Source organism: Streptomyces sp. ID05-26A (assembly GCF_033794685.1).
Taxonomy (GTDB): Bacteria; Actinomycetota; Actinomycetes; order Mycobacteriales; family Pseudonocardiaceae; genus Lentzea.
The window spans coordinates 2,259,378-2,315,319 of sequence record NZ_JARAYZ010000001.1; the positions used below are offsets into that span (position 1 = coordinate 2,259,378).

General features: G+C 69.7%; 61 protein-coding genes (2 of these 61 only partly in view). 36 read left to right on the forward strand and 25 right to left on the reverse strand.

What is annotated here, in order from left to right; genetic code table 11:
* Positions 1-107: the final stretch of a DUF4328 domain-containing protein gene (locus PV646_RS11210; protein WP_500341348.1), read on the forward strand. 799 nt of this gene lie to the left of the window's left edge; the window shows 107 of its 906 coding nt (coding positions 800-906); its start codon lies beyond the left edge, outside the window; its stop codon occupies positions 105-107.
* A gap of 66 nt (positions 108-173) precedes the next feature.
* Positions 174-1,181: a glycerophosphodiester phosphodiesterase gene (locus PV646_RS11215; protein ID WP_500341349.1), complete on the forward strand. Its 1,008-nt coding sequence runs from the start codon at positions 174-176 to the stop codon at positions 1,179-1,181.
* On the opposite strand, the gene PV646_RS11220 is transcribed toward PV646_RS11215, so the two are convergent.
* Positions 1,178-2,362 (reverse strand): cytochrome P450, encoded by a 1,185-nt coding sequence (locus PV646_RS11220; RefSeq protein ID WP_500341350.1) that lies wholly within the window; start codon positions 2,360-2,362, stop codon positions 1,178-1,180. The genes PV646_RS11215 and PV646_RS11220 overlap by 4 nt on opposite strands.
* 255 nt (positions 2,363-2,617) lie before the next feature.
* Here PV646_RS11220 and PV646_RS11225 point away from each other — a divergent pair, with 255 nt between their 5' ends.
* From PV646_RS11225 to PV646_RS11260, 8 genes are all read left to right on the forward strand, one after another.
* On the forward strand, positions 2,618-3,358 hold the full coding sequence (locus PV646_RS11225) for a glycerophosphodiester phosphodiesterase (protein WP_500341351.1): 741 nt from the start codon (positions 2,618-2,620) through the stop codon (positions 3,356-3,358).
* 28 nt (positions 3,359-3,386) lie between these two features.
* Positions 3,387-4,322 carry a DUF5926 family protein gene (locus tag PV646_RS11230; RefSeq protein ID WP_500341352.1) on the forward strand — a complete coding sequence of 312 codons (936 nt, stop codon included), beginning with the start codon at positions 3,387-3,389 and terminating at the stop codon, positions 4,320-4,322.
* 45 nt (positions 4,323-4,367) lie between these two features.
* Entirely contained in the window at positions 4,368-4,706 is a 339-nt protein-coding gene (locus tag PV646_RS11235; protein ID WP_500341353.1) for a DUF952 domain-containing protein, read from the forward strand.
* A gap of 125 nt (positions 4,707-4,831) precedes the next feature.
* The gene (locus PV646_RS11240) at positions 4,832-5,365 is read left to right on the forward strand and encodes a SigE family RNA polymerase sigma factor (RefSeq protein WP_500341354.1); all 534 of its coding nucleotides are present in this window, start codon (positions 4,832-4,834) and stop codon (positions 5,363-5,365) included.
* A 3-nt stretch (positions 5,366-5,368) separates the two neighbouring features.
* A complete protein-coding gene (locus PV646_RS11245; protein WP_500341355.1) occupies positions 5,369-6,175 on the forward strand; it encodes a hypothetical protein in 807 nt (268 codons plus the stop codon).
* A 168-nt stretch (positions 6,176-6,343) separates the two neighbouring features.
* Complete coding sequence (locus PV646_RS11250) at positions 6,344-6,943, forward strand: hypothetical protein (RefSeq protein ID WP_500341356.1); 600 nt, start codon at positions 6,344-6,346, stop codon at positions 6,941-6,943.
* Between the two features lie 154 nt (positions 6,944-7,097).
* Positions 7,098-7,505, forward strand: a complete 408-nt coding sequence (locus PV646_RS11255; protein WP_500341357.1) for a YciI family protein — start codon at positions 7,098-7,100, stop codon at positions 7,503-7,505.
* 2 nt (positions 7,506-7,507) lie between these two features.
* Entirely contained in the window at positions 7,508-8,638 is a 1,131-nt protein-coding gene (locus tag PV646_RS11260) for an RNA polymerase sigma factor (RefSeq protein ID WP_500341358.1), read from the forward strand.
* An 84-nt stretch (positions 8,639-8,722) separates the two neighbouring features.
* Here PV646_RS11260 and PV646_RS11265 read toward each other — a convergent pair whose 3' ends face one another.
* From PV646_RS11265 to PV646_RS11280, 4 genes are all read right to left on the reverse strand, one after another.
* Positions 8,723-9,283: a ferritin gene (locus PV646_RS11265; RefSeq protein WP_500341359.1), complete on the reverse strand. Its 561-nt coding sequence runs from the start codon at positions 9,281-9,283 to the stop codon at positions 8,723-8,725.
* A 100-nt stretch (positions 9,284-9,383) separates the two neighbouring features.
* Positions 9,384-10,625 (reverse strand): arginine deiminase, encoded by a 1,242-nt coding sequence (locus PV646_RS11270; RefSeq protein ID WP_500341360.1) that lies wholly within the window; start codon positions 10,623-10,625, stop codon positions 9,384-9,386.
* Positions 10,626-10,718: 93 nt separating this feature from the next.
* The gene (locus PV646_RS11275) at positions 10,719-11,480 is read right to left on the reverse strand and encodes a CPBP family intramembrane glutamic endopeptidase (protein WP_500341361.1); all 762 of its coding nucleotides are present in this window, start codon (positions 11,478-11,480) and stop codon (positions 10,719-10,721) included.
* Positions 11,481-11,507: 27 nt separating this feature from the next.
* Positions 11,508-12,272, reverse strand: a complete 765-nt coding sequence (locus PV646_RS11280; RefSeq protein WP_500341362.1) for a DUF2470 domain-containing protein — start codon at positions 12,270-12,272, stop codon at positions 11,508-11,510.
* Between the two features lie 171 nt (positions 12,273-12,443).
* Between PV646_RS11280 and PV646_RS11285 the strand changes: the two genes are divergently transcribed.
* Entirely contained in the window at positions 12,444-12,815 is a 372-nt protein-coding gene (locus PV646_RS11285; RefSeq protein WP_500341363.1) for a hypothetical protein, read from the forward strand.
* A complete protein-coding gene (locus PV646_RS11290) occupies positions 12,812-13,267 on the forward strand; it encodes a hypothetical protein (protein ID WP_500341364.1) in 456 nt (151 codons plus the stop codon). Before PV646_RS11285 ends, PV646_RS11290 begins: the two co-directional genes overlap by 4 nt.
* On the opposite strand, the gene PV646_RS11295 is transcribed toward PV646_RS11290, so the two are convergent.
* From PV646_RS11295 to PV646_RS11310, 4 genes are read right to left on the reverse strand one after another with little or no spacing between them, the layout of a single operon-like run.
* Positions 13,264-14,409 carry a VWA domain-containing protein gene (locus tag PV646_RS11295; RefSeq protein WP_500341365.1) on the reverse strand — a complete coding sequence of 382 codons (1,146 nt, stop codon included), beginning with the start codon at positions 14,407-14,409 and terminating at the stop codon, positions 13,264-13,266. The two genes, PV646_RS11290 and PV646_RS11295, sit on opposite strands and share 4 nt — an antisense overlap.
* Entirely contained in the window at positions 14,406-15,038 is a 633-nt protein-coding gene (locus PV646_RS11300; protein ID WP_500341366.1) for an IclR family transcriptional regulator, read from the reverse strand. Before PV646_RS11300 ends, PV646_RS11295 begins: the two co-directional genes overlap by 4 nt.
* Positions 15,038-16,201 carry a fumarylacetoacetate hydrolase family protein gene (locus tag PV646_RS11305; protein ID WP_500341367.1) on the reverse strand — a complete coding sequence of 388 codons (1,164 nt, stop codon included), beginning with the start codon at positions 16,199-16,201 and terminating at the stop codon, positions 15,038-15,040. Before PV646_RS11305 ends, PV646_RS11300 begins: the two co-directional genes overlap by 1 nt.
* The gene (locus tag PV646_RS11310) at positions 16,198-17,061 is read right to left on the reverse strand and encodes a hypothetical protein (protein ID WP_189156545.1); all 864 of its coding nucleotides are present in this window, start codon (positions 17,059-17,061) and stop codon (positions 16,198-16,200) included. Before PV646_RS11310 ends, PV646_RS11305 begins: the two co-directional genes overlap by 4 nt.
* Before the next feature lie 81 nt (positions 17,062-17,142).
* On the opposite strand from PV646_RS11310, the gene PV646_RS11315 reads away from it, so the two are divergent.
* Positions 17,143-18,315 (forward strand): homogentisate 1,2-dioxygenase, encoded by a 1,173-nt coding sequence (locus tag PV646_RS11315; protein ID WP_500341368.1) that lies wholly within the window; start codon positions 17,143-17,145, stop codon positions 18,313-18,315.
* A 33-nt stretch (positions 18,316-18,348) separates the two neighbouring features.
* Positions 18,349-19,512 (forward strand): SWIM zinc finger family protein, encoded by a 1,164-nt coding sequence (locus PV646_RS11320; protein WP_500341369.1) that lies wholly within the window; start codon positions 18,349-18,351, stop codon positions 19,510-19,512.
* A 70-nt stretch (positions 19,513-19,582) separates the two neighbouring features.
* Here PV646_RS11320 and PV646_RS11325 read toward each other — a convergent pair whose 3' ends face one another.
* Positions 19,583-19,777 (reverse strand): hypothetical protein, encoded by a 195-nt coding sequence (locus PV646_RS11325; RefSeq protein ID WP_500341370.1) that lies wholly within the window; start codon positions 19,775-19,777, stop codon positions 19,583-19,585.
* Positions 19,778-19,807: 30 nt separating this feature from the next.
* On the opposite strand from PV646_RS11325, the gene PV646_RS11330 reads away from it, so the two are divergent.
* The 4 genes from PV646_RS11330 to PV646_RS11345 are packed head-to-tail and all read left to right on the forward strand — an operon-like array spanning position 19,808 to position 24,705.
* A complete protein-coding gene (locus PV646_RS11330) occupies positions 19,808-21,235 on the forward strand; it encodes a DUF5691 domain-containing protein (protein WP_500341371.1) in 1,428 nt (475 codons plus the stop codon).
* The gene (locus PV646_RS11335) at positions 21,211-22,317 is read left to right on the forward strand and encodes an ATP-binding protein (RefSeq protein ID WP_500342361.1); all 1,107 of its coding nucleotides are present in this window, start codon (positions 21,211-21,213) and stop codon (positions 22,315-22,317) included. The genes PV646_RS11330 and PV646_RS11335 overlap by 25 nt, the downstream gene beginning before the upstream one ends.
* Complete coding sequence (locus tag PV646_RS11340) at positions 22,310-24,475, forward strand: DUF5682 family protein (RefSeq protein ID WP_500341372.1); 2,166 nt, start codon at positions 22,310-22,312, stop codon at positions 24,473-24,475. The genes PV646_RS11335 and PV646_RS11340 overlap by 8 nt, the downstream gene beginning before the upstream one ends.
* A complete protein-coding gene (locus tag PV646_RS11345) occupies positions 24,472-24,705 on the forward strand; it encodes a hypothetical protein (RefSeq protein WP_500341373.1) in 234 nt (77 codons plus the stop codon). Before PV646_RS11340 ends, PV646_RS11345 begins: the two co-directional genes overlap by 4 nt.
* Here PV646_RS11345 and PV646_RS11350 read toward each other — a convergent pair.
* Complete coding sequence (locus PV646_RS11350; protein WP_500341374.1) at positions 24,702-25,046, reverse strand: cupin domain-containing protein; 345 nt, start codon at positions 25,044-25,046, stop codon at positions 24,702-24,704. The genes PV646_RS11345 and PV646_RS11350 overlap by 4 nt on opposite strands.
* 90 nt (positions 25,047-25,136) lie before the next feature.
* On the opposite strand from PV646_RS11350, the gene PV646_RS11355 reads away from it, so the two are divergent.
* Entirely contained in the window at positions 25,137-25,586 is a 450-nt protein-coding gene (locus PV646_RS11355; RefSeq protein WP_500341375.1) for a MarR family winged helix-turn-helix transcriptional regulator, read from the forward strand.
* Positions 25,587-25,588: 2 nt separating this feature from the next.
* On the opposite strand, the gene PV646_RS11360 is transcribed toward PV646_RS11355, so the two are convergent.
* A complete protein-coding gene (locus tag PV646_RS11360; protein WP_500341376.1) occupies positions 25,589-26,179 on the reverse strand; it encodes a TMEM165/GDT1 family protein in 591 nt (196 codons plus the stop codon).
* A 319-nt stretch (positions 26,180-26,498) separates the two neighbouring features.
* Here PV646_RS11360 and PV646_RS11365 point away from each other — a divergent pair, with 319 nt between their 5' ends.
* From PV646_RS11365 to PV646_RS11380, 4 genes are read left to right on the forward strand one after another with little or no spacing between them, the layout of a single operon-like run.
* The gene (locus tag PV646_RS11365; RefSeq protein WP_500341377.1) at positions 26,499-27,953 is read left to right on the forward strand and encodes a cytochrome ubiquinol oxidase subunit I; all 1,455 of its coding nucleotides are present in this window, start codon (positions 26,499-26,501) and stop codon (positions 27,951-27,953) included.
* A gap of 13 nt (positions 27,954-27,966) precedes the next feature.
* Positions 27,967-28,938, forward strand: a complete 972-nt coding sequence (gene cydB / locus PV646_RS11370; protein ID WP_500341378.1) for a cytochrome d ubiquinol oxidase subunit II — start codon at positions 27,967-27,969, stop codon at positions 28,936-28,938.
* Positions 28,938-31,931: a thiol reductant ABC exporter subunit CydD gene (gene cydD, locus PV646_RS11375; RefSeq protein ID WP_500341379.1), complete on the forward strand. Its 2,994-nt coding sequence runs from the start codon at positions 28,938-28,940 to the stop codon at positions 31,929-31,931. The genes cydB and cydD overlap by 1 nt, the downstream gene beginning before the upstream one ends.
* Positions 31,932-31,936: 5 nt before the next feature.
* Positions 31,937-33,043 carry a GAF domain-containing sensor histidine kinase gene (locus PV646_RS11380; RefSeq protein WP_500341380.1) on the forward strand — a complete coding sequence of 369 codons (1,107 nt, stop codon included), beginning with the start codon at positions 31,937-31,939 and terminating at the stop codon, positions 33,041-33,043.
* On the opposite strand, the gene PV646_RS11385 is transcribed toward PV646_RS11380, so the two are convergent.
* The gene (locus PV646_RS11385) at positions 33,021-33,638 is read right to left on the reverse strand and encodes a response regulator (protein ID WP_500341381.1); all 618 of its coding nucleotides are present in this window, start codon (positions 33,636-33,638) and stop codon (positions 33,021-33,023) included. The two genes, PV646_RS11380 and PV646_RS11385, sit on opposite strands and share 23 nt — an antisense overlap.
* A gap of 61 nt (positions 33,639-33,699) precedes the next feature.
* Between PV646_RS11385 and PV646_RS11390 the strand changes: the two genes are divergently transcribed.
* Positions 33,700-34,194, forward strand: a complete 495-nt coding sequence (locus PV646_RS11390) for a GNAT family N-acetyltransferase (RefSeq protein ID WP_500341382.1) — start codon at positions 33,700-33,702, stop codon at positions 34,192-34,194.
* Positions 34,195-34,254: 60 nt separating this feature from the next.
* On the opposite strand, the gene PV646_RS11395 is transcribed toward PV646_RS11390, so the two are convergent.
* On the reverse strand, positions 34,255-34,821 hold the full coding sequence (locus PV646_RS11395; protein ID WP_500341383.1) for a macro domain-containing protein: 567 nt from the start codon (positions 34,819-34,821) through the stop codon (positions 34,255-34,257).
* Positions 34,822-34,920: 99 nt separating this feature from the next.
* On the opposite strand from PV646_RS11395, the gene pheA reads away from it, so the two are divergent.
* Both pheA and PV646_RS11405 read left to right on the forward strand, forming a co-directional pair.
* Positions 34,921-35,811 carry a prephenate dehydratase gene (gene pheA / locus PV646_RS11400; RefSeq protein ID WP_500341384.1) on the forward strand — a complete coding sequence of 297 codons (891 nt, stop codon included), beginning with the start codon at positions 34,921-34,923 and terminating at the stop codon, positions 35,809-35,811.
* The gene (locus PV646_RS11405; protein WP_500341385.1) at positions 35,808-36,401 is read left to right on the forward strand and encodes a histidine phosphatase family protein; all 594 of its coding nucleotides are present in this window, start codon (positions 35,808-35,810) and stop codon (positions 36,399-36,401) included. Before pheA ends, PV646_RS11405 begins: the two co-directional genes overlap by 4 nt.
* A gap of 230 nt (positions 36,402-36,631) precedes the next feature.
* On the opposite strand, the gene PV646_RS11410 is transcribed toward PV646_RS11405, so the two are convergent.
* Together PV646_RS11410 and PV646_RS11415 are read right to left on the reverse strand one after the other, a co-directional pair.
* Complete coding sequence (locus tag PV646_RS11410) at positions 36,632-36,982, reverse strand: metallopeptidase family protein (RefSeq protein WP_500341386.1); 351 nt, start codon at positions 36,980-36,982, stop codon at positions 36,632-36,634.
* Entirely contained in the window at positions 36,979-37,998 is a 1,020-nt protein-coding gene (locus PV646_RS11415) for a septum formation family protein (protein ID WP_500341387.1), read from the reverse strand. Before PV646_RS11415 ends, PV646_RS11410 begins: the two co-directional genes overlap by 4 nt.
* 193 nt (positions 37,999-38,191) lie before the next feature.
* Between PV646_RS11415 and PV646_RS11420 the strand changes: the two genes are divergently transcribed.
* From PV646_RS11420 to PV646_RS11430, 3 genes are read left to right on the forward strand one after another with little or no spacing between them, the layout of a single operon-like run.
* A complete protein-coding gene (locus tag PV646_RS11420; protein ID WP_500341388.1) occupies positions 38,192-38,854 on the forward strand; it encodes a hypothetical protein in 663 nt (220 codons plus the stop codon).
* Positions 38,855-38,860: 6 nt separating this feature from the next.
* Positions 38,861-40,024 carry a glutathionylspermidine synthase family protein gene (locus PV646_RS11425; protein WP_500341389.1) on the forward strand — a complete coding sequence of 388 codons (1,164 nt, stop codon included), beginning with the start codon at positions 38,861-38,863 and terminating at the stop codon, positions 40,022-40,024.
* A 21-nt stretch (positions 40,025-40,045) separates the two neighbouring features.
* A complete protein-coding gene (locus PV646_RS11430; RefSeq protein WP_500341390.1) occupies positions 40,046-40,501 on the forward strand; it encodes a DUF350 domain-containing protein in 456 nt (151 codons plus the stop codon).
* 59 nt (positions 40,502-40,560) lie between these two features.
* On the opposite strand, the gene PV646_RS11435 is transcribed toward PV646_RS11430, so the two are convergent.
* Positions 40,561-40,713, reverse strand: a complete 153-nt coding sequence (locus PV646_RS11435; RefSeq protein WP_500341391.1) for a hypothetical protein — start codon at positions 40,711-40,713, stop codon at positions 40,561-40,563.
* Between the two features lie 105 nt (positions 40,714-40,818).
* Between PV646_RS11435 and serS the strand changes: the two genes are divergently transcribed.
* Positions 40,819-42,066: a serine--tRNA ligase gene (gene serS, locus PV646_RS11440; RefSeq protein WP_500341392.1), complete on the forward strand. Its 1,248-nt coding sequence runs from the start codon at positions 40,819-40,821 to the stop codon at positions 42,064-42,066.
* A gap of 18 nt (positions 42,067-42,084) precedes the next feature.
* Here the strand turns inward: serS and lhgD are convergent, their stop codons facing one another.
* The gene (gene lhgD, locus PV646_RS11445) at positions 42,085-43,245 is read right to left on the reverse strand and encodes an L-2-hydroxyglutarate dehydrogenase (protein ID WP_500341393.1); all 1,161 of its coding nucleotides are present in this window, start codon (positions 43,243-43,245) and stop codon (positions 42,085-42,087) included.
* 30 nt (positions 43,246-43,275) lie between these two features.
* Positions 43,276-44,157 carry an LLM class flavin-dependent oxidoreductase gene (locus PV646_RS11450; RefSeq protein ID WP_500341394.1) on the reverse strand — a complete coding sequence of 294 codons (882 nt, stop codon included), beginning with the start codon at positions 44,155-44,157 and terminating at the stop codon, positions 43,276-43,278.
* Between the two features lie 71 nt (positions 44,158-44,228).
* On the opposite strand from PV646_RS11450, the gene PV646_RS11455 reads away from it, so the two are divergent.
* The 4 genes from PV646_RS11455 (at position 44,229) to PV646_RS11470 (ending at position 47,202) form a co-directional block, all read left to right on the forward strand.
* Positions 44,229-45,032, forward strand: coding sequence for an HAD family hydrolase (locus tag PV646_RS11455; RefSeq protein WP_500341395.1), 804 nt, complete (start codon positions 44,229-44,231; stop codon positions 45,030-45,032).
* Between the two features lie 23 nt (positions 45,033-45,055).
* On the forward strand, positions 45,056-45,991 hold the full coding sequence (locus tag PV646_RS11460; RefSeq protein ID WP_500341396.1) for an NAD-dependent epimerase/dehydratase family protein: 936 nt from the start codon (positions 45,056-45,058) through the stop codon (positions 45,989-45,991).
* A gap of 63 nt (positions 45,992-46,054) precedes the next feature.
* Positions 46,055-46,834: a glycosyltransferase family 2 protein gene (locus PV646_RS11465; RefSeq protein ID WP_500341397.1), complete on the forward strand. Its 780-nt coding sequence runs from the start codon at positions 46,055-46,057 to the stop codon at positions 46,832-46,834.
* Positions 46,831-47,202, forward strand: coding sequence for a DUF2304 domain-containing protein (locus PV646_RS11470; RefSeq protein WP_500341398.1), 372 nt, complete (start codon positions 46,831-46,833; stop codon positions 47,200-47,202). Before PV646_RS11465 ends, PV646_RS11470 begins: the two co-directional genes overlap by 4 nt.
* 60 nt (positions 47,203-47,262) lie before the next feature.
* On the opposite strand, the gene PV646_RS11475 is transcribed toward PV646_RS11470, so the two are convergent.
* Both PV646_RS11475 and PV646_RS11480 read right to left on the reverse strand, forming a co-directional pair.
* Positions 47,263-48,399, reverse strand: coding sequence for a glycosyltransferase family 4 protein (locus tag PV646_RS11475; RefSeq protein WP_500341399.1), 1,137 nt, complete (start codon positions 48,397-48,399; stop codon positions 47,263-47,265).
* Between the two features lie 13 nt (positions 48,400-48,412).
* Entirely contained in the window at positions 48,413-49,693 is a 1,281-nt protein-coding gene (locus PV646_RS11480; protein WP_500341400.1) for an MATE family efflux transporter, read from the reverse strand.
* 81 nt (positions 49,694-49,774) lie between these two features.
* Here PV646_RS11480 and PV646_RS11485 point away from each other — a divergent pair, with 81 nt between their 5' ends.
* Positions 49,775-50,548: a glycosyltransferase gene (locus PV646_RS11485; RefSeq protein ID WP_500341401.1), complete on the forward strand. Its 774-nt coding sequence runs from the start codon at positions 49,775-49,777 to the stop codon at positions 50,546-50,548.
* An 18-nt stretch (positions 50,549-50,566) separates the two neighbouring features.
* Here the strand turns inward: PV646_RS11485 and PV646_RS11490 are convergent, their stop codons facing one another.
* Positions 50,567-51,598 (reverse strand): glycosyltransferase family 2 protein, encoded by a 1,032-nt coding sequence (locus PV646_RS11490; protein ID WP_500341402.1) that lies wholly within the window; start codon positions 51,596-51,598, stop codon positions 50,567-50,569.
* A 55-nt stretch (positions 51,599-51,653) separates the two neighbouring features.
* Between PV646_RS11490 and PV646_RS11495 the strand changes: the two genes are divergently transcribed.
* A complete protein-coding gene (locus PV646_RS11495; protein WP_500341403.1) occupies positions 51,654-52,973 on the forward strand; it encodes a lipopolysaccharide biosynthesis protein in 1,320 nt (439 codons plus the stop codon).
* A gap of 4 nt (positions 52,974-52,977) precedes the next feature.
* Here the strand turns inward: PV646_RS11495 and PV646_RS11500 are convergent, their stop codons facing one another.
* The 3 genes from PV646_RS11500 to PV646_RS11510 all read right to left on the reverse strand — a co-directional run.
* Complete coding sequence (locus tag PV646_RS11500) at positions 52,978-54,207, reverse strand: hypothetical protein (RefSeq protein WP_500341404.1); 1,230 nt, start codon at positions 54,205-54,207, stop codon at positions 52,978-52,980.
* A gap of 297 nt (positions 54,208-54,504) precedes the next feature.
* Positions 54,505-55,107 carry a class I SAM-dependent methyltransferase gene (locus PV646_RS11505; RefSeq protein WP_189156517.1) on the reverse strand — a complete coding sequence of 201 codons (603 nt, stop codon included), beginning with the start codon at positions 55,105-55,107 and terminating at the stop codon, positions 54,505-54,507.
* A 328-nt stretch (positions 55,108-55,435) separates the two neighbouring features.
* Positions 55,436-55,942: the 3' end of an arabinofuranosyltransferase gene (locus tag PV646_RS11510; RefSeq protein WP_500341405.1), read on the reverse strand. 1,419 nt of this gene lie beyond the right edge of the window; only the last 507 of its 1,926 coding nucleotides appear in the window; its start codon lies beyond the right edge, outside the window; it ends in the stop codon at positions 55,436-55,438.

Below are 55,942 nucleotides of genomic sequence, written 5' to 3' on the forward strand. Positions count from 1 at the left end.
TGCTGCCGGTGGACTCCGCGTCCGTCCGGCTGATGCGCGTGGTCGAGGTCAAGGACGCTCCCGAACCCCCGTTGCGCGCGGTCCGCGCGTCCGGCTCGCCCCGCTGATCTGTTCAGGCGACGTTCGTCCCGGCGGGCCTTCCGGCGTTCCCCGGTGAGTGCCAGGTTGGACTGATGCGGACACTCATCGGGGCACTGGTGATCGCACTGATCACCCCGGGCGTCGCCCACGCGCACCACCGCCACTTCGACCTCCAGGCGCATCGCGGCGGCATCGGCCTGACCGTCGAGAGCACGCTCAAGGCGTTCGGCAAGGCGCTCGAACTCGGCGTGACGACGCTGGAGTTGGATCTGCAGATCACGCGCGACGGTCGCGAGGTCGTCACCCACGACCGCAAGACCAACCCGGCGAAGTGCCTCGACACCGCGCCCGCGTTCCCCGGCGACCCGGACTTCCCCTACGCCGGCAAGTACGTGAAGGACCTGACGTTCGCCCAGGTGCGAACCCTGGACTGCGGCAGCACGAGGTGGTCGCAGTACCCGGACCAGGAACTCTCACCGGGCGCCCGCATGCCCACCCTGGCCGAGCTCTTCGACCTGGCGCGCAGGCACCGCGCGTGGGGCATCCGCTTCAACATCGAGACCAAGGTCGAGGCCGCCGCCCCGCACGAGACCGCACCCCGTGAGCAGTTCGTGCAGCGCGCGGTCCGGGAGATCCGCCGCTCAGGCTTCCTGCCCAACGTGACCGTCCAGTCCTTCGACTGGGGCACCCTGATGCGCCTGCGCGAGGTAGAGCCGCGCATCCCGCTGGTGGCGCTGACCCAGCCGGAGATGCTGCGACCGGGCTCTCCGTGGACGGGCGGCCTCGAACTCGCCGACTTCGGCGGCAGCGTCGCGAAGATGGCGAAGTCCTTCGGCGCCAAGGCTTTGTCGCCGGTGCACGGCAACCCGCAGGGCGGCAAGGTCGGCGACCCGGACTACGTGCCGTTCACGACTCGCGAACTGGTCCGGGACGCGCATCGCCACGGGCTGAAGGTGGTCCCGTGGACGGTGAACGACCCGGCCACCATGCACAAGCTGATCGACGACGGTGTGGACGGCATCATCACCGACTATCCCGACCGGTTGCGGAAGGTGTTGCAGGAGCGCGGTTTCACGCTCCCGAAGCGCTACCCGCGCTAGCCGTCCGCGAGCGGCAGCGAGTGCAGGCCGCGGATCACGAACTCCGCCCGCCGGTTCGGTTCCTCGGCCAGCACCGCACCGGGAAGCTTGCGGTGCAACGAGGACAGCGCCGCCTCCACCTCGATGCGCGCGAGCGGCGCACCCAGGCAGTAGTGGATGCCCATGCCGAAGCCGAGGTGCTGGTTCTTCTCGCGGCCGACGTCGAGGACGTCCGGGTTCTCGAAGACCAACGGGTCGCGCGCGGCAGCACCGAGCAGTGCGGCGATCTTCTCGCCGGGTTCGATGACGTGGCCGGCGATCTCCACGCGTTCGGTGGCCGTGCGTTCGAAGAGCTGCAACGGCGAGTCGTAGCGGATGAGTTCCTCTACGGCCGTGGGCATGATCTCGGGGGAGAGGCGTTCCCACTGCGAGCGGTGCTGCATCAGGGCGTAGACGCCGTTGCCGATGACGTTGACCGTGGCCTCGTGGCCCGCCATCAGCAGGAGCACCGCCGTGGCGACGAGTTCGTCCTCGGTGAGCCTGGCGCCGTCGGTGTCCGTGACGGCGACCAGGTCGGACACGAGGTCGGTACCGGGAGACACACGGCGCAACGCGATCAGCTCGCGCAGGTAGGCGACGAACTCGGTGGCGGCACGTTCGGCGGCGTTCTGCTGGTCGGCGGGCAGGCCGTACTCGTACATCTTCACGATGGCGTTCGACCACGGCTGGAGCAGGTAGCGGTCGCTCTGGGGCACGCCGAGCAGTTCCGCGATCACCTCGACCGGCAACGGCGCGGCGACGTGGGCGAGCAGGTCCGCCTGGCCCTGGTCGGAGATCTTGGCGACGAGTTCGTCGACGAGCTTGTCGGCCAGGTCGGCGACCCACGGGCGCAGGCGCTCGACGTGGCCGCGGCCGAACGCGGCGGCGACCAGGCGGCGCAGGCGGGTGTGCGTGGGCGGCTCGTTCTCGAGCAGCGAGTTGCGGTGCAGGAGGTTGAAGGACATGAACTGCTCGACCGGCTTCACGTCCGACCAGATCCGGCCCAGCGAACGGTGTCGCAGGACGGCGGAGCAGGCGGCGTGCGAGACGGCGACGGCGACGCCCATCTGCTCGTGGTGATGCACCTCACCGGCTTCGCGCAGGGTGGCGAAGGCCGGGTACGGGTCGGCGATGAACGCGGGATCTCGCTGGTCGAACGTCACAAGGCGGGACGGTAAGTCGCGAGCGGCGTTTCGTCCACGTCCATTTGATTGATGACTCAAATTGTTGCGCAGACACCAGTGCTGTGGCCGTCGGCCTTCGCCCCGCGATCCGCCGTTCAGACGGGTGCATCGCGGTGCCGGCCCCGCGTCCTCATATCGGGCATATGGGGGCGCGGGGCCGGTGCCGCGAGGCGCCCTGCTGGGCGCCGGAGCGCGCGGTGAAGGTCGGCGGCCACAGCACTATGGTTCGGGGTTGTGCAGCAGCCTGCGATCGTCGCGCACCGTGGCGCGTCCACCGACCGTCCCGAGCACACCATCGGGGCATACGAACTCGCCCTGAAAGAGGGTGCGGACGGTCTCGAATGCGACATCCGCCTGTCGCGTGACGGCGAGCTCGTGTGTGTGCACGATCGCACGCTCGCCCGCACGTCGAACGGCCGTGGCACGGTCAGCGCGCTCACGCTCGAAGAGCTGAGGACGTTCGACTACGGCAGCTGGCACCGCCACGGTCAGCACGCCGGGTTGCTCGTGCTCGACGAGCTGCTGGAGCTGGTCAAGGGCACGAACGTGCAGCTCTTCGTCGAGACCAAGCATCCGGTCCGCTACCGCAACGAGGTCGAGCGCAAGCTCGCCGAGGCGTTGAAGAAGCACGGCCTCACGAGTCAGATCGTCATGATGTCGTTCTCGCCGTCGGCGGTGAAGGCGTTCCGCGAGCACGCGCCGGACATCCGCACGGTGCTGCTGCTCGACCGCCTCGGGCGGTACCGGAGCGGCGCGCTGCCCTCGTTCGCCGACTACACCGGGCCGGGCGTGCACCTGCTGCGCAACGATCCCGACTACGTCGATCGGGCGAGGCGTGCGGGTCACGAGACGTACGTGTGGACGGTGGACAGCGCCGAGGACGTCGCGCTGTGCCGTGACCTGGGGGTCCGCTACCTCGCGACGAACGCCCCGGCGAACACGCGTCGCCTGCTGACGGCTAACTTGGCGACCTAGAAAAAGCCTGAGCACGAGGAGGGCCAAGGTGGCCAAGCGGACCGCGGTCAAGGACGCACCGAAGGACGGGATCAACCCGAAGCAGCCCTGCCCGTGCGGGTCCGGCAAGCGCTACAAGGCCTGCCACGGCGCGCCCGGTGGCGCGACGGACGTGATCGTTTCGCGGCCGTTCGAGGGTCTTGCCGCCGAGTGCGAGCTGATCGCGCTGCGCGAGTTCGTGCCGTCGGCGGTCGTGAAGCTGCCGGTCAAGGACGGCCGCGAGGTCACGCTCGCCACCGTGCTGCCGATGGCCGCCGCCGGTCTGATCCGCGGCGACGACGTGCCGTTCGTCGGCCTGCAGGTGCAGACGCGCTCCGGCGACATCAGCCGCGACCTGGCGCGGGCGCTGCAGTGGGCGCAGCAGGCGAAGACCGGTGACGTGCTGCCCGTCGTGGGCCCCGACGCCGGTGAGAACCCCGGTCGTCTGCAGGACCTGCTCGACGTCGACGCCGACATCACGCCCGTGCTGCACACCGACTTCATCTGGTGGATGCCGGAGGGCACCGAGCCGACCGGTGACGTGGCGCTGTCCCTGGAGCGCGCGAACGCCGCGATCCTGCCGACCGAGCGCCTCGACGCGCCCGGCGTGAAGGCCGCCTACTGGGTCGACGCGGGCGACAAGGCGCACCTGCGCTGGGTCCGGCCGGAGCCCGAGGAGAAGTTGCTGTCCGCGATGGCGCGCCTGTCCGCCCGCGGTGAGCTCGACCTCGGCGAGGGCTCGCGCTACGCCGGTTCGTTCCGCGCGCACGGCCTGCTCGTCCCGGTCTGGGACCTCGACCGCGAGATGCACGCCCGCGAGTGGGCGGAGCCGGCCGAGGCGCTGGGCAAGCGGCTGCTGGAGGCCCTGGCCTCCGACGAGCAGCTGTCCGACGCCGAGCGCCGCGCCCGCGAGGGCCTGCGGGGCCGCCAGATCACCCTGCGGTAGTCCACAGGGTTGTCCACATAGTTGTGCACAAGGAGCTGTGGATAAGTGCTGCTGCACATCATCACGACGGCCGGCTGGGCCGCTGCCCAGTCGGCCGGCTCCATCGCCCCCGCTGAGGGCGAGGAGTTCGTGCACTGCTCCGACCGGGGCGTCGTGCACGTGACCGCCGGCAAGTTCTTCCACGGGCAGAGCGGGCTGTTGCTGCTGGTCATCGACCCGAAGCTGCTCGACGTGCCGGTGCGCTGGGAGGCAGTGCCGGACTCGCCGCTGTGGTTCCCGCACGTCTACGGCGCCATCCCGGTCGCCGCGGTGGCCGAGGTGCACGAGTTCCCCGTTCGGGCGGACGGGTCGTTCGTCCTCCCGGAGGCCGTCGCCGCTCCCTGAGCGCCGGTACCGGAACAGCGGAACTGCCTGCGCCCGTTGCCGTTCCGTGATTAAGTGGCGGCAACCGCATCTCGGACCCACGCGTGAACACCCCGAGCCAGTTTGCTTCGGGGAGGGGGCGTGCCGTGACGGCGGTGTTGCAGCTGGGGTCAGCCGTCGAGCACGGCGGGGGAAGAGCGGAAGCCGTGGGGGACTTCGCTGAGTTCGTGCGCGTCTCCATGCCCGGACTCCTTCGTTACGGCCATGCGCTGACCGGGAACCCGCACGACTCCGCCGACCTGGTGCAGACGGTGCTGGAGAAGGTCGGTTCGCGCTGGGTCGCAGTGCAGCGCAAGGGTGACGACCCGCTCGCGTACGTCCGCCGGGCCATGGCCAACACGCACATCAGCATCTGGCGCCGACGCCGACGTGAGAACCTCGTGGCGGACCTCCCGGACAGCGGAGCCGTGGCTCCGGAGCTGAGCAGACTGGAGAACGAACCGCTCTGGCAGGCTCTGCGGTCGCTGCCACCGCGGCAGCGAGCGGTGATCGTGCTGCGCTACTACGAGAACCTCTCCGAGGCCGAGATCGCACACGCGCTCGGCATCTCGTGCGGCACGGTGAAGAGCCAGAGCAGCAAGGCGATGGCGAGCCTTCGAACACGACTGGGAAAGGACTGACCGGTGGACGAACTGGATGATGATCTGCGCAAGCTCTTCAGCGACGATCGGCTGGACGTCCACTCCACGTCGGTCTCCACCGAACTGGTGCTCCGCGGCGCTGCTCGGCGCCGGCATCGGCGCACCGCCGTCGCCGGCACCTTCGCCCTGGTGGCCGTGGTCGGCGCCGGGATCGGGGTGAGCCGGTTCGAGATGCCGTCGCCGGACAGCACGGTCGGCGCCCTCCTGACGACGGCCGTCTCGACCACCACGACACCTCCTCCACCGCCGTCGACCAGCACGGTCGTCTCGACCGCGACCGTGACGGTGGGGCAGCCGCCGAACTCCACCGGCGCCAACACCGGCAAGCCCGATCCCGGCGGCACGAGCCGGTCGAGCCCGAAGACGTCGACGCCGCCCACACCGGAGTCGCAGCCGGGCCGGTACGGAACGCTCGCGCTGGGGATGTCCGAGGCCGACGCACTGGCGACGGGCTCGCTGGTCGAACCCAGCAGCCCGGCCGACCCGGACAACAGGTGCAAGGCCTACGCGACGAAGTCGGTGCCCGACGCGAACGCCGTGATCGTCTCCCCGGCCAAGGGGATCGTGCGGATCACCATGCCGAACTACGCCAAGACGCCCAAGAACGTCGGCGCGGGTTCGCAGGTGTCCGAGGTCAAAGCCGCCTACACGAATTCCATTCAAAGCGGTTCCTCGGTGACCGCGCAAATATCCGCAACGCCTCCCTGGTCCTATATCTTCGAAACCGACGGCGCGGTCGTGACGACCGTGTTCATGCGCCTGAACGCGAACGACTGCGCCACCGTCTGAACATTGATCATCCTTGAGTTCCCGCTGCTCCAGACGGTGCAGCGGGACTTTGGCGTACGTTCTTCCGCGTTTGTTCCCGTGACTTCTTCGTGACTCTGACCTGCGCAACCCCGCTGACGAGGTGACGTCTTTACCGGTGTCTCACACAAACCTTTGGGGGGAACCGAAATGAAGAACTCGATCAAGATCGCATTCGTCGCCGCACTCGCCGTCGCGGGAATTGCCGCGTGCACTTCCGCGCCGGAGCAGAACGCCGCTCCCGCCAGGTCCACCACCGCGCCGTCCAGCGCGACGCCGCCGCCCGTCCAGGTCGTCACGGAGGTCGTGACCGCGACGGTGACCAACCCGCCGCAGGCCGTCGTGAAGGTGGACAACCGACTCGGGTACGGCGGTCTCAAGCTCGGCATGTCGCTGGAGGAGGCGCATGCCGCCGGCCTGACCGACCTGACCTGGGGCGGCCCCGGCGAGAAGAACTGCGTCGCCGACGGCGAGGTCGCGATCTCCAGGCAGTACGGCGTCGAGCGGATCACGTTGCCGGCGGAGGCCAGGACTTCGAAGGGGATCGGCGTGGGTTCGACCTTCGCCGAGGTCAAGAGGGCCTACCCGCACGCTTCCGAGTACCGCGCCGGCTGGTCGGCGCAGGTGGCGGACAACGTCGTCTACGCGTTCGTGGGCGGCATCAAGCGCGTCCACTTCGCGGACACCGACCACGTCGTCCGCATCAAGATGACCGCGACCACCGTTCAGTGCGCCATGGCCTTTCTCTGAGTCCCGCCACGGTCGTGCCCGCCCCGCTGGGGGTGGGGCGGGCACGACCGCCGAAAAGATCTCCGCCGGCGATGTAGAGATCCGCGTTTCGGCTCCGTCCCCGTGGTGAAAGCGACCAGGATGGGTCGCGACCGCACCGAGGGAGACACCCGAGATGGCGAAGTACCTGCTGCTCAAGCACTACCGCGGCGCCCCTGCCCCGGCCAACGACGTGCCGATGGACCAGTGGACGCCCGACGAGATCACCGCGCACATCCAGTACATGAACGACTTCGCGGACAAGCTCAAGACCACCGGTGAGTTCGTCGACGGCCAGGCCCTGGAGCAGGAGGGCACCTGGGTTCGCTACGACGGTGAGGGGCGCCCGCCGGTCACCGACGGGCCGTTCGCGGAGACGAAGGACCTCATCGCCGGCTGGATGATCATCGACACCGACACCTACGAGCGGGCGCTCGAACTGGCGGCGGAACTGTCGGCGGCGCCGGGCAAGGACGGCAAGCCCATCCACGAGTGGCTGGAGATCCGTCCGCTCTACGGCAGCGCGCCGACGATCACGGAGTGAGCGTGGACGAGGGACTGCTCAGGAGCCTCACGCCGGCGGTGCTCGGCATCCTCGTTCGCCGCGGAGCCGATTTCGCGGCGGCCGAGGACGCCGTGCAGGACGCGCTGGTCGAGGCCGTCCGCGTGTGGCCGGAAGATCCACCCCGGGATCCCAAGGGGTGGCTGGTCACCGCGGCCTGGCGCAAGTTCCTCGACGCGACGAGGGCGGAGACGGCTCGGCGGCGGCGGGAGGACCTCGTCGACGCCGAGCCCGGGCTGGGGGCCGTGCCGGACGCCGACGACACGTTGCAGCTCTACTTCCTGTGCGCGCACCCTTCGCTCACGCCGTCGTCGGCCGTCGCGCTCACGCTCAGGGCCGTCGGCGGGCTGACCACGCGGCAGATCGCCCAGGCCTACCTGGTGCCCGAGGCCACGATGGCCCAGCGCATCAGCCGGGCCAAGAAGACCGTCGGCGCCGTGCGGTTCGACCAGCCCGGTGACGTGGCCACCGTGCTGCGCGTGCTCTACCTGGTCTTCAACGAGGGCTACTCGGGTGACGTCGACCTGGCCGCCGAGGCCATCCGGCTCACCCGGCTGCTCGCGGGCGCGATCGACCACCCCGAGGTCGCCGGGCTGCTCGCGCTCATGCTCCTGCACCACGCCCGCCGCGCGTCCCGGACGGACGACGGGAGGCTGGTGCCGCTGGCCGAGCAGGACCGGGGGAAGTGGGACACGACGCTGATCGCCGAGGGCGTCGAGATCCTGCAGGCGGCGCTCGCACGGGACCGGCTGGGGGAGTTCCAGGCACAGGCGGCGATCGCGGCACTGCACGCGGACGCGCCCGTGGCCGAGGAGACCGACTGGGTGCAGATCGTGGAGTGGTACGACGAACTCGCGAAGCTGACGGGCAGTCCTGTCGTCCGGCTGAACCGGGCGGTGGCCGTGGGCGAGGCCGACGGACCGCGCGCGGGGCTCAAGGCATTGGCGGAACTGGACGATTCCCTGCCCCGCTACTCGGCGGTGGCGGCCTACCTCCACGAGCGCGACGGTGACCGGCGAACGGCCGCGAAGCTCTACGTCGAGGCCGCCGGGAAAGCGTCGAACCTCGCCGAGCGGGAATACCTCACCCGGCAGGCCGCCCGCCTCAACAACTGAAAGGACCGCCCGACCCGATTAGGTCAGGCGGTCCTTTGTGATCAGGCACTCAATCGTGCGAAGAAAAACCGTGCGAAGAAAAACTCAGAGAGCGCCGCCCGCGGCGGTCGGGGCACCGGCGTCGGAACCCTCGTCACCCACGCTCTCGCGGGTCAGGAACGTCTCCACGTAGAACATGTTGCCGTCCGCGCGGTCCATGATCGTGAGCAGCGTCTTCATCGAGGAGACCTCCTCGACCTGCTCCTTCAGGAACCACTGCATGAACTGCTCGCCGATGTAGTCGCTCTCCTCGCGAGCGGCCTTCGCGAGCGCGATGATCTGGTCGGTGACCTGCTGCTCCTGCGTCAGGGCGAGGGCGACGAGGTCACGCGGGGACTTGAACTCGCTCAGCGGCGTCTCGACGCCGGGAACGGCCACCGCGATGTCGTTGTCCATGAGGAACTGGATGATCATCATGGCGTGGTTGCGCTCTTCGAGAGCCTGCTTGTAGAAGTGCGACGCGAGGCGCGGCAGGTCCTCGTTGTCGAACCACACGGCGAGCGCGATGTACTGCTGCGAAGCGGAGAACTCGTTGCCGACCTGAGCCCGCAGCAGCTGGTGGAAGTTCGACTTTCCGGACAGGATCTTCTTCACGTTCGAGGCCATGAGGAGTACGTTAGCCGAGAACAAAGATCTTCGCATTCCAGGAATGCCTAACCTTTGTTTGGAAAGGTGAACCAAACAAAGGTTAGGCATTCCTAAGGATCTACACCAATGGCGCGCGGTCAATCGGGCACGACATGCAGCGGGGTCCGCCGCGGCCGGAGCCGAGTTCCGAACCGGCGATCCGCAGCACCTCGACGCCCTGGTCCTCCAGACGCGCGTTCGTCTCGACGTTGCGCTCGTACGCCACGACGAGACCGGGAGCCACGGCGAGCGTGTTGTTGCCGTCGTCCCACTGCTCGCGCTCGGCGGTGACGATGTCGAGGCCCGTGTCGATCACGCGCAGCCGTTCGATGCCCATGGCCTCGGCCGCCGCCTCCAGGAACGGCACGGGGCCGTCGACGCGCACGCCACCGTCGCCGTCGGCGCGCAACGGGTAAGCCGTCAGCGTGTGGCGGATCGCCGGGTACATCACCACGGCGTCGCGGTCGACCATCGTGCAGACGGTGTCGAGGTGCATCGTGGCGCGTTCCTGCTCGATCGGCACCGCCAGCACCGTGTGTGCGAGGCCGTCGGCCAGCGCAGATCGTGCGAACGACTCGGCGCCCGCCGGGGTGGTGCGCTCGCCGACGCCGATGGCGATCACGCCGGGCGCGAGCAGCAGCACGTCGCCGCCCTCCAGCGGAGCCGAGTGCGCGCCGTACGCGCGGCCCGTGCGGCGGAACCGCGGGTGGTAGGCGTAGATCAGGTCCGTCAGCGTCGTCTCGCGGTCACGGGCGGGCAGCGCGAGCGAGGTGATGGCCACGCGGTCGCCGACCCACACCGACGAGTCGCGGGTGAAGAGCAGGTTCGGCAGCGGGTCGACGGCGAAGTCGATCGGCAGGTGCATCTTGCGCACCAGCGACGCGCCCTCGGCGGCCGGCAGTTCCTCGAACGTCATGCCGGTCATCAGCACCTGGGCGAGCGTGGACGCGTCGAGCGACGTGAGGTGGCTGCGCAGCGCGTCGGCCAGGTCGATGCCGAGGCGGCGCTCGTTGACGGCGCTGTGGATGCCCGCGATGCGTGCGCGGTTGTCCTCCAGCGCCTGCACCAGCACGTCGGCGAGCAGCAGGACCTCGACACCGCGGGAGGTCAGCGTCGCGGCGAACGCGTCGTGCTCCTCCTGGGCGCGGCCCACCCACGGCACGCCGTCGAACAGGAGCTGGTCGTTGTTGCGCGGGGTGAGCCTCTTGAGCTCGTTGCCCGGCCGGTGCAGCAGCACCGTGCGCAAGGGGCCGACCTCGCTGTCCACGCGGGGCGCGGCATCCGGAAGTGCTTCGGTCTCAGCGATCGTGTGCGCAGTCACCGATCGAGCGTAACCCTGAACAGCACAAATCGCCGCTTGTGAGCCCGAAATCGCAACGAACCGCGCGTGAAATCGAGCGCGACCCCCGAATCGTTAGGGCAACCAGCTCACTTTGCCGCGCAACATTGTGTAGCCCACGAACGCGACGACGTCGAGGATGGTGTGGGCGATCACCAACGGCCACAACCGCTTGGTCCGCTGCCAGTAGAACCCGAACACCAGGCCCATGACCACGTTGCCGACGAACCCGCCGAAGCCCTGGTAGAGGTGGTACGACCCGCGCAGCACGGCCGCCGCGACCAACGCCGCGTACTGCCGCCAGCCGAGTTGCTCCAGCCGCGTGATCAGGTACCCGACGACGAGGACCTCCTCCGCCCACGCGTTCCCGGCGGCGGCGAGGATCAACGCCACGCTCATCCACCACTGGTTGTCCAAAGTGGACGGCTGGACGGCGAGGTTCAGGCCGAGCGCCCAGGCGGCGAAGTACAGGCCCAGCCCCGGGATGCCGATGATCGCGGCCAGACCCAGGGCGCCCAGCGAGTCCGCGAGCTTGCGGGTGCCGTCCAGGCCGATGACGCGCAGCTTGATGCCCGTGCGCCACAACAGGTACAGCCCGATGCCGCCCCACGCGGCGAGCTGCAGCACGCCCAGCAGCTGCGCCACGAGGTCCAGCAGGTCGGCGCGCGCCTGCGGGACGTTGATCGCGACGGACTGCTGGTTGAGCGGCGTCGGCTGCAGCAGGCTGTCGATCAGCCGCACGAGACTGCGCAGGCCCGACAGTCCGAGCGTCATGCTGAAGACGATCAGCAGTTCGAGCTGGTAACCGCGCTTCTCGTCAGCGGGGATCAAGGTCACCCCGCTGACGCTACCTGCAGCCTCGGATCATCTCTGGGCGAGGAACGGGCACCCCATCAGCCGCCGCAGTTCCGCAGCGAGTTCCTGGGGAGTGCTGACCGGCTGGGAGAACGCGATCCGCACGTCGTGGTCCTCGCACTCCGCCTCGACCCGCAGCCGCAGCCCGAACCGGTCGAGCCCGAGCGGCCGCACGTGGCCCGCCTGCAACTCCTCCGGCAGGTGCCGGGCGAGCTGGCCGACGACGTCGCTGTGCGCCGACTCCAGGTGCCGCAGCCAGTGGTCCTCGTTGCGGCAGAACGGGTCCGGCGTCGCGCTCGCGAACTGCTCCGGCCTGATCGACGACGTGCCCTCGGCGTCCGCGATCACCATCGACGCGGGCGTGAGCCGCAGCACCGAGGCGCCGTGGCCCGCGTCGAGCAGCCGGTGGTCCGGGCGCACGTCGGCGACGGCGAGAACCTCCTCGCGCGCCTCCTCCCCGTCCAGCGCGGACACCCAGCCGGTCAGCCAGAGCAGGCCGCGGACGGGTTCGCGCAGCGGCACGGGAGCCTGGTCGGCGATCTCCAGCATCGCCGTCACCTCGGCCCGCGGGGCCTGCCACAACTGTGCCACCAGCGGGTGTTCGTCGGCGAGCAGCAGGATCGTGGTGCCGCACGGGTGCACGTGGTGGAACAACGGACTGGTGCGGGAGCCGGACTGAGGAAGCAGCGCGGCGGAACCGTGGCGAGCCGCGATCGTGCGGGCGCGCTCCGCGGCGTGCGGCGCCGGTGGGCGCTTGGTCTGGGTGTCGGTCACCACTCCACCTCCTCAAAGGTTAGGCAAGCCTAACTTAGCTTCGCTCGTCATGGGAAGCACCACCTGTACCTTGGACGGGTGGTCGTGCCCAACAAGCCGTCCACCGAGGTGGAGGCGCTCGACGATCGGTGGACCCGGCACTGTGTCGACCGGGCGAGCCGCCGTGCCCTCGTGTGGACGCTGCTCGCCGGCGCGGCCTTCGCGCTCCAGTTCGTTCTGGTACTGGTGTGGTCGTGGTCCTCACCGGTGGCGCTCGTACTGCTCTTCTTCGCCGCGGCCGTGCTCTGGTGGGTGACGCGGAAGCGCCCGGTGCGTTTACCGGAAGGTGAACCGTGGCATTTCGCCCATGTGCAGTGGGAAGGAGGGCGTCTGGTCGTGTTGTCGTCACCGCCTTTGTTGCTGACCTTGAGCGTCGGTCCTGTCCTGCGCGGACGGATCGCGCGTCACCGGCGCGTGTGGTTCGTGCCACCGGATTCCGCCGGCAACACCTTCGTCACGTTCCGAGGAGTACCGCGGTTGATCCCGGCGCGTGTGCACAGATGATGATCATCGAGAACTGGAGCGACACCTGCCTCGCGCGGGCGGACCGGCGCGCGGTCGGGCACATCTTCTTCGCGCTGGCGGTCCTCGGCGTCGTGCTCTTCATCGGCTGGATCTGGCTCACCGTGCTGTCCGTGCCGGTGGTGCTGGAACTGGCCGCGCCGGGGTTGCGGCACTTCCTCACGCGCCGCGGCACCCTGGCGTTGATGGAGCAGTTCCCGTGGCGCCCGGTGTCGGTGAGTTTCGTGGCGGGGCGGCGGATCGGGCGTCAGGCGTACCTGAAGGTCGCCGACTCCGAGAAGAACCTGCGGCTGCCCGAACTCCCCGAACGGGCGCGGGTCCTGGTGCGGCACACCGGACGGGTGTGGATCGCCGGTCCGGACGAGCGCGGGCGCGTCGTGGTGATGACACGCGGGCTGGCGTTCCTCACCCGCGGTCGGGTCATAGACCGCTAACGACCGCCGGTCGCGATGCCTTCGGCTTCGGCCCACTGCGTGAGGTCGTCCTTGCGCAGGGCGGCCGCCAGCAGTTCGGGGAACTTGTCCGGCGTGCAGGCGAACGCGGGAGCGCCCAGCGCGTGCAGCTTCGCGGCCAGTTCGTGGTCGTACGCGGGCGTACCGGAGTCGCTGAGCGCCAACAGGTTCACGACCGTGACGCCGCTCGCGACCAGTTCGCGGACCCGGCGCTGCAGCTCGGTCTCCGATCCGCCCTCGTAGAGGTCGCTGATGATCACGACGACCGTGTCGGTGGGCCTGCGGACCTGGGTCTGCGCGTAGGCGACCGCGCGGTTGATGTCCGTGCCGCCGCCGAGCTGGGCGCTGAACAGCAGGTCGACCGGGTCGCTGAGCTGGTCGGTCAGGTCGGCGACCTCGGTGTCGAACACGACGAGTTTCGTCGAGATGGACCGGATGCTCGCGAGTGCCGACCCGAGAACCGCCGCGTGCACCAGGGATTCCGCCATCGAACCGGACTGGTCGACGAGCAGGATCACGTCCCGCATCGCCGCGGACCGGCTGCGCCTGCGGTGCCCGATCAGGTCCTCGACGATGACGGTCTTGTGCTGTGGCTGGTAGTTCTTGAGGTTCGCGCGGATCGTGGTCGCCCAGTCGACGTCCTGCAACTGCGGCCGGTGGGTGCGCTTCGACCGGTCGACGGCGCCGCGGACGGCCTCGATCAACCGGTCCTGCAGCCGCTTCTCGATGTCCTCGACCACCTTGCGCACCACGGCTTTCGCGGTGTCGCGGGTGCGGGCGGGGATCGCGCGGGAGAGCTGCAACAGGGTGCTGACGAGGTTCACGTCCGGCTCGACCGACTGCAGCAGTTCGGGTTCGAGCAGCAACTGCTTCAGGCCGAGCTTCTCGACCGCGTCCCGTTGCATGACCTGCACGACGGACGTGGGGAAGTACTTGCGGACGTCGCCGAGCCAGCGGTGCAGCTGCGGAGAGCTGGCACCGAGGCCGGCACCGCGATCACCGCCACCGCCGTAGAGACCCGTGAGCGCGCCATCACGCCGTTGGTCGTCCTCGCCGAGTTCGGACACGTCTTCCGCGCTCGGGCCCAGGAGCAACCGCCAGCGCCGTAGCCGCTCTTCGGTCATCTGAGCGCTGCCGCCACTTCTTCGGCCGCACGCACGACCTGAGGGCCGACGATGTCCGCGTCGAGCTTCTCCAGCGCCACCACGCCGACCGACGCTCGCAGACCCGGCACGCCACGCACCGGTGCGGCGACGCCGTACGCGTTCGGCTGCAGCTCACCGGCCGAGACCACCCAGGCCTCGCCGGGCTGGGAGATGGCCCGGCCGGCCGCCCCGCGGTGCACCGGATGGCGGGAGCCCACCCGGTACGCCACGTGGAAAGCGGTCCACGACGGTTCGACGACGGCGACGGCCTGGGCCTCGGTGCCGTCCGCGACCGTGAGGTGCGCGGTGGCGCCGACCTTCTCGGCGAGCTCCCGGAGAGCGGGGTTCGCCGCCATCCGCAGCTGGGGGAGGACGTTGGAGGCGAGGCGCAGCACGCCCAGGCCGAGCCTGACCTTCGAGCCCTCGCGGCGCACGAGTCCGCGCGCCTGCAGCGGCACGAGAAGCCGGTACACGGCTGCCCTGGACGCGCCGATGGCGTTGGCGAGCTCCGAGATCGACGGTGCCTCGGACTCCGCCTCAGCGACCGCCTGGAGCAGCGCCAGACCCCTTTCCAGGGTCAGCGAGCTCTCCTTCGTCGCTCCGACCATCACGCACTCCGAACTGTTCCCACCACCTCGGCGAGACCGACCACGGAGCCCTTCTCACCGGGAGCCGTCGCGGTCAGCTTGACCGTGTCGCCGTCCTCCAGGAAAGACCTCGTGGAGCCGTCGTCGAGCTTGAACGGTTCCTTGCCACCCCAGCTGAGTTCGAGGAACGAGCCGCGCTCGTCCTTCTCCGGTCCCGAGACCGTGCCGGAGGCGAACAGATCACCTGGGCGCACGGTAGCCCCGTTCACCGTCATGTGCGCCAGCTGTTGCACAAAAGACCACGACATTTCCCGGAACGGGGGCCGCGCGACGATCGTGTCGTTCAGCTCGACGGTGATCGTGATGTCCAGGCCCCAGGGCTGGTCGCACGTCAGGTAGTCGTGCAGCTTGTTCGGCAGCGGCGGCGTCGGGACGCGTGCAACTGAGAACGCCTCCAGCGGCGTGATCCACGCGCCGATCGACGTGGCGAACGACTTGGCGAGGAACGGGCCGAGCGGCTGGTACTCCCACGCCTGGATGTCGCGGGCCGACCAGTCGTTGACCAGCGCGACGCCGAAGACGTGCTCGGCCGCCCTGCTCGTGGACACGTTGGCCGCCTTCGGGCCGCCGCAGACGAAGCCGACCTCGGCCTCGATGTCGAGGCGTTCCGACGGCCCGAACTTCGGGCCCTCGCTGCCGCGCTTCTGGCCGTTCGGGCGGACGATCTCCGTGCCGGAGACGTACACCGTGCCCGCGCGGCCGTGGTAGCCGATCGGGAGGTGCGTCCAGTTCGGCGTGAGCGCGTCACCGTCGGGGCGGAACATCTTGCCGACGTTCTCCGCGTGGTGCCTGCTGCTGTAGAAGTCCACGTAGTCGCCGACCGTGAACGGCAGCTTCGCCGTCTCGATCCCGACGAGTTCCGCGCCCTTGGGGGCCGAGCTCGCCGTGACGATCTCCCTGAGCTTGGCGCGCAGCACGCTCCAGACCGGCCTGCCGGCGGCGAGCAGCGGGTCCAGGGAGTCCTCCTGGACGTACTCGCTGCACTTGCCCAGCGCGAGGCTCTTGAGGAGCAACGCGCGGTCGCCGACGCGGACGGCCACGCCCCCGTCGACGACGCCGTAGGGGAGGGTCTGCGGTCCGAACGGCTGGTCCTCGGTGAAGTTCGGGTCGCTGATCCAGCTCACAGCAGTCCAAGCCCCTCGAGGTCGGCGACAGGTTCGGCGAGCGAGCACGAGCCGTAGCTCGCGAACACACCGCGCACGGCGTGCGCGGCCTGGTCGCTGAGCGCCTTGGCCTCGGCGGTGAGAGCCTCGGCGTCGGTGCTCGCGAGCGCCTCGCGGACGTCGCGGCCACTGAGGGACCGCGCGGTGGCCACGAGGAGGTTCAGGAAGCCGTGGTGGGTGAAGCCCTGCTCGTCGGTGTAGCGGACGGCCTTGTGCAGGCCCGCCGTCGCCTTGAACGCGACGCCGCCACCGCTGACGACGGACAGGAAGTCACCGACCTCCTCGACGCTCGGGAAGTTCTCCTGGGAGAGACCGCCGCAGCGCAGCTTGGGCCAGCTGCCGTGCTCGATGACCCGGCGAACGCCGTCGAGCCACTCGGCACCGCCGCGGCGGGGTTCGACGACGCGGATGACGTCCTCGGGGACGAACTCCGACACGCGTTCGAGCCACACCTCGTCCACATCGGACGGTGCGGGCATCTCGACCATGCGCAGAGCCAGGAGCTCGCTTCTGCTCTCGACGATCGACACGGCCTTCGGCACGCCGCCGAGGCCGGTGTCGATCACGAGGCTCAGAGCGATGGGTTTGGCCGGCTTCACCTTGATCAGTTCGGTGATCAGTTCGGCGAGACGGGAGGCGGGACAGAGGAAGAGGCCCATGACGCCGGAGAAGTCACCGACGCGTCCGTCGAGGTGACCGCGCACCGCGTCGGGCATCGACGCGTTCCCCGGAGGGAACAGCGCGGCATCGTCCACAAGCCTCGCGAGCAGGGGCGGAGTACCGCGCGGACCGGGCGCACGGAGTTCGACAGCGCTTGACACGGCTGACACGCTAGCTGGGTATCGGTAAGTGAACAAAGATGTCCGATAATCGAACGCCCTGGAAGGACCCGGAGAGCACTCATGGCTTACTACCGCCAGGTGGGAGAGATCCCCCGAAAGCGCCACACCCAGTTCCGCAAACCGGACGGTGGCCTCTACGCGGAAGAGCTCATGGGGGTCGAGGGGTTCTCGGCCGATTCGGCCCTGCTCTACCACCGGTACCTGCCGACCGCGATCGTCAACGCGGAGACGGTGAAGGACGAGCGCGGGACCGCTTCGCCGAACCTCCCGCTGAAGCCGCGGCACTTCAAGACAACGGATCTGACCTGGGCTTCTGACGAGGTCGACGCGGTGACCGGGCGGCGCAAGCTGTTCTCGAACCCGGACGTGACCATTGGATTCGTGGTCGCCAACGCGCCGTCTCCGTTGTACCGCAACGCATTCGGTGACGAGCTGCTGTACGTGCAGTCCGGTTCGGGTGTCATCGAGACGATCTACGGGGCGTTGACGGTCGGCGACGGCGACTACGTCGTGATCCCGACCTCGTGCACCTATCGGGTCGTGCCGTCGTCCCCGATGTCGTTGCTGGTGCTGGAGGCGACCGGGCACGTCGGGCCTCCGCGCAGGTACCTGTCCAAGGCCGGGCAGTTCCTGGAGCACTCGCCCTACTGCGAGCGCGACATCCGGGGGCCCGAGGAGCCGTTGGTGGTGGAGGGCGAGGACGTCGACGTGCTCGTGCGGCACCGTGCCGGCCTCACGCGCTTCACCTACGCGAACCACCCGTTCGACGTCGTCGGCTGGGACGGGCACCTGTACCCGTGGGCGTTCAACATCCGCGACTTCGAACCGATCACCGGCCGCGTGCACCAGCCGCCGCCCGTGCACCAGACGTTCGAGGGCCCGAACTTCGTCGTGTGCTCGTTCGTGCCGCGCAAGGTGGACTACCACCCGTTGTCCGTGCCGGTGCCGTACAACCACGCGAACGTCGACTCGGACGAGTTGATGTTCTACGTCGGCGGCAACTACGAGGCGCGCAAGGGCTCGGGCATCGGCATCGGTTCGCTGTCGCTGCACCCGTCCGGCTGCACGCACGGACCGCAGCCGGGAGCCGTCGAAGCCTCGCTGGGCGTCGACTACTTCGACGAGACCGCGGTCATGGTGGACACGTTCCGCCCGCTGGAGTTGGGCGAGGCGGCGGAGGCCTCCGAGGACCCGGCGTACGCGTGGACTTGGGCCCGTCGCGGTCCGGCCTGATTTTCTGTCGGGGGTCCTCGCTACTTTGGTCTCGTGAGGACACGAGCAGTTCCGATGCGCTGGCAGGGCCTGGGCAAGGCCCTGCCGGTGCTGTGGGGCCTCTACTCGGGCTCCGGCTCGCTGCCGTACCGCGTGTGCGTCGACCTGGCCGCGGGCTCGGCCAAGTGCACGTGCCCGTCCCGCAAGTTCCCCTGCAAGCACGCCGTCAGCCTGCAGGAACTGGACCTCCCGGACGCCCTTCCGCCCGAGTGGGTGGAGGAGTGGACCACCCGCCGCGCCGCCCGTGAGCTCGACTCGTCGCCCGAGGCGGTGGCCCGGCGCCTCCGTTCCCGCGAGAAGACGGCGGCGAACCGCGCCAACGCCATGTCGTCGGGCATCGAGGGCCTGCGCGACTGGCTGCTCGACGTGGCCTCCGCCGGCATCGCCTCCCTGCCGGGCCGCCCGGCCTCGTGGTGGCAGGCGTTCATCGCCCGCATGATCGACGCCCAGGTCCCCGGCGTGGCCGCCGCCGTGGCCGAGATCCAGGAGATCGTCGCCCGCTCGGGCCCGCGCTGGACCTCCGACGTGGCCGACCGCCTCGGCGGCCTGCACCTGCTCTGCTTCGTGCAGCCCAGGTCGCGCTTGGGCGTGACGATCCCGGAGGAGACCGTCCGCGCCACGCCAGGTGTGTTCGACCGCTGGGTGGCCCTGCTCCGACTGGAGACCGACGACGGCCGCGTCCGCACGGTCCGCCAGTGGTGCTGGGGCCGCCAGACGTCCCGCTGGGTGGTGGCGATCCGCCACTCCGCCGTGGGAGCCCCGGTCCCGCTCCTGCCCCACGGCCTGGAGTCCTCGGCCCTCGTCCACCCCTACCCGGCGTCGGACCGGGTGGCCCTGGGCGAACTGGAGGCCTCGAGGCCCCCGGACCCGGTGCCGGCCCCGCCGTCGTGGCGCACCTCCCTGGCGTCCCTGGAACCGATGCTGACGGCCGATCCATGGCAACGTCTGTTCCCCCTGGGCTGCACCTCGGTCCGGCTGCACGGAGGCTCTCTGGTCGACGCCTCCGGCCACGGGCTGCCGGTGCGCGACGACACGGGCCTCGACATGGCCCTGGCGCTGACCGGTGGCGTGCCGTTCGACGCGTGGGGGCTGTGGGACGGCCACGCGTTGCGGCTGGGGGCCATCGCAGTGGACGGCACCCTGGAGGTGGTGGCGTGACCGCTACAGCCTGTACGCCGCTTTCCGGGCACGCCCACCGAACGTGGGCCGCGCTGCCCGCAGCCTGCCGTCAGACCCCGCCTGCCGCCTGCCGCGTCACCGCCGCGCCCCGAGCCGCCCGCAGCCATCCCGCCGCCCGCAGCCATCCCGCCGCCCGCAGCCATCCCGCCGCCCGCAGCCATCCCGCCGCCCGCAGCCATCCCGCCGCCCGCATCCACCCCTCAGCCGCGCCACCCAGCACCCGCCGCCCCACCCCGTCGCCCACCCAGCCCCTCCACACCCCGGAGGTGGCCGCGTGAAGGCCGAGTGGTCCCAGACCGTCCAAGACCTCCTCATCGGCACCACGAGAGGCGGCGGCGACCCCGCGACCCTGCTGTCCGACTGCGCCACCCTCGGCGTGGCCGCGTTCGGCGCCACGCTCCCGCAGGAAGCGTCAGCCGAGCCGTTGCCGCTCGCCCCACCCGAGTCCGCCACCCTCCCCAGACCGGCGGCCAAGGCCGTCCTCGAAGCGATCATGAGTCTCGACGACGAGGTCCTGCTCACCGAGTGGTGCGCCCTAGCCAAGGCGGGCAACGTCGTGGCCGAGCACCGCATGCTCCCCGCCCTGCTCGCCCTCGGCACGGCCCGGCCGGGGCTGCGGGCGGCGGTCGTGGAGGTCCTCGGCACCAGGGGTCGCTGGCTCGCGAACACCCGGCCCGGCTGGTCCTGGGCGAGCGGTGCCACGCCGCTCGTGGACGAGGTCCCGCTCGAGGAGATCCTCGACCTGCCCAGCGCCCAACGGGTGCGGGCGCTGCGGCGCAAGCGCAAGGCCGACCCGCACGAGGTCGGCGCGTTCATCGCGCGGGAGTTCCACCAGTCGCGCCGCTCCGCCGACCGCCAGGTGCTGATCAGCGCGCTGGAGACCGGTCTCGGCCCGCAGGACGAACGGCTGCTCGAAGCGGCCCTCGACGACAAGGCGGCGGCCGTTCACGACGAGGCCCTCCGGTTGCTGCGCAAGCTGCGGCCGACGAGGCTCGGCGCCCGTGCGGCACACCGCCTGCGGCACGGGCTCCGCCTCACCTCGGACGGGCTCGACATCCGGCCGGACGAGCTGTGGACCGGGCCGGCCGACGAGGCGGAGCTGCGGGACCTGATGCGTGACGGGTCCGAGAAGGGCGTGGCCGGTCGCATCCGGGCCGCGGCCGCCAGTGTGCCGCCGTCGTACTGGACCTCGACCCTCAAGGCCGACGACGCCAAGGCCGCCGACGTGCTCCGAAGGGGGCCGTGGGCCAGTGCGCTGCTCAGAGGCGTCGCCGACCAGCTCGCCGCGGCCAAGGATCCGCGTCCGTGGGCCGTCGCCGCCGCCGAGACGCTGACCGGCATGGAGCAGCTGGAGATGCTGGCCGCGCTGCCCGCCTCCGTTGCCGAGCAGGCGGTGGTGGCGGTGTCGAAGAACTGGCACTACGACCTCCTCGACCACGCCTGCGCCCAGTTGCCGGCGCCGTGGTCGCCCGAGACCACCCGCGCGCTGATGCACCGCTACTCCGCACTGCCCGACCCGCGGTGGCGGGCGGGGCGTCCGCCGGCGGTGTTGCTGGCGCGGGGCGACGCGGACCTGCTCGGCGCGAGCTGGGAGGCTCTGACCCGTCGCTGGCCGGAGAACTCCCTGGAATTGGAGGTTCTCCGCCTCCGCATCCGCCTTCGCGAGTCCTTCGCGCCATCCGAGCCCCAGGAGGCCCCGTGACCGCCGTGCTCAGGCCGACGGCCGAACAGCAGTACGCCGCCGAGCTCGAGGCCGTCGCGGCCCAGGACGACCGGCAGCGGCCGCCCAACTGGCGTCTCTCTCCGCAGGCCGTGGTCACCTACGTCCTGGGAGGCACGCTGCCTGACGGCACCGTGATCTCGCCGAAGTACGTGGGCTCGCGCCGGCTGGTCGAGGTCGCGGTGGGCACGCTGGTCACGGACCGGGCGTTGCTGCTCGTCGGTGTGCCGGGCACGGCCAAGTCGTGGCTGTCCGAGCACCTCGCGGCGGCGATCAGCGGCGACTCGACGCTGGTGGTCCAGGGCACGGCCGGCACGAGCGAGGACCAGGTCCGCTACGGCTGGAACTACGCCCGTCTCATCGCCGAGGGCCCCAGCGAGAACGCGATCGTGCCCAGCCCGGTCATGCGTGGCATGCAGCTGGGCACGGTCGTGCGGGTCGAAGAGCTGACGCGCATGCCGTCCGAGGTGCAGGACTCGTTCATCACGGTGCTCAGCGAGAAGTCGCTGCCGGTGCCGGAGCTGAACTCGCAGGTCCAGGCGGTGCCGGGCTTCACGGTCATCGCGACGGCCAACGACCGCGACCGGGGCGTCAACCAGATGTCGTCGGCGCTCGCGCGGCGCTTCAACACCGTAGTGCTGCCGCCGCCCGCGACCGAGGACGCCGAGGTCGAGATCGTCATCACCCGGGCCCAGCAGCTCGGCAAGGCGCTCCAGCTGCCCGCCGAACCGCCCGCGCTCGACGAGGTGCGCCGCGTCGTGCGGATCTTCCGCGAACTGCGCAACGGTTCCACTGTGGACGGTCGCACGCAGCTGAAGAAGCCGAGCGGCAGCCTGTCCACGGCCGAGGCGATCTCGGTCATCGCGAACGGCATGGCGCTCGCCGGCCACTTCGGCGACGGCACGCTGGGCGCGGACGAGCTCGCGAGCGGCCTCATCGGCTCCGTCATCAAGGACAGGGTGTCGGACGCGACGGTCTGGCAGGAGTACGTGGAGACGGTGCTGAAGGAGCGTGCCGAGTGGCGTGACCTCTACCGGGCCTGCCTGGACGCCAGCGGTGACTGAGCCGGTCCTCCTCGGCATCCGGCACCACGGCCCCGGCTCGGCCCGGATGGTCGAGCGGGCGCTGGCGCAGACGAGCCCGGCGCTCATCCTGATCGAGGGGCCACCGGAAGCGGACGCGCTGCTCGAACACGTCCACGCGCTCACTCCGCCGGTCGCGATCCTGCTGCACGACGAGACCGAGCCCGAGAACGCCGCGTTCTGGCCGTTCGCCGAGTTCTCCCCGGAGTGGCAGGCGCTGAAGTACGCCAGCGAGAACGGTGTCACCGCGCGCTTCTTCGACCTGCCGGCCGCGGCGTCGATCGGGGACGACGGCCCGAGCGGCAACGTCGACCCGATCGGCCTGCTGGCCGAGGCCGCGGGCTTCGACGACCCGGAGCGCTGGTGGGAGGACGTGGTCGAGCACAGCGCGTCCGATCCGCTCGACCTCGCGAACGCCATCGCCGAGGCCATGGTCGCGGTGCGCGCGGAGTTCGAGACCGAAGTAGGTGAACGCACTCTCCGACGAGAAGCGTTCATGCGTCAGACGATCCGCAAGGCGCGCAGGGAGACCGACGGCCCGATAGTCGTGGTCTGCGGCGCCTGGCACGTCCCGGCGTTGCTCACCAAACCGACGGTCGCCGCCGACACCGCGTTGCTCAAAGGCCTGCGCCGCCGCAGGATCTCCGGCACCTGGGTCCCGTGGAGCCACGGCCAGCTGGCCGCCGAGTCGGGTTACGGCGCGGGCGTCGACTCCCCGGGCTGGTACGCCCACCTCTGGCAGCACCGAGCCGACGTCGTCCCACGCTGGTTCGCGAAAGCCGCGGCGGTGCTCAGGGAAGAAGACCTCCCGGCCTCGACCGCGAGCGCGGTGGAAGCCGTCCGTCTGGCAGAAACCCTTGCGGCACTGCGGGAACGTCCCAGTGCGGGCCTGAGCGAGGTCAACGAGGCAGCGCTCGCCGTCCTCTGCGGAGGCGAGGAGATCCACCTCCGGCTGGTACACCGCAAACTCGTGGTGGGTGAACGCCTCGGCGAGGTGGGCGAGGCCGTTCCGCGCTCCCCGCTGGCCGCGGATCTCCAGCGCCTGCAACGCAAACTGCGCCTCCCGGCGGAGGTCCAGCCCAAGCAGCTCAAGCTGGACCTCCGCAAGGAGACCGACCGCGAACGCTCGAAACTCCTGCAGCGCCTGGAGGTCCTGGGCGTGCCGTGGGGCAAGCCGGACCAGTCCAACTCCCTCGGCACCTTCGCCGAGGTGTGGCAGCTCCGCTGGGACCCGATCTTCGCCGTGTCCGTGGCCGTCGCCGCCCGCCACGGCACCACCGTCCACACGGCAGCCGAGACCGTCCTGACCCAGGCGGCCAAGGACGCCCAGCGCGTGGCCGACGCGGCCGCGACCCTCACCAAGTCCGTCGGCTGCGAACTGCCGAAGGCCGTAGCCGAGGCCCGCAAGGCGCTCGACCGCTGCGCGGCCCTCGCCACCGACGCCCTCGAACTCCTGGCCGCCCTCCCGGACCTGGCGAGGACGGTCCGCTACGGCTCGGTCCGCGGCACCGACCCGGAACTGCTCCGCGTCGCCCTGCACGGCCTGCTCACCCGAGGAGCGGTCGGCCTCCCGATCGCCTGCCGGGGCATCGACGACGAAACGGCGGAACACGCGCTGCAGGTCGTGGACGGCGCCCACGAGGCCGCCCGCCTCGCAGCCGACGAAGAACACCAGCAGACCTGGCGGCGAGCCCTGCACGCCCTGGTGAAGGCGGAGGCCCACGGCCTTCCGACGGGCAGGGCGACCCGCCTGCTCTGGGAGGCGGGCGAACTGACGAGCGACGACGTGGCCACCCGCCTGCACAGGAGCGTCGCCACCGCCTTCGTCGCGGGCTTCCTCCGCGGTTCGGCCACACTCCTGGCAGCGGACCCACGTCTCTTCGGCCTCATCGACGAGTGGCTCAGCGGCCTGCGCGGCGAGGCGTTCGACGACGCCCTGCCCCTGCTCCGCCGCGCCATCACCGACTTCACCCCGGCCGAACGCCGCCTGCTCGGCGAACGCGTGGTGGCGGGCGAAACGCCGCAACCGGCAGCCGACGACGAGTGGGACCTGGAGATCGCCGAACGCCTCGCCGCCCACGTCCGCGGCCTGCTGTCCGGGGTTTCACGATCCGAGGATGCGCCGATCCCACAGGCGTGACCGCACCTGAGGAAAACCGCGCCGCCGTGCCGGACGAAGAGCGTGCCGCCGTGCCGGACGAGGACCGCCTCGCCGCCCCGCCCGGAGACCTCACGCCGCCCGACGAGAGCCTCCTCGACGACTCCCAGCACCTCATCGACGAGGCCAAGAAGATCGCCCACGACCTGCGCGAAGAGGTCCCGGACACCGCGCCGGAACCGCCGAGGGAAGACGGCTCCCCGGCGAACTAGACCGACCAGGGCGGCGTGATCGTCCGACCGTCCGCCAACGTCCCCTGGATCCCGACCGACGTGGCCACCAGCACCCGCGCCGGCCCGCCGGTCAGCGCCAGTTCGGTGTTCGGCGGCACCACGATGGCGTCGCCGGCCCCGGCCGTCTGCCCCTGGATCGTCACCGATCCGGACAGCACGTAGAACACCTCCTCCTTCGACGCGCGGTGCGGCGTCCCGTCGCCGCCTTCCGGCACGTCGACGGTCCACAGCGCGATCTCCGAACTACCGCGCGACGGCACGGCCAGGGAGCGGAACTCGAAGCCGCCGAACTCGTGCAGCGCGGCGGAATCCCCAGTCACCAGCAAGACAACCTCCAAAGTAGTCAACCAAGTTGTCTAACCTTAGAATAAGGTCAACTAGGTTGTCTACCTCGAAACGGGAACCCGCTGATGGAACCGGTGCCGATGCTGCTGGCGATGACGTACCGCGCCCTGGGCGACCAGTTCCACGACCGGCTCGGCCAGATCGGTCTCGAACCCCTGCGCCCCGCCCACGGCTACGTCTTCCGGTTCCTCAAGGAGAGGCGCGCGACGACCGTCGACATCGGACAGCACCTCGGCGTCACGAAGCAGGCCGCCGCGAAGATCGTCGCCGAGTTGGACGAGTGGGGTTACGTGCTGCGGGAGCCGCACCCGACGGACAAGCGCGCGCAGTACGTCACGCTGACCACGAAGGGCCGCGACTACCTGAAGTTCGCGGACAACCTGTGGGCGGACCTCGAGAGCGAGATGGCCGAGGCGATCGGGGACGACACCCTCGCCACCATCAAGTCAGGCCTCGCCGCGTACCTGCGGCACGTCCACGGCGAGGACCAGCCAGGGCTCCGTCCGGTCTGGTAGCCCTAGAAAACCTGAGTCAGAGCGATCACGGCGAACACCGCGAAGATCGCCCCGGCCACCCGCTGGATCCAGTGCGTGGGCAATCGCCCGGCGAGCTTGCGTCCCACCAGGACGGCCAGCCCGGCCACGGCGACCAGTGCCAGCCAGGCACCGAGACCGACGGCGAGTGGTTCGCCGTACCGGGCGGTGATGCCGGCGGTCGCGAGCTGCGAGGCGTCGCCCCACTCGGCCGCGAACAGCACGCCGAACGACGTCAGGGCCGCGCGCCAGAACGGCACGGACGCACTGGTCCCCGCCTCGTCGGCCGAGTCCTCGTCACGGGAGAAGCCCTCGCGCAGCAGCATGAACGCGCCCACGCCGAACAGCGCGGCCACCACGCCCGCCACCACGCGGTCGGGGAGCAGGGTGATCGCCGAACCGAACGCGGCGGCCACGACGCTCTGCACGGCGAAGGCCGCGACGACGCCGACGAACACCGGCCACGCGCGGTAACGCGTGGTCAGGACCAGGGTGGCGACCATGGTCTTGTCGGGTAGCTCGACTAGGAACACCACCGCGAAGGCGGTGATGAACGCGAGCAATGAAGTGGCCACGAGGTCCTCCACGTCCGAGTACGTTCCCGGACGGAGGCGCGACAGACCCCGACCAGGCATGCTGCAACCTGGCCGGAGGTCTCGTTCGCCCGTTCCGAGGAACGGGTGTGGGACCGGATCTGCGCGAAGGCGGATCAGTATGTCGATCACCACGCCACCGGCTGACTGCTCCGGTGGGAACTACTCCCCTCTGGCGCACACATCGTAACCGACGCATGTCACCCACAAGGCGTGACTTCGCGCACGGGACCTTGGTCCCGAGCGTGGACGGGACCGTCGTACCTGATGGAGCCCATGATCCACACCTACGCTCGAAGACGTGGAAGTACTCGAACTCGCGCGGTGGCAGTTCGGCATCACCACCGTCTACCACTTTTTGATGGTGCCGCTGACGATCGGCCTTTCCCTGCTGGTGGCAGGGATGCAGACCGCGTGGGTGCGCACGGGCAACGAGCGCTACTACAAGATGACGAAGTTCTGGGGGAAGCTCCTCCTGATCAACTTCGCCGCCGGCGTCGTGACGGGCATCGTGCAGGAGTTCCAGTTCGGCATGGCCTGGAGCGCCTACTCGCGGTTCGTCGGTGACGTGTTCGGCGCTCCGCTCGCGATGGAGGGGATCGTCGCCTTCTTCGTCGAGTCGACGTTCCTCGGTCTGTGGATCTTCGGCTGGGACAAGCTGCCGAAGAAGGTCCACCTGGCCTGCGCCTGGGCGTTCAGCCTCGCGACGATGGCCAGCGCGTACTTCATCCTCGCCGCCAACTCGTGGATGCAGCACCCCGTCGGCATCGAGATGCACGACGGCCGCCCGCGCCTCACCTCGATCTGGGCCGTGTTGACCAACAACACGACGCTCGCCGCCTTCCCACACACCATCGCCGGCGCGTTCGCCGTGTCGGCCGCGTTCCTCGTGGGCATCGCCGCGTGGCACCTGCACCGGAAGTCGGAGGAGGAGAAGGTCTGGCGCAGCTCGCTCAAGCTCGGCACCTGGGTCGGCGTCGTCGCGTTCAGCGCGCTCGCGATCAGCGGTGACCTGCAGGGCAAGCTGATGTTCGAGCAGCAGCCGATGAAGATGGCCGCCGCGGAAGCGTTGTGCCACACCGAACAGCCCGCCAGCTTCAGCATCTTCGCGGTCGGCGACGTCACCCGGCCCGACTGCGAGAACGTCAAGAGCATCACGGTGCCCGCACTGCTGAGCTTCTTGGCGCACAACGACTTCAGCAGCGAGGTCAAGGGCATCCAGGACCTCGTCCCGATGTACCAGGAGAAGTACGGCGAGTTCTACCCCGTCGACGAACGGCTGGGTGAGCTCAGCGGCAAGCCGATCGACTACGTGCCCGCGCTTCCGGTGACGTACTGGGGTTTCCGGTTGATGATCGGGTTCGGGAGCATCTCGGCCGGCCTCGGTGTCCTCATGCTCTGGTTGACCCGCAAGAACCGGACGCCCACCGGCTGGTGGTTCCCGGCTCTCGGCCTCGCCGGCATCGCGACCCCCTTCCTGGCCAACAGCTTCGGCTGGATCTTCACGGAGATGGGGCGGCAGCCGTTCGTGGTGGTGCCGAACCCGAGCGGGGTCGACGGGGTGTGGATGTTCACCGCGCAGGCGGTCAGTCAGACCACACCCGGCGAGATCCTGACCTCGCTCATCGCGCTGACCGCGGTCTACACCGTGCTGGCGGTCGTGGAGTTCTACCTGATCCGCAAGTACGTCCGAGGCGGGATTCCGGGCGTGCTGCCCCAGAAGACCGACGACGGCGCCCTGGCGTTCGCGTACTAGGGGAGAGGCGATCGTGGAAACGCTCTGGTTCGTGCTCATCGCCGTGCTGTGGCTCGGCTACCTGTTCCTCGAAGGTTTCGACTTCGGCGTCGGCATGTTGCTCCCCGTGCTGGGACGCGACAACCGCGAACGCCGGGTCATGATCAACACCATCGGGCCGGTCTGGGACGGCAACGAGGTGTGGCTCATCGTCGCGATCGGTGCCACGTTCGCGGCCTTCCCCGGCTGGTATGCGGCGCTTCTGAGCGCCGCGTACCTGCCGCTCACTCTGTTCCTCATCGCGTTGATCGGCCGCGGTGTCGCGTTCGACTACCGCGGCAAGGTCGACAACCCGCGCTGGCGCAAGGCCTGGGACTTCACCATCGTCGCGGGCTCGTGGATCGCCACGCTCTGCGTCGGCCTGCTGATCTCGACGACGGTGCTGGGCCTGCCGATCGACGCGAACGGCGACCGCGTCGGCGGACCTTTCGCGGCGATCCGGCTCGACACAGTCGTGGGGGCGCTTGCCTTCGCGGGGTACGCGCTGGTGCACGGCGCGGTGTTCACGGCGTTGAAGACCGAGGGCGAGATCCGCGAACGGGCTCGTCGCGTGGCTTTGATGCTTGCGCCCGTTGCACTTCTACCGCTCGTGGCACTCCTCGCGATCGTCGCCGGGCTCTGGGCCGCTGCGGTCGTGGCGATCCTCGGACTGGCGATGTGGCGGCTGGCCGCAGACCGCGACGGTCAGTCGTTCGCGTTGATGGGCCTCGCGATCGCGGCGAGCGTCGCGATCCTGTTCGGCTCGCTCTACCCGAACGTCCTGCCGTCGACGCTCAACGACGCGTGGTCGCTCACGATCGCCAACAGCGCGTCGAGCCCGTACACGCTGGAGGTGATCACGTGGGTCGCCGGCTTCGGCACGCCCGCGGTGCTCGTCTACCAGGGCTGGACGTACTGGGTGTTCCGCAAGCGGATCGGCGTTCAGCACATTCCGGCGGCGCACTGATGAAGCGAGGCCCGCTGGGAGCTCTGCCCCAGCTCTCCAGGAACGCCAGGCGCGCCCTCGTCGGGGTGGGCGCGCTGGCGTTCCTCAACTCCCTGGCGCTCGTCGCCCAAGCCGTCGCGCTGGCGTCGGTGATCACCACCCGCGAAGGCCTTCCGCTGCTGGCCGTGGCGATCCTGGCGCGGGCGGGGCTGTCGTGGGCGACGGAGAGCGCGGCCGCCCGGGCCGCCGCCGGTGCCAAGGAAGAACTGCGGACCCAACTGCTGGCCAAGTCGTTCGAACGCGGCCCCGGCTGGATCGCCGAGCGCGGCACCGCCGAGCTGTCGGTGCTCGCGACCAAGGGCCTCGACGCGCTCGACGCCTACTTCACCCGCTACCTCCCCGCGCTGGTCACGGCCGTGATCGTGCCGCCGCTGGCCGGTGCGTGGATCCTCTTCACCGACTGGCCGTCGGCCGTGCTGATCGCGGTCACCGTGCCGCTGATCCCGGTCTTCGCCGCGTTGATCGGCTGGTACACGGAGAAGCGCGTGCGCAAGGCCGCCGACGTCACCGAACTGCTGTCGGCCCAGCTCATGGAGCTCCTGCGGGCCCTGCCGGTGCTCACGGTCTTCGGTCGCGCCAAGCAGCAGGCCGGTGCGGTCGAGCAGATCGGTGAGCAGCACCGCAAGGCCACGATGGGCACGCTCCGGATCGCGTTCCTCAGCGCGTTGGTGCTGGAGATCGCGGCGTCGTTGAGCGTCGCGCTGATCGCGGTCGGCGTCGGCATCCGGCTCGTGCACGGCGACATGACGCTGATGACCGCGCTGGTCGTGCTGATCCTGGCGCCCGAGTGCTACCTGCCGTTGCGTGCGGCCGGTGCGGCTCACCACGCCAGCGAGGACGGCCTGGAAGCCGTTCGGCGCGTTGCCGAAGTGGTCGAGCACGAGGACAAGGCGCGGCCTCGGCTGCCCGGTGGTTCGGTGCACGTCGACAACCTGCGCGTGTTGCGGCGAGGCGGGTTCGCGCCCGACGGCATCAGCTTCGACGTCCGGCCGGGGGAGATTCATCGACTCGAGGGCGCGAGTGGCGCCGGAAAGTCGACAACGTTCGGGGTGCTGCTGGGCTTCGTCGAACCGACGGACGGCACCGCGTTCGTGGCCGGCGACATCGCGTACGTGCCGCAGAAGCCCGCGTTCGCCGCCGCCACCCCACGCGCCGAGCTGGAGCTGACGGTTCCGGGAGCCGAGGACGTCGAGCAGGTCGCGGACGAGGCCGCGGCTGTTCACCTGCTCGACCGCCAGATCACGGACCTGTCGACCGGTGAACGCCAACGCGTCGCAGTCGCGCGCGCTCTGCTGAGGGTGCGTCACGGCGCGACGGTGCTGCTCCTCGACGAACCGACCGCGCACCTCGACCCGGTGACAAGTCGCAAAGTCGACAAAGCGATCAAGCGAGCCAGTGCCACGGCCGCCGTCGTCCTCGCCTCGCACCGCGACAAGGAGGCGACCGAGGACGAGACGTTCGCCAGGGTCGTCACCGACGAGACCGCGCCGGAACGTCCGAAGCGCCTCCCGATCCCGTGGAAGGGCGCCGGGCTGGGCATCCTCGCCGCGATCGCCGGTATCGCGCTGACCGCGCTGGCCGCCCACCTGATCGCGCGCGCCGCCGAGATGCCACCGATCCTGACGCTGTCGGTGCTGGTCGTGGGCGTGCGGACGTTCGCGCTGAGCAAGGGCGTGCTGCGGTACGTCGAGCGGCTGGTCACCCACGACGAGACGTTCCGTCTCGCCAACAAGCTCCGCGCTGAACTGTGGCTGCGGCTCGTGCGGACCCAACGGCGTGATGGCCTGCAACGGCTCGTCGAAGACACCGACACCGTTCGAGACCTCGTGCCGCGCGTGCTCGTGCCACCAGTTGTGGCCATCGGCGCCGGTATCGCGACCACGATCCTGTTCGCGTTCATCGACCCGGCGGCGGCTCTCACGCTGGGCGGCTTGCTGCTCGCGGCGGGTCTGGCCGCACCCGCGGTCGCCGTGTGGACCGAGCGGCGGGCCAGCACGAAGCTCGCCAGGGGCCGCCGCAAGGTCGCCCGCGACACGATCAACGCCCTGAGCGCCGCGCCGGACCTCATCGCGCACGACGCCCACCACCGCCTGCTGGCTCAGTTGCACACCGAGGACGTCGAGCTCGCGGGCCAGACCCGCCGGCAAGCGTTCGGCACGGGCGCGGCCACGGCGATCGTCCTGCTCGCGACCGGCGCGGCGGCCCTGGTCTGCGCCACGACCGGCAACCCGGTGCTGGGACTGGTGCCGCTCGCGCTCGCCGAGCCGCTGGCCGCGTTGCCGCTCGCCGCCCAGCAGCGCAGGGCGTTGCGGGAGGCGAGTGCGCGGCTGCAGTTCGACGCGCCGGAGCGACCCGAACGGCCGCGGGGCAAGCGGATCCGGCTGGAGAACGTCGACGTCCGCTGGCCCGGCGCGACCGAACCGACGTTGAAGGACCTGCACCTGAACATCGAGCCCGGTACGCACGTCGCGATCGTGGGACCGTCGGGCAGCGGCAAGTCGACACTGTTCGCGCTGCTCCTGGGCTTCCTCCAGCCGGAGCGGGGGATCGTCGAACTGCCGCGCGCCACCTGGTGCCCGCAGGAGCCGATGCTGGTCAGCACGACCGTGAGGGAGAACCTGAGGATGTCGGGTCAGCACGACGACGAGGCGCTGCGCCAGGCCCTGCGCGACGCGTGCCTGCCCGACTGGGCCGACCGGCTCGACACGGTGATCAGGCCCGACCAGGTGTCGGGTGGTGAGGCACAACGGCTGGCTCTGGCGAGGGCGTTGCTGCACGACGCCGACGTGGTGCTGCTCGACGAGCCCACCGCGCACCTGGACGAGCCGACCGCGCGCCGGCTCCTGGAGCGACTCGGGCAGGACGGCAGGACCGTTCTGCACATCACGCACCGCCCGGACGAGGCGGCGAGGGCGGACCTGGTGCTGGACCTCGGCACTCCCGCATACCGTTGAGGACCATGGACCCCTCTCTGGCGCGGCGCGTGCTCGTCGCGTCCACCGAGATCACGTCGGCGGCGCTGGAAGACCCGGAGAACGTGCTGAGGCTCGTGGTGGAGGCGGCCGCGGAGATCGCGGACGCCGACCTCGGTCTCGCCATGCTCGCCACCGAGGACGACGACGGCACGCTGACCGTCGAGGCGTCCTCGGGCGAGCCGATCGTGGCGACGCTGAGCTCGCGCAGTGCCGCCGCCAAGGCCGCGCGCACGGGCGTCCCGGTGATGGCGGACGACGTCACGAACGACCCGCGCACCGCCCCGTACGTGCCGCAGCCGTTGCGCGTGTACGGACCGTTCGCGGTGGCGCCGTTCGGCACCTCGGATCGCAAGATCGGCGCACTGGCCGTGTACCGGCGCAGGGACAAACCGCCGTTCACGCAGGAGACGGTGGACGTGCTGACGGCGTTCGCGGCCCAGGCGGGCCTCGCGGTCGTGCTGGCCGAGGGCTTCACGGCCCGGCAGCGCGTCGCGGTCTACGAGGAGCGCGAACGGATCGCCCGCGACCTGCACGACGTGATCATCCAACGGCTCTACGGCGCCGGAGTGCAGATCAGCCTGCTGCAACGCCGGCTGGGCAAGAAGCTCGACGCGGGTCAGCGAGCCCGGATCGAGGAGGCCGTCGACCTGGTCGACGAGACGATCGCCGAGGTCCGCGCGACCGTCCGCAAGCTGCGCACCACCGACCCGGCCGACTCCGCCGACCTGCACGACTCGATCAAGGCCGAGGTCCGCACGGCCGGTGAACTGCTCGGCTTCGCGCCGCGCCTGCACGTGGCCGGCGACCTGGCGAACGTGCCGCGCAGGCATGCCGACGACGCGCGGGCGGCGTTGCGTGAGGCGTTGTCGAACGTCGTGCGGCACTCAGGCGCGACGCACGTCCAGATCGACGTACGGCGCGATGAGAAGCACCTGCTGCTGCGCGTCGCGGACAACGGGTGCGGCATCCCGTCCGGCGTGACCCAGCGCGGGCTGCGGCACCTAGCCGAACGGGCGAAGTCCGCGAGCGGTGATTTCCGCGTGGTGAGTTCGCCGAACGGGACGACGCTCACCTGGTCCGTCCCCGTTTAGCCACCCAGGCGGCGGCCTGCGTCCGCCGTTCCATGCCCAGTTTGGACAGAACGGACGTCACGTAGTTCTTGACGGTCTTCTCCGCGAGGAAGAGCCGTTCACCGATTTGGCGGTTCGTGAGGCCCTCACCGATGAGTTCGAGCACGCGCTGTTCCTGGTCGGTGAGTCCGATCGGGGCGGGATTGCGCATCCGTTCGAGTACTCGGCTTGTGGTCGCGGGGTCCAGAAGGGACCGTCCAGCCGCGACCTCGCGCACGGCCGTGACGACGTCCTGGCCGCGCACCTGCTTGAGCAGATAGCCCGACGCGCCGGCCATGATCGCGCCGACGAGGGCCTCCTCGTCGTCGAATGCGGTCAGCACGAGGCAACGAATGCCAAGGTCCCGCAAGGACCTGCACAAGTCGACCCCGCTGCCGTCCGGCAACTGGACGTCGACGACCGCCACGTCGGGCGGAGTCTTCTGGGCACGTGTCACCGCCTCGTCGACGGACCCGGCCTCGGCTATGACCGAGATGTCGGGCTCGTCGTCGAGCATCTCGCGCAGTCCTCTGCGCACTACTTCGTGATCGTCAACCAACAAAACGCGCACTGGCACGAATCCACCGTACGTCGAATGGCTGTTCCTGAGCGTGACTCAAATTGGCACAGTTCTTGTCATGGCAGAAGGCTCGGTACGACCGGTCGAGGAAGCAGATCGCATAGTTGTCGCCCGACTGGTTCTCGAGCTATGGGGAGCGCACACCTCCGTCGCGCACGGTGAGGTGTTCTTCCCGGCGAGTCTGCCGGGCTTCCTCGTGGAGAAGCAGGGTCACGTGCTGGGTCTGCTGACCTACGCGGTGGCGAACAACCAGCTGGAGATCGTGACGATCGACGCGCTGCGAAGGGGCCGCGGCGTCGGCACCGCGCTGGTCGACGCCGCGGTACGCCAGGCGCGCACGCTCGGCTGCAACCGGGTGCGCCTGACGACCACGAACGACAACCTCGACGCGATCCGCTTCTACCAGCGCCGGGGGTTCAAGATCACGGCGTTCAGACCGGACGCGGTCCGTGAGGCGCGCAAGCTCAAGCCCGAGATCCCCGCGGTCGGAGAGTTCGGCATCCCCATCACAGACGAGGTCGACCTCGAACGATGGGTCGCACCACGGCAGTAGTCCACAAGTGTCCACAGCTCTGTCCACAGGGTTGTGCACAAGTCCTGTGGACAACTCCCGTCACACGTGCAGCGGGTTGAACGCCTCGTCCCACGCGGCGGCGACCTGATGCGCGCACGTGGACGGTGCGACGCCTCCCACCCCGGTGCCCAGACCCGGCATCGCGATGGTGTGGACGGCGTCGTGCACCGGCGTGCCGTCCTCCAGACGCCCGGTGAGCCAGAGCATCAGCACGGCCCGCGCGGCGAGATAGGGGTGAACGGTGTCGACCGGCAGCCGTTCGCCGGGCCGGCGCATCGTCGGGGCGCTGATGAGCCACGCCGGCTCGGTCTCGCCGGTCGCCACGATCTGCGCCTCGCCCACCGGGAGCTCACCGCCGTGCAGCGCGAGGACGGCGCTGCGGACGTTGTTCTCGACCTGGGGGAAGGCCGTGGCGTAGACGGCGTCGATGCCACCGCGCATCCAGCCCTGCGAGTTCGCCGGACTGACTATGGCCTGCGCGTGGATGTCCAGAACGGACCCGCGGTGCACCCGCACACCGGTGCGTCCGTCAGCCACGGCGAGCCAGGCGTTCGCCATCGGTTCGTCGACCGCGCACAACACGAGTTCAGGCGCTAGAGCGGGCACGCCCCAAGCATTCCAGTTCGAACGGTCCTGACGGAACCCAGGTTTGGTGCCGGACACAGGCGTGATTTCCGCCTCTGATCGCCGCACTACGCTGACCTGATGCCGCGCATTGCGTACTTCGGACCACAGGGCACCTTCACCGAGCAGGCAGCCATGCGGTTCGAGGGCGAACTGGTCCCGGTCGAAACGATCCCGCTCGCGTTCGCCGCCGTGCGCGCCGGCGAGGCCGAGTTCGCGTGCGTGCCGATCGAGAACTCCGTCGAGGGCGCCGTGCCCGCGACCCTGGACGCCCTCGTGCGCGACGAGCCGGTCGTCGCCGTGGCCGAGACCGTGCTGGACGTCCGGTTCAGCATCCTGGTCCGGCCGGGGACCACCGAGATCAAGACCATCGCCTCGCACCCGCACGCGCTGGCCCAGGTCCGCGAATGGATCGCCGCGGAACTCCCCGGCGTCACCTCGATCGCCACCTCCTCGACCGCCGCGGCCGCCGCCGAGGTGGAACGCGGAGAGTTCGACGCCGCCGTGACCGCCCCGGTGGCCGTGCAGCACTACAAGCTGGACGAGTACGCCACGGACGTCCTGGACGTGCCCGACGCGCGCACGAGGTTCCTGCTGCTGCGCCGTCCGGGTCAGCTCCCTGAGCCGACCGGCGCAGACCGCACGAGCGTCGTCGTGACCACCCCGGACCGCGTGGGCGTGCTGTCCGAGCTGCTCACCGAGCTGGCGTTGCGTGGCATCAATCTCACCGGCCTCGAATCGCGCCCACAGAAGGGCAAACTGGGGACGTACCGCTTCTACATCGACGTCGAGGGGCACATCGCAGAGCCGAGGATCGGTGACGCGCTGGCCGCGCTGCACCGACACTCGCGCGAGATCCGGTTCCTCGGGTCCTTCCCGAAGGCCGACCACGAGCCCGTCGAGGCTCACAACGCCGAGTTCGCCGCAGCCGCCTCCTGGGTCGATGCTGTCAGAAAGGGCGAGCGCGGGTGAAGCTCCTGCTGGTCAGGCACGGTGAGACGGCGTCGAACATCGAGCGCAAGCTGGACACGGCCATGCCGGGCCCCCCGCTCACCGAACTGGGCCTCAAGCAGGCCCGCGAACTGGCCGACACCCTCGCGGGCGAGCAGATCACCGCCGTCTACGCGAGCATCGGCCTGCGTGCCCAGCAGACCGCGGCACCGACCGCCGAACGCTTCGGCCTGCCCGTCCAGGTCCTCCAGGGCATCGAGGAGATCCAGGTCGGCTCGCTCGAGGGCCGCAACGACACCGAGGCCTACAAGACCTACCTCGAGACCGTGATCCGCTGGGCCGAGGGCGACCTGGACGTCGCGTTCCCCGGCGGCGGCGAGACCGGGCAGCAGGTGCTGGACCGGTTCCTCGGCGCCATCTCGACCATCCAGGACGACGGCACCGTCATGGTGGTGACCCACGGTGGCGCGGGCCGGATGGGCGCGCTGGCGCTCGCGTCGAACGTGCCGGTGGAGTTGGCGGAGAACCTGCTGCCGAACACCGGGGTCGTGGTGCTGGAGTCCGAGGGTGCCGGCTGGGTGTGCCGGTCCTGGGCGGGCGTGGACATCTAGCCCGCGTCGTCCGAGCTCGTCGGGGAACGCCCCTCGCCGATCGCGGTTGTCCAAGGCCTCGGTCCAGCCGCGGGAGAAAGCCGTCCACCAAGCCACTGCACTGCTTGGGAGAAGGCCGGGACGGCAGCGTGGCTGAATCCTCGAGCAAGCAGCTTCGGCTGTCCCGAGGCTAGCAGCGCCGGAGATCGGCGAGCGCTTCCTGAAGATCCTCACCCGTGCGGGGGAGGTGACTAGCCCCAGCCCAGCTCGTGCAGCCGCGCGTCGTCCACCCCGAAGTGGTGCGCGATCTCGTGCACCACGGTGATGATGACCTCCTCCACCACGTCCTCCTCGGTGTGGCAGATGTCGAGGATCGCCTCGCGGTAGATGAAGATGTGGTCGGGCAGCGAGCCGCCGTAGTCGGAGTTGCGCTCGGTCAGCGCGATGCCCTGGTAGAGCCCGAGCAGTGACGGCTCGTCGGGGTTGCGGTCCTCGACCAGCACCACGACGTTGTTCATCGCGTGCACGAAGTCGGGCGGGACCAGGTCGAGCGCCTCTTCGACCAGCTCGTCGAAGCGAGCCCTGGTCATCTCGACGGTCATCGGTTCTCGGTGGTCGTGGTCGGGGCGCTGGAGGACGGCTTGTCGGGCTGGTCGGAGCCGGAGGGCTTGCCGGACTCCGACGGCGGCTTGCCCGACTCGGAGTGCAGCGGCGCGCCGGTCGGCTCGTCCTGGGCCTTGACCGAGGTGGTCTGCGGCGGGTTCGCGGTGGTCAGCGGCGCGCCGTTCGGGTTGCGGACCGTGCCCTCCCACGCCACCAGGTTGGTGCCCTGGGGGACCGCGCCGATCTTGCAGTTGGCCTTGCGGGAACCGACGGCCCAGCTCTCCTCGGCACGCGTGTCCCACGTGACCAGCAGGTTCTTGGCCTTCAGGTCGGCGCCGCCGGTGTACTCGGTGGCGATCGCCGCACACTTCTCGGACATCAGGGCGTCCTGCGCCTCGAGCGCCACGAACGCGCCCTCGGCGTGTTGCACGACACCGACGATCTCGAACGCGTGCGGCTTGGCGCACTCGATCGGGTCACCCACGATGTTGTTCTCGGCCAGCGCGACGCAGACGCCCGGGTCGTAGACGGCGGACTGGTCCTGGGTCTTCGCGCTGCCGAACGACGGCAGCGGGGCGCCGGACGGAGCCGTGACCTGCAGGCCGCACCTCAGCTGCCGGTAGCCGCTCGACCAGCGGTTCTGGTCCGGGTTCAGGGTGCCGACGCCGTACTTGCCCTTGGGGTCGAGCTTGCCCGCCATGTACGTGGTCGACGCCTGGGCGCAGTTCTCCTGCGCGATCTTCTCCCAGGCCTCGGCGTTCGGGAACGGCGCTTCCTTCGGGTACGCGCCGGTGATGTCGGCCGTGCCGGTGACCTCGAACTTGTGCGCGGCGGCGCAGTCGACCTTCTGCGCGTCGGACAGGTCGGGTTTCTCCCAGTTGAGGCACTCGCCCGCGACGGCCTGATACGCGGCGTTGACGAGCTCGCGTTTGGTGCTGAGCGGGCCTCCTGCCAGCACAGACGTGAACGCGGACAACATCAACAGGCCGAACGCGCCCACGAAAGCACCGGCCATCACAAGCCGCGTGTCGCGGATGTGACCGGATCGACTCAACCAACCGGCGCTCGGAGACATCTCATCCATGATGCCCGTGCCGTGTGAGACGGCTGTGCGCCGGGTTGGGGTTGAGTGTTGCTATTAGGACACTCGTCCCTGAATTGCCCGTGTTTCAGCTGTCTCGCTAGGTACCTTGCCCGCGGGAGTGGTGATGACTGACAACAACCTGCCAGGACCTGGCCAGCCGACGCCCCAGCCTGGGCCGCCGTCGGGACAGCCCGGCCAGCCTCAACAGCCCGGCCAGCCGCCGGCCTACCAGCCTGCGCCGCAGCAGGCCGGTCCCAACCAGCCGCCGACCAAGGGCAAGGTGCGCCAGCAGCAGGCCGGCGTGACCAAGCCGCGCCAGGCCTCGGTCGCCGAGCAACGCGCCCGTGCCGCCGCGCTGAAGGCGCAGCAGGAGCGGTTCGCAGCCGAGTCCGCCGCGTTCGAGAAGAAGCGCAAGACGCGCAAACGCCTGCTCATCGGCGGTGGCGTCACCGTCGGCGTGGTCGCGCTGGTCGCGATCTGGTACGCGGCCGCCAGCCCGAAGAACGTCACCGCGCAGTGCACCGACTCGAACAACGTGATCGTCGACGACGACTACTGCGACGAGTCGTACTACCGCAGCCACGGTGGGTACACGAGCGGCGGCTTCATCTTCATCGGCGGCACCTCGTACCGCTACAACTACGGCGGCACCGGCTCGGTCGGCCAGAAGGCCGTCGGCGGCAGCTACACGATCCCGAAGGGCGCGAACGTCTCGACGAAGTCGGGCACGTCGGTCCAGCGCGGCGGCTTCGGCGTCAGCAGCGGTTCGAAGAGCACCGGAGGCTGAGCACAGTTGCGTCGTGAAACCTCCCAGCCGCGGCCGAACTGGCAGCGGACGGTCTCGGACCAGGGGTTGGTGTTCGGTTCACCCGCGAAGTACGCGAACGGCGCCGACCGTCCGTACTGGGACGAGTCCGTGCACTACGTGTTCGAGATGAGCGACATCCTCTCGCTCGAAGCGGACGTCGAACTGCTCCACTCCATGTGCCTCGACGCGGTCGACAACGTCGTCCTCACCGAGCGCTACCGCGACTTCGGCATCCCCGAGTGGGTGTGGCCGCACATCGCTGAGTCGTGGCGACGCCGCGACCCGCACGTCTACGGGCGCTTCGACCTGCGCTACGACGGCTCCGGCCCGGCGAAGATGCTCGAGTACAACGCCGACACCCCGACCTCGCTGCTCGAGGCCGCGTACATCCAGTGGTACTGGAAGGAAGACGTCTTCCCGGACAGCGACCAGTGGAACTCGATGCACGAGCGCCTGGTCGAGCGGTGGACGGAGATCGGTGCCAAGCTGCCCTCCAGCGAACTGCACTTCACCTGGTCGGGCGCCGACCCGTCCGGCGAGGACCACCTCACCATCGCCTGCCTGCAGGAGACGGCCGCCGAGGCGGGCCTGAACACCGTGGGTCTCGCGATCGAGGACGTCGGCTGGGACACGTTGCTCAACCGGTTCGTCGACCTCGAAGAGTCGCCGATGGGCACGGTCTTCAAGCTCTACCCGTGGGAGTGGGTGGTCGAGGAGCAGTTCGGCCGCCACGCCGTCGAGTCGCTGCCCGGCACGCTCTGGGTCGAGCCGCTGTGGAAGATGCTGCTCTCCAACAAGGCGCTGCTCGCGATCCTGTGGGAGATGTACCCGGGCCACCCCAACCTGCTCCCGGCGTACCTGAACGACCCCGGCATGCTCACCGAGTACGTGCGCAAGCCGCTGCTCGGCCGCGAGGGGTCGAACATCCAGATCGTCGCTCCCGGTCACGAGACGCAGACCGGTGGCGTGTACGGCAAAGAAGGCTTCGTGTACCAGCTGTTCGATCCGCTTCCGGAGTTCGACGGCTACCGCCCCGCGTTGGGTGCCTGGGTCGTCGGCGACACGTCGGCGGGCCTCGGCATCCGGGAAACGGTCGGTCTGGTGACCGACGATGGCGCGGCGTTCGTGCCGCATCGAATTGTTGAGTAAGACTCCGAAAGGGAACGGGAAATGGACTACACGACGCTCGCGTTGGACCCCGGCTTCGGCTCGGCCATCGGCCGGGGCATCGGCGCGATCGCGCTGTACGCCGTCGTCGGTCTGGTCCTCATGGTGTTCGGCTTCTACGCGATCGACTGGACGACCCCGGGCAAGCTGTCCGCCCTCGTCCGCAACGGAGCCCCGAACGCCGTCATTGTGACCGCCTCCGGCCTCGTCTCGATGGCGCTGATCGTCGTCGTCGCCATCTACAGCTCGGCGGGCAAGCTCGACGAGGGCCTGCTCTCGTCCCTGATCTACGGCCTTCTCGGCATCGTCGTGCAGGTCGCGGCCGTCCGGTTGCTGGAGTGGGTGACCCGGCTGGACATCGGCTCGCTGATCGAGTCGGACCGCTTCGCCCCGGCCTCCGTCGTCGTGGCCGCCGCGCACGTGGCGCTGGGCCTCGTGGTGGCCGTCGCGATCATCTAGTACCCGCTTCGTCGAGGGACCCGGTGCTCATGGGGCGCCGGGTCCCTTCGCGTCGCGGGTCACCTCGGCTCGTGCCGCCTCGCCGTCTCCTGCGGAAGCCCCATCACCGCGAGCAGGAGAGTGCCGGCGAACGCCACGACCGCGTTCGGCTTCCGCGTGGCCAGTTCGTGGAACTTCTCGTGGTCGAAGTCAGGCGGAACCTTGTTCGTCATCGCGTACCTCCTGCCGCTTCAACGCCACCGCTTCGCCGTTCGTTGAACAGCGCGAACCGGATATCCGGGTGAAGCGGGAAACCACCAGGGACTACCCTTCGCAGGGTGATTGACCTCAAGGTGTTGCGCGAGAACCCGGAGATCGTGCGCGCGTCGCAGCGTGCCCGTGGCGAGGACGAGGGCGTCGTCGACAGCCTGCTGTCCGCCGACGAGCGCAGGCGTTCCGCCATCTCCCGCGCGGACACCCTGCGCGCCGAGCAGAGGGTGCTCGGCAAGGAGGTCGGCAGGGCCAAGGGCGACGACCGCACCGCGCTGCTGGTCAAGGCGAAGGACCTGGCCGCGGAGGTCAAGGCCGCCGAGGCCGAGCAGAACGCCACCGCCGCCGAGGTCGACGAGCTCCTCACCAGGATCCCGAACCTGGTGCACCCGGACGCGCCGGTCGGCGGCGAGGACGACTTCGTCGTCGTCAAGACGGTCGGCGAGCCGCGCGTGTTCGACTTCGAGCCCGTCGACCACCTCGACCTGGGCACGAGGCTCGGCGCGATCGACATGGAGCGCGGCGCCAAGGTCGGTGGCAGCAGGTTCTACTTCCTCAAGGGTGTCGGCGCGCAGCTGGAGCTCGCGCTGCTGAACATGGCGGCGGCGCAGGCCACGGCCAACGGCTTCGAGCTCATGATCACGCCCACGCTGGTGCGGCCGGAGATCATGGCGGGCACCGGGTTCCTCGGTGCGCACTCGAGCGAGATCTACCACCTGCCGGCCGACGACCTGTACCTCGTGGGCACGTCGGAGGTGCCGCTCGCCGGCTACCACGCCGACGAGATCCTCGACGGCGAGCGCCGGTACGCGGGCTGGTCGTCGTGCTACCGCCGCGAGGCCGGTTCGTACGGCAAGGACACCCGCGGCATCATCCGCGTGCACCAGTTCAACAAGGTCGAGATGTTCTCCTACGTCAAGCCCGAGGACGCCGAGGCGGAGCACGCCAGGCTGCTCGGCTGGGAAGAGGAGATGCTCGCCAAGATCGAGGTGCCCTACCGCGTCATCGACACGGCGACGGGTGACCTCGGCACGTCGGCGCACCGCAAGTTCGACTGCGAGGCGTGGGTGCCGACGCAGCAGAAGTACCGCGAGCTGACGTCGACGTCGAACTGCACGACGTTCCAGGCCCGCCGCCTGAACGTGCGCTACCGCGACGAGAACGGCAAGTCGCAGATCGCCGCCACGCTCAACGGCACGCTGGCGACCACGCGGTGGATCGTCGCGATCCTGGAGAACCACCAGAACGCCGACGGCTCCGTCAACGTCCCGGTGGCGCTGCGGCCGTTCATGGGCGGGCTCGCACTGCTCAAGTGAGCGGTCCCCCAAGCGGTCTCAGGTGAGCGAGGCGATGTGGCGCGCGATCTCCAGCGCGCTCGTCGCCGCCGGTGAGGGCGCGTTCAGGACGTGCACCTGACGGGGTGCGGACTCGATGAGGAAGTCGTCGACGAGCGACCCGTCGGGGAGCATGGCCTGAGCGCGCACACCGCTCTCCGCCCGCACCAGGTCGTGCTCGGTCACGGCGGGGACCAGCCGGGCCAGCGACTCGGCGAACCGGCGCCGCGACAGCGATCGCAGCACCTCGTCGATGCCGGTCCGGGCGAACCGGCGGGCCAGCTTCCAGGTGCCGGGGAACCGGGCGATGTCGAGGACGTCGCCCGGTGAGATGTCGCTCCACCGATACCCCTCGCGCCGCAACGCCAGCACCGCGTTGGGCCCGCAGTGCACCGACCCGTCGAGCATGCGGGTGAGGTGCACACCGAGGAACGGCAGGGTCGGGTCCGGCACCGGGTAGATCAGCCCGCGCACCAGCGACGTCCGCCGGAGCTCGTAGTACTCCCCGCGGAACGGCACGATCGTGGCGGCGGGCGACAGCCCGGCCAGCCGCGCGATCCGATCGCTCTGCAGGCCGGCGCAGTTCACCAGCACATCGCCGCGCACGACACCCTGCGGCGTCGCGACCTCGACCTTGGCACCCGCCGTCCGGATCGCCAGCGCGGGCGACGCCAGCCGCAGGTCGTGCCCGTCCAGTTGCCGCACCAACGCGGCGCAGACCGCGGAGTAGTCGATGATCCCGGTGCTCTCCACCCGCAACGCGGCCACGCAGGCCACCTCGGGCTCGTACTCGAGAGCCTCCTCGGCGGAGATCAGCTTCGCCGGCACCCCGTTGGCCTCGGCACGCGAGGCCAACGCGTGCAGCCGGGGCAGTTCGTCGGCGGAGGTCGCGACGACGAGCTTGCCGCAGACCTCGACCGGAACGCCGTGCTCGCGCGCGAACGCGATCATCGACGCGTTGCCGGCCACGGACATCCGGGCCTTGAGCGAACCAGGCTTGTAGTACAACCCCGCGTGCACGACGTTCGAGTTGTGGCCCGTCTGGTGGGCACCCCAGCGGTTCTCCTTCTCGAGCACCGTGACGCGATCACCGCGCGATGCCAGCTCGGCCGCCACCGCGAGCCCCACGATTCCGCCACCGATCACCACAACAGAGCGCACGGTGACGAAATCTAGTTCAGCGCTCTGCCGTTACAGGTGCCGATCGAGCGCGGGCAGCACGTCCGCGGCGATGTTCTCCACGACCTGCTCGCTGCCGGCGTAGATGCCGTCGTGCCGGGGCCAGTGCGACACCACGTCGGTGAAGCCCAGCTCAGCAGCTCTGCCCACGGCGTCGACGAAGCACTCCACGCTGGACAGCGAGTACACCGGGGCCGAGTCGAGGTTCAGGTAGCGGTTCACCCGTGGACCGCGGTCGTGCGTGGCCAACGTCTCAGTGAACTGCTCGGACAGCTCCGCGACGCCGCGCCACCACGTCTCGTGGTCCTCGGTCGGCGGTCCGGTGGTGACCCAGCCCTGGCCGAACCTCGCCGCCACGGTCATCGCCTTCGGACCGTTCGCGGCGACCACGAACGGCACTCGCGGCCGCTGCACGCAGCCGGGGGCACTCCGGGCTTCCTCCGCCGAGAAGAACTTGCCGTGCCACGACGTGCGGTCCTTGACCAGCAGCTGGTCGAGCAGCTCGACGAACTCGCCGAAGCGGGCTGTGCGGTCGCGCGGTAGCAGCGGCTCCGCGCCGAGGGCGACCGTGTCGTACCCGGCCCCACCTGCGCCTACCCCGAGCGTGAAGCGCCCGTCGGACACGTCGTCGAGGGTCAGCAGCTCCCGCGCGAACGGCACCGGGTGGCGGAAGTTCGGGCTTGCGACGAACGTCCCGAGCCTGATGCGCGAGGTGACCATCGCGGCCGCTGTCAGGGTCGGGACCGCACCGAACCAGGGACCGTCGACCAGCGTGCGCCAGCCGAGGTGGTCGTAGGTCCACGCGTGGTGGAACCCGTACTCCTCGGCCGCGCGCCACTTGGGTTCGGCGATCCACCAGCGATGTTCCGGGAGAATCACGATTCCTGCGCGCACGGACGTACGGTAACCAGCTGTTCAGCCTCCGACGAACTTGGACTCGCCAGTCGAGGAGGCAAGATGGCGGGGTGGAACAGCCGCGCCTGGTCGCCTCCGACGTCGATGGAACCCTGCTCAACCCTCAGGAGCGCGTGAGCGCACGGACCGCGGAGGTCGTCGCGCGGGTGCTCGCCGCGGGTGTCCCGTTCGTGCTGGCCACCGGACGGCCGCCGCGCTGGGTCCCGAGGATCGCCGAGGAAGCCGGTCTGGACGGGCTCGCCGTCTGCGCCAACGGTGCGGTGCTCTACGACATCGGCCGTGACGAGATCGTCTGGGCGCGCACACTCAGCCCGGTGCAGTTGCACGACATCGTGGCCGCCATCGACAGCGTGCTGGACGACTGCACGTACGCGGTCGAGCTCGTGGGCACGCCGAAGGACGACAGGACGTTCGTCGCCGAGGTCAGCTACACCCACCCGTGGCCGGAGGGCCCGCACAGCGGTCTCACCCGCGCCGAGACGCTCGGCTTCCCCGCGACCAAGCTGCTCGCCCGCAACAGCGCCATGACCAGCGCGGAGATGGCGACTGCCATCAACGAGGTGCTGCACGGCGAGATCGACCTCACCTACTCCACGAACAACGGCCTGGTCGAGATCGCGGTGCACGGCGTCACGAAGGCGTCCGGTCTGGCCGACGTGGCGGAACGGCTCGGGGTGAAGCGCGAGCAGGTCATCGCGTTCGGGGACATGCCGAACGACGTGGAGATGCTGACCTGGGCCGGGCACGGCGTGGCCATGGCGAACGGCCACGAAGCCGCCAAGGCCGCCGCCGACGAGGTCACCGGTCCGAACGCCGAGGACGGCGTGGCGATGGTCCTCGAACGCTGGTTCTGAGGGGCGCCTCTATCCTGGGCGGCATGCGCGCACTCGTGACCGGCGGCGCCGGTTTCATCGGCTCCACCCTGGTCGACCGCCTGCTCCGGGACGGTCACGAGGTCCACGTGATCGACGACCTGCGCCGCGGCAAGCGCACGGCGCCCACGGACCCGGCCCACGCGGACCGGTACTCGTTCACCCGGCTCGACGTGACCTCACCCGAGCTCGGTGACCTGCTCGCGGAGGTCGAGCCCGAGGCGGTGTTCCACCTCGCCGCCCAGATCGACGTGCGGGTGAGCGTGGAGCGGCCGCTCGACGACGCGCAGCAGAACGTCCTCGGCACGATCAACCTCGCCGAGGCGGCGCGCAAGGCCGGTACGCGCAAGATCCTCTTCGCCTCCTCCGGCGGGTCCATCTACGGCACCCCGGACGTCCTGCCGGTGTCGGAGGAGGTCCCGACCAACCCGAAGTCGCCGTACGCGGCGAGCAAGCTCTCGGGAGAGATCTACCTCAACACGTTCCGGCAGCTCTACGGCGTCGACTGCACGCACCTGGCACTCGCCAACGTCTACGGGCCGCGGCAGGACCCGCACGGTGAGGCGGGCGTCGTCGCGATCTTCGCGAACGCGCTGCTCGGTGGACACCCGACGAAGGTGTTCGGCGACGGCGGCAACACCAGGGACTACGTGTTCGTGGAGGACGTCGTGAACGCGTTCGTGCTGGCCAGCGGCGACAACGGCGGTGGCAGGCGGTACAACATCGGCACCGGCGTGCAGGTGTCCGACCGTGAGCTGCACACGTTGGTCGCGGAGGCCGCGGGCGCTCAGGACGCTCCGGAGCACGCCCCCGGACGGCTCGGCGACCTGAGGGCGTCGGCCCTGGACCCGTCGCTGGCCAAGGCCGAGCTCGGCTGGGTGCCGGAAACGGACATTCGCACCGGCGTGCAGCGCACGGTCGAGTACTTCCGCTCCGCGTGAGCCAGGCGCGCGGCCCGCACCCCGAGCGGGTTCACCCGGACGAGAGCAGTTAGGCTCCGCGTCGTGTCGAGCGAATTCCTCGGCAGGGCCCTGATTGTGGTGCCTGCCTGGAACGAAGAAGCCGCCGTCGGTGAGACCGTGCGCGAGATTCTCGATTCGGTGCCGAACGCGGACGTGCTCGTGGTCGACGACGGATCCTCCGACCTCACGGCCGAAGCGGCCAAGGCGGCGGGTGCGCTCGTTCTCGAGCTGCCGTTCAACCTCGGTGTCGGCGGTGCCATGCGAGCGGGTTTCCGCTACGCGGTGCGGCACGGTTACGACGCCGCGGTGCAGGTCGACGCGGACGGCCAGCACAACCCGGCCGAAGTCCCCGACCTGCTGGCGAAGCTGGACGAGGCCGACATCGTGATCGGTGCGCGCTTCGCGGAGAAGGGCGACTACCAGGTCCGCGGCCCCCGCAAGTGGGCGATGGTCGTGCTGAGCAAGGTCCTGTCCTGGGTCTCGAAGACCCGCCTCACCGACACGACCTCCGGCTTCAAGGCGACCGGCAAGCGCGCGCTGCCGCTGTTCGCCGAGAACTACCCCGTCGAGTACCTGGGCGACACCATCGAGTCGCTGGTCATCGCGGTGCGCGCGGGCTGCACCATCACCCAGGTGCCCGCCCACATGCGTCCGCGCCGGGCGGGTACTCCGAGCCACAGCCCGTGGAAGTCGACGGTCTACCTCGGCCGCGCCGGGTTCGCCCTGCTGCTGGCCCTCATCCGCCGGTGGGACGTGTCGGTCCGGGCTTCCACGCCGCGCGTGCCCACGCCCACGGCGACCGCTGAGAGGGGTGCCGCGTGAGCGCCTACGTCGTCGCGATCATCGGCAGCATCCTGATCCTGCTCGGGATCATGGAACTGCTCCGCCGCCGTCAGCTCAGCGAGAAGTACGCCGTGCTGTGGCTCGTCGTCGGTGTCCTGCTGCTGATCCTCACCATCTTCCCCGGCCTGCTCGGGACGATCAGCACCGCGGCCGGCATCGAGGTTCCGTCCAACCTGCTCTTCTTCACCGCGATCGTGTTCCTCATCGGTGTCGCGCTGCACCTGTCGTGGGAGCTCTCGCGGCTGGAGGACGAGACCCGCAAGCTCGCGGAGGACCTCGCCATCCTGCGGCTGGACGTCGAGGAACAGGGCAAGCGGCTGCGCAGCACGAAGGACTCCGGGCACTGAGCCCAAGCAAGGAAAAGGCCCTGCTCCAGACTGTGGAGCAGGGCTTTTTCACGTCATGGGTCAGTGCTGGCCGGGCACCGGAGTGCCGTGCATCAGCGCGGTGACGACCTCGACCGCGTTGTCCCACGAGAACTTCTCCGCGGTGTTCTTGCTCAGCAGCTCGGCCATCGCGTTGCGGTGCGCCTCGTCCGTCAGGGCCTCGCGCAGTGCCTTCGCGAGCGCCTTCGGCTGCTGCGGCGGGACGAGCCAGCCGGTCTCGCCGTCGGTCACGATCTCCGCCGTGCCACCGACGTCCGTGGCGATGACGCACGCGCCCAGCGCGGCGGCCTCCAGCACCGTCGTCGGCAGGCCCTCGGTCCAGCTGGGGTTCACCACGACCGTCGCCGCGGCCATCTCCTTCAGGGCGGTCGGGTGGTCCACCGAGCCGAGGAACTCGACCTCACCGGCCAGTCCGAGTGACCGCGCCTTCGACTCCAGCATCCCGCGCACGGGACCGTCACCGCAGATCCGCGCGTGCACGGGCACCCCTCCCGCCTTCACCTCGGCGAGCGCGTCGAGCAGGTCCTGCACGCCCTTGCCGCTGATCAGCCGGCCGACGAAGCACACCGTGTTCGGCTTGCCCGACGGCGCCGAGCGCATGCCCTCGGGGAGGTCCATGCCGCGGTGCACGACGATCGCCTTACGGCCGGAGAGCTTGCGGACGAACTCGTGCGCGGGCTTCGACACCGCCACCACACCCGCTGCCGTGCGCAGCACAGGCTGGGCGATCGTCGCGTCGACGGTGTTGGCGACGAGCCTCACGAGGAAGTTGCCGCTCTGCACCGGCGTCGACCCGTGCTCGACGTGCACCCGGCGGATGCCCTTGCGCTTGGCCCAGATGCTGGCCAGCGCCGCGTGGTAGAAGAACCGCGTGTGCGTCATCATCACCGTGTCCGGCGTGACGTACTTGCGCAGCAACGCGTGGAATCCGGGCTTGGGCACCGGGTACGGCGACACCGGCATCCACGACGGCCAGCGCACGACCGTCCAGCGGTCGGACAGGTGCTCCACGCCGGGCTTCGAGGCGGTGTCCGAGGTCAGCACGGTGATGCGGAGATCGGGATCGGCGTCCAGCAGTCGCTTGTGCAACTCGTACGCGTAGGCCTCGAGACCGCCGGGATGCGGGGGGTAGCAGGACGGCAGGTCCACCAGGTGCATGGCTCTCCAAAAGTCAGTCTGTGGTGGCCGAAGCCGCGTTGTCCGCTCGTGCGTGCCGGGTGAGCCCGATCCACGCGATGGCCGCGCCGATCGCCCATGCCAGTGCCATGCCGGTCGCGGCACCGATGACGCCGAACTGCGTGCCCAGCAACGCGATCAGCGCCAGCTCGCACGCCAGCTGGATGGTGCGCACCCGCGGACCCACCCACGCCCGGCCGCTCGCCTTGGCCGCCACCATCGCCGTCTGTCCCGACGCCAGCAGCAGTGCGTAGACCAGCAGTACCAGCACGACCGGTTCGAGCGTCGACCAGTCGGCCTTGAGCAGCCCGCTCATGAGGTCCGCCGGCAGCACCACCACGACCAGCATGCCTGCCACGCACACACCGGCGGCCAGCAGCGACACGATCGCCGGGGCCCGCACGACGTCCTTGGCGCTGCGGCCGGCGAGGTGGGCGAGCAGCGCGTTGCCGATGCCGACGAACAGCACGGTCATCGCGGTGATCGGCGTCATCGCCTTGCGCAGCAGGCCGTACCCGTCGAGTCCGGTCGCCCAGATGGCCATGCCGAACGTCGCGTAGATGCCGGCCGCGAGGTACAGGGCGTCGATGAGGAAGCCGGGGATGAGCTTGCGCTGTTCCCTGATCCACCCGACGACGGATCCCAGCGAGAACGGGCCACCGGTCAGGGCGACGGCGACGAGCGTCGCGAGGATGCCGGTGATCGCCCACATCGCGTAGGTGCGGGTCGGGCTGAGGTGGTCGGCCAGCGCGAACGTCGCCGCGGTCGCCGCGAAGGCCAGCAGCCAGCCGCCGTCGAGGACCAGCGAGACCAACGGCCGCTGCTTGCCGTAGCCGACGTACCTGGCGTGGTCGAGCACGCCGAGGAACGGCGAGGCCACCGCCTGGATCAGCAGCAGGTCGCGCGCGGTCCCGTCGAGGAACAGCGCGACGAGCAACGAGCACACGCCGATCACCAGGCCGAGCGTGAGCGCCGTGGCGGCAGGCGGGCGCAGCGCCTTCGGATCCGTGGCGGCCGCGGTGCGCGAGACCAGCATCGGCTCGGACGCGATCGCCCTGCCGATGTACCACTGACCGGTCTGCACCATCACGACCAGCGTGAAGATGCCGTACTCGGCGTCGGTCGACACCGGGATCGCCGCCGCCTGCACGACGAACGCGATGGCCGAGAAGAGGAGCTGATCGACGGTGACGAGCGACTGGTAGCCCGCCCGGTCGACCAGTCTGCGCAGCCACGAGGGCGCGCGACCGTCCACAGGGGTCGGAGGCTGCGTCACGGCTTTGGGTACCTTTTCGGAAGGGAGTTCCAGGTCCCCTACTCTACGGTGTCCCATCTTCACGCCTGCTTGGAGGCAGTGGTGGTCTCGCCGGTCTCAGTGGTCATCCCGTGCGCGCCGAAGGCCGAGTTCCTCGAGGGGACACTGCTCGCGGTCGCCGCTCAGACCCTTCAGGACTGGGAGGTGGTCCTCGTCCTGGACGGCGACTGCCCCGAGAACCGCGCCGCGGCCGAGGTGCTGCCGAGCGGCCGGGTGCAGATCCTGGTGACCCCCGCGCCCCGCAGCGGCCCCGCGGTCGGCCGCAACATCGGGCTGGACGCCGCCAAGCACGAGCTGGTGGCGTTCCTCGACGCCGACGACGTCTGCGCACCGGAGCGGCTGGAGCGGCAGGCGGTGGTCATGGACGCCGATCCCGGCCTCGGCCTGCTGGGCGCGTGGATGTCGAAGATCGACCCGGACGGCCACCGCGTAGGCGAGTTCCACTCGGTGACCGGCCGCGACAAGGTCGTCCGGACGATGTTGCTGTTCAACTGCCTGACGACGTCCACGATCATGACCCGCAAGTCGCTCGCGCTGGACGTCGGCGGCTTCGACCCGCGTTGCGTCCGGCTCGAGGACTACGAGCTGTGGCTGCGCATCCTGGCGAAGGCGGACGGCGACGTGCTGCCGGAGGAGCTGCTCGGCTACCGGGTGCACCCCGGCCAGTACAGCCGGGGTGGTCTGCTCGGCCCCCAGACCGGGCTGCTGCGGCGCAGCAAGCAGCTGGTCGCGCAGCGGATCGGCGTGAGCGGTGCCAGTGTGAACGCCCGCCACCTGGCGTGGCTGGGCGTTCAGGTGGCCAACCGCCGCTGGTGACCTTCGGGACCGAACCGGTCAGACGAAGCGCCGGATCAGCTTCCAGTAGGCCGTGGTCACCGCGTTCAGCGGCGTCAGGACCACCTTGGGGACGTTGATCAGCGGGGTGTTCAGCTCGCTGGTCAGCACCTTCATCCACTCGCTGTCCGGCACGGTCTGCGCCTTGCGCGCGAGACTGCGGCGGGCGCGGAGGTCCTTGCGGTGGTTCCAGAGCCAGGCCCAGCCCCGGGCCTTGTCCTTGAGCCAGCCTTCCTTCACCGCGAGTGCGACCATGGCCAGTTCCAGCGCGAGGAGCGCGGGCGCCAGCAACGCCAGTGCGCGCCCGCTCCACAGCGTGAGCACGAACATCAGCCGGTTGCGCTCGACCAGGTAGTACTTGTTGTTGTTGCGCGCGAACTCGTACCGGTGCACGACGACGGCGTCCGGGACGTTCACCACGCGCAGGCCCAGGCGCCACGTGCGGATCGAGAGATCGGCGTCCTCGTGGTAGGCGAAGTAGTGCTCGAAGAAGCCGCCGAGACGGTCCCAGTGCGCGCGCGTGGTGACCAGGCCCGCGCCCATCGCGCCCGCCGTGTCCGTCGGCGCCGTCCGGGTCTCCGGCTCACCGAGGCCGCCGACCCAGCTGATGCCGAGGACGTGGACCATGTTGCCGCGCGAGTTCAGCAGCGTCGGGTCTTCCGCGAGCCGCACGCTGGCGGCGGCGATGCCCACGTCGGGCCGGTCCTGGAGCTCCTGGACCAGGCGCGCCAGGGTGCCCGGCTCCACGATCGCGTCGCCGTTGATGAGGGCCACGTACTCGCCGGTCGACACCTTCACGCCGGCGTTGTTGCCACCGGAGTAGCCCAGGTTCTCACCAGGGCGGACGACCGTGACGCCGTCGAGCTCCGACAGCACTTCCACGTCGTCGTCCGTGCAGCCGTTGTCGACGAGGACGACCTCGACGGCGACCTTCTCCGAACCGAGCAGCGCGGTGACGCAGCGACGCAGCCACGGTTCGGACTTCCACGCCAGAACGATCGCGCTCACCGTCGGCAGGTCGGCAGGTAGCATTCGCCGACCTTACCCGCAGCGTCCCGACCGGCTCCCTCGGCATATGGTCTCCCGCATGGCGTTGGAAACCCCTGGCGGGCAAGCTCGTTCGGCCGCGGCGATGACGGTCGGCGTGCTGGTCGTCGGCCTGTCCGGTTTCGGCTTCCTCGCTGTGGTCGGCAACACCCTGTCGAGCACGGAGGCAGTGGCTGTCACCGGCCTGTACATGATCATCACCATCGTCGGGCCGGGTCTCTTCTACTCGGTCGAGCAGGAGACCAGCCGCCTGGTCAGCAGCGGACTCGCCGGCGGGGTGAACCCGGCGACGGGGTTGCGCCGCGTGGCGACCCTGAGCCTCCTGCTCAGCGGTGCGGCCGTCGTGGTGGTGCTGGCGCTCTCGCCCTTGCTGGTGAGCCGGAACTTCGGCGGGCACACGTCGTTCATGGCCTGGCTCGTGCTCGGGATCTTCGCCGGTGCCGCGATCTACTTCGTTCGCGGCGCTCTGGCGGGTTATGGCGAGTTCGGCACGTACTCGGTGACACTGATCGTCGAGGGCGCCGCGAGGCTGGTGCCGTGTCTCGTGCTCGCGGTGATCGGCAGCGCGAACCAGAACCTCTTCGGACTGCTGTTCGCCGCAGGTGCTCTGGTGGCGGCGCTGCCGGCGATCTCGCGCCTGCGGACGAGGATGCGCACCTTCGAGCCGGTGGGAACGGTGGATTCGGTCGAGGCCGTCCACGACGCACAGCGGTTCGGGCGGATCGCCCTGAGCCTCGCGTTGCTGGCGACGGCGACGCTGCTCACGCAGCTCGTGTCCAACCTGGCCCCGTTGCTCGTCAGCGCGAAGATGGTCGACCAGCCGGAGGTGGCGAGCGCGTTCAACTTCGCCTTCGTGCTGAGCCGGGTGCCGCTGCTGCTGTACGGGCCCGTGCAGTCGATGATGATGCCCGGTCTCACGGCGGCCACCGTGCGCGGTGACCACGCGGCTCTCCGGCGGACCATGCGGAAGGCGTTGATGGCGCTCATGGTCATCGGCGTGCCGGCGATCGCCGGTGCCGGGCTGATCGGGCCCTGGGCCGTGGTCACGTTCTTCGGCGCCGAGGTCAGCCCGCCCGCCGCGGTGATGGCGTTGCTGGCGCTGTCGACGATGTTGCTGCTGGTCAGCCTGGTCTTCCAGCCCGCGTTGGTCGCGCTGGGCAAGCAGCGCACGGTGTTCGTGGCGTGGATCGTCGGCACCGCGGTGCTGATCGCCCTGCTGGCGCTGCCGTTCGACCCGATCGACGGCGCGGTGATCGCGCAGCTGATCGGCCCGATGGTGGTGGTCGTGATAGCAGGAGCCGGGCTGCTCAGGGCTACTGCCCCGACCAACCCGGCTCCGGTGGTCACTCAGTCGAGCTGATCTGTCACGGGATGTCGGCGTAGAACCCGGCGACGTCGAAGATCACGTGGACCGAGCCGTTCTGGTTTGCGAACAGCAGGGACTTCCCGTCGAAACCGGGCTCGTAGTCGACGCCAACGGAGATCATGTTGGCTGCCGTCTGCCCGGGAACGAGGTTCAGGTTGGACGTGAACGGCTGCTCCTGGCCACCCGGCCACACGCTCACGAAGCCGGGCTGCGTCGGCTCGGTGCCGGTGAGGTTGCCCGTGATGCCCTTGACTTCGCCGATGAACCCCTGCAGGACCAGGATCCAGCTCGGGTCCAGCGGTCCGAGCGTGCCCGTGCGGGTGTCCAGCTCTCGCGACGGCGCGATCGGGTAGAAGTAGGAGCCGGTGCTCGGCGAGAAGTACCCGGCCAGGTCAGCGGCCAGGTTGACGCTGCCGGCGTTGTTGAACAGCGTGACCCTCTTGTTGGTGCCGAGCGGCACGGTCACGAGGTTCGGCGTGATCTCGTTCGGGTTCAGGTTCAGGTTCGACACGTTCGGCCGCGCGGTCCCGGACGGGTAGGCGGAGACGAACGTGCCGGCCGACGCGTTGATGCCCGTCAGGTTGAAGGTGACGGCCGTCGCGTCGGACGGGACCCTGCCGGAGAAGTCGATGTCGAGGGAACCGCCCTGCCCGAGCGGGGCGCCGTTGCGGGTGTCGAGAACGCGCTCGGGCGTCCTCGAGGTGTACCTGCTGCCCGCGTTGAACCTGTAGTAACCCGACAGGTCGAGGATCGCGTGCGCGGATCCGGCGTTGTTGTAGACGTTGACTTGGCGCGACGGGCCGAGCTTCACGACGGCGGCGTTCGATCGCGTCGCACCGGGGCCGAGGTTGATGTTCGAGGCCAGCGGCTGCGGATCCTCGATGGGCCAGATGGTCAGGTACGTGGAGCTCGAGACCTGGGTGCCCGTGAGGTTCAGCACGGCGGCCGCCGCGTCTGCCGGCGTCTTCGTCGACAGGTCCAGGGTGATCGTCTTGCCCTGACCGATCGGCGCCCTTTCGCCGGGGCCGGTGCCGTCACGCGTGTCGAGCACGCGCTCCGGCGTGAGCGGGACGAGTCCCGACTGGCCGTCGGCCAGCGCCTTGGCGGCTGCGGCGAGCTTGCTCCCGCCGGCGCTCGCGGCCTCGACCCCCCGCTTGTCCTTCGAAGTGTCCGGCGCGGCCTGTGCCTGCGCGCCGGCAGCGAACAGCGTCGTGGCCAATGCGGCCACGACTGCCGTTGTCGTGCTACGTCTCACTACGACCCCCATCGTTTGCCGGCGAAGGAATGCCTTCGACCAAGCACATGGAAAATTCCATGAATCCCAGATGAACCCGGGTGATCCCAGCGCAGGCCTGTGCGCCCCGCTTCCGCCAGACGGCGAAGCGACTCGAAAACCCCCTGTGACCCCCCAGGCTCAGAAGCCTTTTCATCCTATCGGTGGGCGTTGGTCAGTCAACAGGAATTCAGAGCACATTTTCAGCACGGCCGGGTCACCGGCGTCACGGGTGGTGATGAGACGGAAGCGCTACGCTTTCTGAGCCACCAGAACGAATTCGTTGTACGTGAAGATTTTGCCCGCCGCCTGCGGGAACGGGAACGACAGACGCTTGTTCACCGAAAGGCCCAACTGGGTGGCGACGTCCTCGAGACCGTCGAGGTCCGTGAAGGCGACGTGCGTGGCGTCCGTCGCGTAACCGCGCTCCTGCGGGCAGATCAGGACGACGATCGCACCCGGCGCGAGGTACTCGAGGTAGCTCTCCAGGATCTTCACGGCGTCCGGCCGCGGCATGTGCTCGACGAGGTGTGCCGCGAGCATCCCGCCGAACCTGCCGGGTTGTGCGTACTCGCTCTTCTTGAAGTCCTCGATCGTGAACGCCTTGAGGCCGCGATCGCGGCAGATCTGCACCGAGTGCTCGTTGTGGTCGACACCCACGCCGTTCGGCGCGAGGTGGTCGAGGTTGCGGCCGATGCCGCAGCCGATGTCGAGCACCTCACGGTCACCGAACAAGCGGCGCACGTTCCATCGGTAGGGCGCCTGGACGTCCAGCACGCGCTTCCACAGCGGCTGCTGCAAACGGGCGAGCCGTTCGGTGTAATCCGAGCCGTCGGTCGATTTCGAGGTTTCCATGGAGGACCTTTGCGGGTTTCAGTCGTGGCCGATACGGATGAGGCTGAACACGAAACTGACGGTGATCATATGGATGCCGGACAAGATCAGGGCCAGTGAACGGCACGGGGTGGATCGTCCTGCCCGACGGTGCGCGACCGGCACGCGTGTCGTCCTGCGGGCCGTTGTCAGCGACGATCACCCCGCCGAACCTACCCAACTCGTCGAGGGATCGCTGCACCTTGCACACGCGGATCCGACGGTCTCGGCCCCGTGAAGGCACAACAGCCCCCGTCCGCTCCCCGGGCTCTGAGGCCGGGGAGCGGACGGGGGCTGTTGTCTGCGTGCACTACGGGTTCCTGATCGCCACTACGGTGTCGCTGGGCAGGTTCCGCACAACCGTCCATTCCCCCGAGTCGAACTGTTCGGGGTGGAAAGTCGCCCGGACGGCGTCCCAGTTGCTGTCACTGGAGCGGTGCATCACGAACACGTCGATCGGGCCGAACGCGGTGCCGGCGGTGGCCTTGGCGAACTCGGCGGAATCGGTGATCCCCGACAGCCGCTGCAGCTCCGCCTGCCGGTCGTCCCACCTGGTCAGCGAGCCGGCCGCGGTGCGGTCCACGCCCGTGTAACCCGGCCACGGCAGATAGGCGAACAGCCGCTCGTCCATGGACAACGTGGTGGGCATCGCGCCGACACCCCGCACCTTCTCCACCTCCGCCTTGATGCGGTCGGCCGGAAGGCAGGGGAAACGCCCTTCCTGCGGTGCGAACCTCGGGTAGCTGCAGTCGGGCAGCGGCGAGGTGTGCGCCCAGGCCGTGTACGTGTTGAAGGTGCTCGCCGTGTTGTAGGTGAA

Excerpts from the sequence above, each read along its gene's own strand:
- PV646_RS11300 (WP_500341366.1), bottom strand. The coding sequence starts at position 15,038 with ATGGTCGGAGCGACGAAGGAGAGCTCGCTGACCCTGGAAAGGGGTCTG.
- PV646_RS11410 (WP_500341386.1), bottom strand. The coding sequence starts at position 36,982 with ATGACCGTCGAGATGACCAGGGCTCGCTTCGACGAGCTGGTCGAAGAG.
- cydD (WP_500341379.1), top strand. The coding sequence starts at position 28,938 with ATGAAGCGAGGCCCGCTGGGAGCTCTGCCCCAGCTCTCCAGGAACGCC.
- PV646_RS11290 (WP_500341364.1), top strand. The coding sequence starts at position 12,812 with ATGATGATCATCGAGAACTGGAGCGACACCTGCCTCGCGCGGGCGGAC.
- PV646_RS11250 (WP_500341356.1), top strand. The coding sequence starts at position 6,344 with ATGAAGAACTCGATCAAGATCGCATTCGTCGCCGCACTCGCCGTCGCG.
- PV646_RS11460 (WP_500341396.1), top strand. The coding sequence starts at position 45,056 with ATGCGCGCACTCGTGACCGGCGGCGCCGGTTTCATCGGCTCCACCCTG.
- PV646_RS11380 (WP_500341380.1), top strand. The coding sequence starts at position 31,937 with ATGGACCCCTCTCTGGCGCGGCGCGTGCTCGTCGCGTCCACCGAGATC.
- PV646_RS11315 (WP_500341368.1), top strand. The coding sequence starts at position 17,143 with ATGGCTTACTACCGCCAGGTGGGAGAGATCCCCCGAAAGCGCCACACC.
- PV646_RS11215 (WP_500341349.1), top strand. The coding sequence starts at position 174 with ATGCGGACACTCATCGGGGCACTGGTGATCGCACTGATCACCCCGGGC.
- PV646_RS11265 (WP_500341359.1), bottom strand. The coding sequence starts at position 9,283 with ATGGCCTCGAACGTGAAGAAGATCCTGTCCGGAAAGTCGAACTTCCAC.
- PV646_RS11490 (WP_500341402.1), bottom strand. The coding sequence starts at position 51,598 with ATGCTACCTGCCGACCTGCCGACGGTGAGCGCGATCGTTCTGGCGTGG.
- PV646_RS11420 (WP_500341388.1), top strand. The coding sequence starts at position 38,192 with ATGACTGACAACAACCTGCCAGGACCTGGCCAGCCGACGCCCCAGCCT.
- PV646_RS11475 (WP_500341399.1), bottom strand. The coding sequence starts at position 48,399 with ATGCACCTGGTGGACCTGCCGTCCTGCTACCCCCCGCATCCCGGCGGT.
- PV646_RS11355 (WP_500341375.1), top strand. The coding sequence starts at position 25,137 with ATGGAACCGGTGCCGATGCTGCTGGCGATGACGTACCGCGCCCTGGGC.
- PV646_RS11435 (WP_500341391.1), bottom strand. The coding sequence starts at position 40,713 with ATGACGAACAAGGTTCCGCCTGACTTCGACCACGAGAAGTTCCACGAA.
- PV646_RS11430 (WP_500341390.1), top strand. The coding sequence starts at position 40,046 with ATGGACTACACGACGCTCGCGTTGGACCCCGGCTTCGGCTCGGCCATC.
- PV646_RS11415 (WP_500341387.1), bottom strand. The coding sequence starts at position 37,998 with ATGGCCGGTGCTTTCGTGGGCGCGTTCGGCCTGTTGATGTTGTCCGCG.
- pheA (WP_500341384.1), top strand. The coding sequence starts at position 34,921 with ATGCCGCGCATTGCGTACTTCGGACCACAGGGCACCTTCACCGAGCAG.
- PV646_RS11295 (WP_500341365.1), bottom strand. The coding sequence starts at position 14,409 with ATGACCGAAGAGCGGCTACGGCGCTGGCGGTTGCTCCTGGGCCCGAGC.
- PV646_RS11390 (WP_500341382.1), top strand. The coding sequence starts at position 33,700 with ATGGCAGAAGGCTCGGTACGACCGGTCGAGGAAGCAGATCGCATAGTT.
- PV646_RS11505 (WP_189156517.1), bottom strand. The coding sequence starts at position 55,107 with ATGGAAACCTCGAAATCGACCGACGGCTCGGATTACACCGAACGGCTC.
- PV646_RS11255 (WP_500341357.1), top strand. The coding sequence starts at position 7,098 with ATGGCGAAGTACCTGCTGCTCAAGCACTACCGCGGCGCCCCTGCCCCG.
- PV646_RS11495 (WP_500341403.1), top strand. The coding sequence starts at position 51,654 with ATGGCGTTGGAAACCCCTGGCGGGCAAGCTCGTTCGGCCGCGGCGATG.